Genomic DNA, 55,578 nt, shown 5'->3' on the forward strand with positions numbered 1-55,578 from the left:
GCGCTGTTTATCCTGCCCATCAAGAAAGCATGCTTGGCGATTCACTCCACGCTGCACCACATGTAGCGGTACGCCGGGCAAGACGAGCCGAAGGCGACGGGGCATGACAACTCCTGATACCCACTGAATGATCAGTGTGCCAGCGCGCGCCTCTGGCGCTCTGCGTCAGCGCAAACTACGCCTCGCCCGGCGCCGGATACGTCACCTCCAGCAACTCCAGCTCCTGCGCGCCCTGGGGCGTGTTGAGGGTCACGAGGTCGCCTTCGCGCGCCTTGGTGATGGTGCGGGCCATGGGCGAGATCCAGCTGATCTTGCCGTTCAGCGGGTCGAACTCGTCGATGCCGACGATGGTGATGGTGTGGGTGTTGCCGTCCTCGGTGCGGTACGTTACGGTCGCGCCGAAGAACACCTGGTCGTTGCCGTGGTGGACGCTGGGGTCGACGATGGCGGCCAGGTCCATGCGTTTGGTGAGGAAGCGGATGCGGCGGTCGATTTCGCGCAGGCGCCGCTTGCCGTAGATATAGTCGCCATTTTCCGAGCGGTCGCCGTTCGACGCCGCCCAGTGGACGATGCGTACCACTTCAGGACGGTCCACGTCGATCAGCTGCAGCAGTTCGTCCTTGATGCGCTGGTAGCCGGCGGGCGTGATGTAGTTCTTGGCGCCGGCGGGGATGGCCAGCGCCAGGGCGGCCGCTTCCTCGTCGTCGTCGTGGTCGGTTTCTTTTACAAAGGCTTTATTCATCTGCCTATTGTAGCCCCGCCGGGCGGCGGCCGGCACACCGCAAGCGGGGGCAAGCGGGCTTTTTTGACGTATCATCGGGGCAAGGGCGGCCATCCCGAGCCGTCGCACGGAGACGGATGAAAAAATTCTACCGATTCAGGCGCTGGCTGTTCGCGCCGCTGGTCTACCTGGCCGCCGTTTTCCTGCTGATCGAGGAATGGCTGTGGGCGACCGGCGCGCGCATCATGCAGGTGGTGGCGCAGTTTCCGCCGCTGCACGCGCTCGAAGCGTGGATCAGGCGTTTGCCGCCGTACTGGGCGCTGGCCATTTTCGTGCTGCCGGCCGTGCTGCTATTTCCCGTCAAGCTGCTGGCCTTGCTGGCGATCGCGCGCGGCCATGCGTTTTCCGGCATCGGCGTGATCGTCATCGCCAAGCTGGGCGGTGCCGCCGCCGTCGCGCGCCTGTATGCGCTGACCCGCCCTACCTTGCTGACCTTGCCGTGGTTTGCGCACTGGCACGGCCGGTTCATGGAAACCAAGGACCGCTGGATTGCCCGCCTGCGCGCCACGCGCCCATGGCGCAGGGTCAGCCGCTTGTCGGCCGCGCTGGGCCGCGCCCGCCGCGCCTGGTGGCAACGCTTGCGCAAGGGCACGCCCGGCCGTCATAATTCCCGTCCGGCACGGGTGCTGCGCCGTTTCGCCGCCTTCTGGCGCGCCCGCCGCTGATGCAGAGAGCCACCACCATGCCCGACTTTCCCACACTGGCGCCCGCCATGCGCGCGGCCACGCCGGAAATCTACCTGTACGACGCCGCCAGCCTGCAATTGCTGGACGCCAATGACGCCGCCTGCGCCAACCTGCATTACGCGCGCGGGGAATTGCAGGCCATGACGGTCTTCACTGTGGCGCCGCAGCTGGAAGCGCCGCAACTGGCCGCCCTCCTGACCGGCCTCGACGATACGATCGGCGCGCAAGCCCGGCTGCACGTGCAGCAGCGCCGCCGCGATGGCAGCCTGTATTCGCTGTCGCTGCAGCTGTCGCGCGCCAGCCGCCTGGGCCGCGCCCTGATCCTGGCCGTGGCCGAGGACTTGCGCACGCCGCAGGCGACGGCCGCCGCCCTGGCCCAGGTGCAGTCGCGCTTCAACGCCATCGTCTCGAATACGCCGGGCCTGGTGTACCAGTTCTGCCTGCATGCGGATGGCCGCGCCGCCTTCCCCTACCTGAGCGAAGGTTGCCAGGCCCTGCTGGGCTTGAATCCGGCCCAGCTGCATGCGCACCCGGAGCTGTTTTACCAGCTGATCCTGGCCGACGACCGCGCTTCGTACCTGGAATCGATGCAGGCGTCGAAAGCGGCCCTGTGGAGCTGGAACTGGGAAGGCCGCATCTGGGTCGACGCCTGGAAGGACGTGAAATGGATCAACCTGCGCTCCACCCCGCGCGCGCTGGCGGACGGCACGGTGCAGTGGGAAGGCATCATGACCAACATCACGGAAAGCCGGCTCGAGCAGATCGAGGTGCGCCAGTCGCGCGCCCGCCTGGCCGAGCTGACGGCGCATATCGACAAGGTCAAGGAACACGAGCGCACGCGCCTGGCGCGCGAACTGCACGATGACCTGGGCGGCAATCTGACGGCCATCAAGATGGCCCTGGCCATGCTGACGCGGCGCTTGCCACCCGATAACGCCCCGCTGCTGGAGAAAGCCGAGTACGTCGACGCGCTGGTCGACCGCAGCATCGACGCCGTGCACCGCATTTCGCTCGATTTGCGCCCGTCCATGCTGGACCTGGGCCTGGTCGCCGCGCTGGACTGGCAAGTCAAGGAATTCGCGCGCCAGGCCGGCATCGGATGCCAGTTCATGTCGAACCGCCAGCATATCGAACTGGAACTGGACCAGGCCACCAGCCTGTTCCGCATCGCCCAGGAGGCGCTGACGAATATCGCCAAGCACGCGCAAGCGAGCAAGGTGACCGTGCGCCTGGCCCGCCAGCGCCAGCATCTGCGCCTGACCATTGCCGACAATGGCGTCGGCATGCGCCTGTCCGACCGCGCCAAGCCGCAATCGTTCGGCATCCGCGGCATGGCCGAGCGCGCCAGCGCCCTCGGGGGCAGCCTGAGCCTGATGGACGGGCCGGACGGCGGCACCATCCTGAGCATAAAAATCCGGCTGGCCACGCCGCGAGAGGCGATAATAGCGGCTGCAGCCAGCGCGCCAGCGCATAGCGGGCCGCCGCAAGACCCCGCCTGGCGCGAGTGAATCAGATAGGAAACATTGCAGTCATGAAAGAAAAAGCCACCATCCGCGTATTCATTGCCGACGATCATGCGATCGTGCGCGAAGGCTTGAAGCAAATCCTCGCCGATACGAAGGACATCGTCGTGGCCGGCGAGGCGGAAAACGGCCACGATGCCATCAAGCTGTTCCGTGGTTCGAAATGCCAGGTCATGCTGCTCGACATCTCCCTGCCCGACCGCAGCGGCATCGACGTGCTCAAGCTGATCAAGAAGGAAAAGCCGGAGCTGGCCGTGCTGATGCTGTCCATGCACCGCGAAGACCAGTACGCCATCCGTGCCCTCAAGGCGGGCGCGGCCGGCTACCTGACGAAGCAGAGCGCGCCGCGCGAGCTGGTCACGGCCATCCGCCAGGTCGCGGGCGGGCTGAAGTACATCAGCGCCTCGCTGGCCCAGGAACTGGCCAATACGGTGGGCGAAGACCATGAAACGGCGCTGCACGACACCTTGTCGGACCGCGAATACCAGACCCTGGTGATGATTGCCTCGGGCAAGGCCGTCGGCGTCATCGCCGAAGAACTGAAATTGTCCGTGAAAACCGTCAGCGAGTACCGCGCCCGCCTGCTGGTCAAGATGAAACTCAAGAATAGCGCCGAACTGACGCATTACGCCATCCGCAACCAGCTCGTGGATTGACGGCAAAGCGGCATGCAGGCTGGCATCCGGCGAATAGGATGGACTTCTCCTTGCTTCTCGCACAATAAGTTCTTTGCCAACTCGCATATCATGAGGATAATTAGAATATATCTAAAAAGGCTGTGCCTACATGTCCAGTAAATTGCCATCCTCGCCAGCAAGCGCACCCGCTGGCGCCACGACTGCCGCCGGCACCACGGCGATGAATCCGGCCGATATCGCCCGCGAAGCGTTTCGCCGACTGGCGACGCGGCGCATCGCGCCCACGCCCAGCGCCTACCGTGAGATCTACAATGAAATCGCCGGCATCAGCGAGCCGGCCGACACGCCAGCCACGCCCGTGGCCGTGCTGGCCGCCAGCGCCCCCACGGAAAGTGGCGCGGAAAACGTCCTGACGCAATTTGCCGCCAAGATGAGCGAATCGGCGGGCGAACTGGGCGACTTTGGCCGGCGCTTCCAGCGCGCCCTGAAAGCGCGCGACTGGGACAGCTATGCGCGCACGCTGGCGCAACTGGCGGAAAAACAGGTCAAGAAAGGCGGCGGCATCGAATTGCCGCCCCTGCCGGACGGCGAACAGACGCGCACCCTGCGTGAATTGCTCAGCCGCACCCTGGGCTTTGCCGTCGCCACCTTGCTGACGGGCACGCCCGCGCTGGTGGAGGAAGCCGAATCGCTGGGCGCCGCCATCAAGCAGGCGCATACGGAAGAGGCGCTGAACGAAGCGGCCTTGCGCCTGAAGCAGCTGTGCTACCAGATCGAACTGAAAAGCGGCGACACGGCGGAACAGCAAGAGCTGTTGTTGCGCCTGTTCAAGTTGCTGCTCGATAACGTCAGCCAGCTGCTGGACGACGACAGCTGGCTGCGCGGCCAGGTCGATGCCGTGCAGAACCTGATCGCCGGTCCGCTGGACCAGCGCGCGCTGGAAGACGCCACGCGCAGCCTGAAGGAAGTCATCTACAAGCAAAGCCAGCTCAAGCACAGCCTGTCCGACGTCAAGCTGACGGTCAAGAACATGATGATGACCTTCATCGACCGCCTGGGCCAGGTGGCGGCCAGCACGGGCGACTTCCACGAAAAGATCGGCGGCTATTCGGAAAAGATTAGCCAGGCGGAAAATATCACTGAGCTCAACAACGTTCTCGACGAAGTCCTGCGCGAAACGCGCATGGTGCAGAACGAAGCGTTGCGCGCGCGCGACAAGATGGTGCTGGCGCGCCAGGAAGTGCAGGACGCGGAACAGCGCATCCACACACTGGAAGCCAAGCTGCAGCATATGAGCGAACTGGTGCGGGAAGACCAGCTGACGGGCAGCCTGAACCGCCGTGGCCTCGACGATGTCTTCGAGCGCGAAACGGCCCGCTCGGACCGCCGCGGCACGCCGCTGTGCATCGCCATGCTGGACCTGGACGACTTCAAGCGCCTGAACGACACCTATGGTCATTTGGCCGGCGATGCGGCGCTGAAACACCTGGTGAAGATCGTCAAGGAAACCCTGCGCTCGATGGATGTCATCGCCCGCTTCGGCGGCGAGGAATTCCTCATCCTGCTGCCGGAAACCACGGTCGACGCGGCCGCCTCGACCATGACCCGCCTGCAGCGCGAGCTGACGCGCCACTTCTTCCTGCACGACAACGAAAAAGTGCTGATCACCTTCTCCGCCGGCGTGGCCCTGCGCCACCCCAACGAAGACCAGGCCGAACTGGTCAAACGCGCCGACCGCGCCATGTACCAGGCCAAGCAGACGGGCAAGAACCGGGTGGTGGTGGCGGACTGACGCTCGCACCATCCCCTCCCCATGCCGTCCCGCCACCTGGCCGGACGGCATTTTTCATGCGCCAGGGCCATCCACCTGCGGGCATGTCCGAAATGATATCAAAAACACCATCACCTTCCGTGCGTGCTCGCGGCGCGGCCGGCAAAATAATTCAAAAATAAAACTATTTTTACCCTCAAGTTTCCAAAAATCATGTCGTCTAGCGCGCGGCGCGGCGCAAACTGAAGGGCTGAAAAATAAAATTTAAAGCGTTTTTCGCCATAAATTTTCCCGCAGAGCAACCGTTACCCTAAACAACAGCGGCTTGATTGTCCCGGAACAGTGGGGCAGGCCAAAGTGACTAGCACATAGCGCAATGTAGTACCTGTCTGGAGAATTAACATGGCTGCAGTAATTAACACCAACATCGCTTCCCTGAACTCGCAACGTAACCTGTCGACCTCGCAATCCGCTCTGAGCACCTCGCTGCAACGCCTGTCCTCCGGTCTGCGTATTAACAGCGCCAAGGATGACGCTGCTGGTCTGGCGATTTCCGACCGTATGACGTCGCAAATCCGCGGCATGACCCAAGCAACCCGCAACGCAAACGACGGCGTCTCGCTGGCCCAAACGGCCGAGGGCGCACTGTCGAGCTCGGGCGACATCCTGCAACGTATCCGCGAACTGGCCGTTCAATCGTCGAACGCCACCAACTCGTCGAGCGACCGTCAGGCGCTGCAAACCGAGGTTGGCCAACTGAGCTCGGAACTGAACCGTATCGCCCAAACCACCTCGTTCAACGGCCAGGCGCTGCTGGACGGCACCATGGGTACGGCCAACTTCCAGGTCGGCGCCGATGCAAACCAACTGATTTCCGCCAGCGGCGCGAACTTCCTGACGAACACCTACGGTAACAACCGTGTGTCGAACGATTCGACTGTTGTCACGGCCACCACCAATGCGGATGCTGCCAGCAAGGACATCAAGATTTCCGGTTCGCTTGGCTCGGCAACCTACCAAACCACCGCCGCCACGGAAACGGCCAAAGGCATCGCTGCCGGCGTGAACAAGATGACGTCGAGCACCGGTGTGACAGCAACGGCTTCCACCGAAGCCAACCTGGCACTCGGTTCGAGCGAAGCGTACTCGATCGACGTCAAGGGTGACAATGGCACCGCAGTGACCGTTTCGTTCTCGGTAGGCGCAGGCCAATCGGCATCGGATTACGCCGCCGGCATCAACGCCTTCAACGCGCAATCGGCAAAAACCGGCATCACGGCCGAATACGATTCGAAAAACGGCGGCATCAAGCTGAACCACGCCACCGGCGCGGACATCAGCCTGACCAACTCCGGCACGGTTGCCAACACGACGTTCGCCGTGGGCAGCTACAAGCACTCGGATAACACCGTGGTAGCCGGCGTCACGCCAACGGCAGCCGCTGCCACGGCCGTCATCAACGGCCACGTGACCTACGATTCGGACAGCAGCTTCGCCGTGACGGATGCTTCCGCATTCGCCACCGGCACGGGTGCCACCGGCGTATCGAAACTGAGCTCGGTTGCTGACATCGACGTCACCACGTTTGATGGCGCACAATCGGCACTGAAAGTGGCCGATGCCGCCCTGGCCCGCGTCAACGGCCAGCGCGCCCAGTACGGTGCTTTGCAATCGCGCTTCTCCTCGGCGATTTCGAACCTGCAATCGACCACGGAAAATCTGTCCTCGTCGCGCAGCCGCATCGTCGATACCGACTTTGCTGCAGAAACGGCCAGCCTGACCCGCGGCCAGATCCTGCAACAAGCGGGTACCGCCATGCTGGCGCAAGCAAACTCGCTGCCTAACGGCGTGCTGAGCCTGCTGCGCGGCTAATCGCCGATTAGCCTCGCAACACCGCTGGACCCCAGTTCCCTTGCCGGATTTTTTCGGTAAGGGAATTTTCACTAGGAGAGCACCATGACTATTGACACGATAGCGGCCGCCTCGGCAAGCCGGATCGACAAGAGTTACACCCCGGCGGACCTCACGCCGGCGCGTGCCGCAGCGAGCCGCAACAGCACCGGCGCCGTGACAGCGCAGCAAGATGGCCAGGAGCCCAGCCGCGCGCAGCTGGACCAGGCCGTTTCGGAGCTGAACCAGTCGTCGCAGATCAAGACGCAGGGCCTGGAATTTTCCGTCGATGACGACAGCCAGCGCACGGTCGTCAAAGTGATCGACCAGGAAACCAAGGAAGTCTTGCGCCAGATCCCGACCAAGGAAGCCCTGGCGCTGGCCAAGGCCTTCGACTCGGCCAAAGGCGCGCTGATCAGCCAAAGCGCCTGACGCATGCGTTTCACGCCGTACGCGCTGCCATGTATCGCCATGCATCCGCACGACACCGGGGTCCGCCAGCCAAGCTGCCGGGCCCCGCATTTCATTGCTCCAAGAACAATTTTCCACGCCCGCCATCCCGCTTTTCCGCCCGAATTGAAAACAGCGCGGTAAATCCCCCTCTCAAGTCCTGATTGATTCTGCCGATAACAGCTTATATTAGTGTTTTCCTAGGAGCATGCAGTGGCCATCACCCCAACCTTATCCTCTCCTGGCATCGGCAACAGCACGCTGGACGTCAATGCCATCATCGAGAAGCTGATGACGGCGGAGTCTGCACCGCTGGCTACCTATGACAAGAAGACCGCTTCCTACCAGGCGAAGCTGAGCGCGCTTGGCACCCTGAGCGGGACGATCAGCACCTTCCAGAATTCGCTTTCCTCGCTGAGCAAGACGGATAATTTCCGTGCCGTCTCGGCCACGCCCACCGACCCCCTGATCCTGACGGCAACGGCAGGCGCCAAGGCCGTCGCCGGCAGCTATAACATCAATGTCACCCAGCTGGCCCAGGCGCAGACGCTGACCACGGGCGGCATGTCGAGCAAGCTGTCGAATATCGGCCTGGGTGCCAAGACGACCATCTCCTTCCAGCTCGGCTCGGTTGGCGGCGGCACCTTCGGCCTGGCCGGCACTAAACTCAGCGGCAATACCTTGCTCACTGGCATTAACAACGGCTCCCTCAGCATCAACGGCACCGCCATCCCCACCGATGCCACCACCAAGAGCGCGCGCGCGCTGGCCGAAGCCATCAATGCCAAGAGCAGCACCACCGGCGTCACGGCCACGGCGCAGCCCGTTTCATCGGACCCGGCCATGTTCAGCGGCTTCGGCAACGTCAGCACGGGTGCCGGCAGCACCTACTCGCTGTCCGTCGGCGGCGTGGAAATCTTCGCCCAAGGTGAAAATACGGCGGCGGGCGCCGGCTTGACGGCCGCCAGCCTCGACACGACCCTGGAAGGACCGAATTCCGTGTCCAACGCCCTGGCGGCGGCAAATATCACGGTGACCGGCAAGGCGGCCGACGGCACGCTGAAATTCACGCGGGCCGACGGCTCCAACCTGAACATCGAAGAAGTCGTCACGGGCGACGCCCGCGGCGGCATCGGCCATGCCGCCGGCTCCGTCAACGACGGCTCCAACGTGACCGTCGCCAGTTCGATCACCTTGGCCTCCAGCAATGCCAGCCCCATCACCATCGGCGGCAGCAGTCCGGCCGCCGCCGGCTTGACGGCCGGCTCCGGCGGTGCCTACATGGATACCAATTTCACCCAGGACGGCAACCAGTCGACGGGGTCGGTGGTGATCGATTCGAGCAACAATACCCTGCAGGGCATCCGCGACGCCATCAACAACGCCGGCCTGGGCGTAACGGCAAGCATTGTTTCGGACGGCACGGACAAGCCCTACCATCTGGTGCTGGCCTCGACCAAGACGGGTATCAGCTCGGCCATGAAAATCACCCTGAGCGGCAGCGACGGGCAGCCAGCCGACAGCGCCTTGACATCGCTGCTGGCATACGACCCGTCCGGCGTGCAAAACCTGAAACAGAACAGCGCCGCGCAAAATACGCAGCTCAGCGTCAACGGCATTCCCATCACCAGCAGCTCGAACAGCATCGACAGCGCGATCGAGGGCGTGACCATCAACGTGGCCAAGGTGGGTTCGACCAACCTATCCGTGGCCAAGGATATTTCCACCGTCAAGACCAGCATCAATGCCTTCGTCAAGGCGTACAACGAGCTCAACACGGCGATGGCGAAGCTGACCTCGTACGATCCCGATACCAAGGCGGCCGGCCTGCTGCTGGGCGACTCCACCGCCCTGTCCATCCAGAGCCAGCTGCGCAAGCAGATGGGCATGCCGATCACCGGCCTGACGGGCAACCTGACCACCATGAGCCAGGTCGGCATCTCGTTTCAAAAGGATGGCAGCCTGACCCTGGATACGACCAAGCTGGACAAGGCTATCGGCGAAAACTTTTCCGATGTGGCGGGCCTGTTCGCGGCACTCGGCAAGACCACCGACAGCACCGTCTCCTTCACCAGCTCCACCTCGGCCACCAAGCCGGGCACGTACGCGCTGAACGTGACGACCATGGCCAGCCAGGGCACGCTGAAAGGCAACACCGCCCTGCCCGCCAGCACCGTGATCGGCAGCGATACGGTCTGGAACGTGACGTTAAATGACACCACTCCGGCGGTGGCGAAAAATACGGCCAAGGTCATCATTCCTGCCGGCAGCTACACCCCCACCCAGCTGGCCAGCCTGATCCAGTCATCGATCAACGGCATCAAGGCCTTTTCCGATCTCGGCTCCTCGGTGGCCGCCACGGTCGATGGCGATGGCAAGCTCAGCGTGGCATCGGCCCGCTATGGCTCCGTGTCCAACATTGCCATTTCCAATGGTACCGGCACGCCCATCGACGGGCTGTTCGGCGGCGCCACACCCACCGTCGGCACCGACGTGGCCGGCACCATCGGCGGCCAGCCGGTGGTCGGTTCCGGACAGAGCCTGACGGGCGCCGCCGGCTCGCCGGCGGAAGGCTTGAAAGTGGAAATCACGGGCGGCACCATCGGCTCGCGCGGCAATATCAGTTTTTCGCAAGGCTATGCCTACCAGTTGAACAACCTGGCCACGTCCTTCCTCGGCACGGGTGGCATGATCACCAGCCGCACCAAGGGCATCAACGACAGCATCACGCAAGTGGCGGAGCAGCGCCAGCGCTTTTCGGACAAGCTGACCGACATCGAAGCCCGCTACCGCGCCCAGTACACGCGCCTCGACGTGACGTTGAGCAGCCTGGCCACGACGCAATCGTATTTGACCCAGCAGCTGGCCGCCATCGCCGCCAACCGCTAAGCCCCATACTCAGGAGAAGCACATGTTTGGAACCCAACAACGCGGCGTCAACGCCTATGCCAAGGTCGGCCTGGAAACGGGCATCGTCTCGGCCTCGCCGCACAAGCTGATCGTCATGCTGTACGACGGCGCCCTGGTGGCCGTGCTCAGCGCGCAAATGCACATGAAATCGGGCAATGTGCCGGAAAAAGGCAAGGCCATCTCGCGCGCCATCCAGATCATCGACAATGGCTTGCGCGCCAGCCTGGACAAGAAGGTGGGCGGCGAGATCGCCGAAAACCTCGATGCCCTGTACGAATACATGGGCGCGCGCCTGCTGGCGGCCAACCTGAACAACGATGTGACCTTGCTGGAAGAAGTGCAGCGCCTGCTGACCGACCTGCGCGAAACCTGGAACGCCATTGGCTCCACGCCCGCCGCCACTCCCGGCGCCGACCTGAAACGTATGCCCAGCCTTGCGAGCGCCTGATCCATGATGACGAATCAAGAAGTCCTGACCACCTACGAAGCCATGCAAACCCTGACGGGCCAGATGGTGACCGCCGCCACCAACGCCGACTGGGACGAACTCGAAGCGCTGGAACAGCGCATCAGCGCGCATGTGGCCGCGCTCAAGGCGAATGAAGAAAAAGTCGTGCTGGAAAGCGCCGGCCGCCTGCGCAAGGTGGCGCTGATCAAGCAGATCCTCGAAGACGACCGCAAGATCCGCGACCTGACCATGCCATGGATGGCGCAATTGTCCAAGCTGATCAATAGCACCGGCACCGAACGGCGCCTGGCCAACGCCTACGGCGTGTAAGCGCGCGGGGCAGGGCAAGATCCCATGTTGCCGAAGATGGACGCCATCGGCATGACGCCCCTGACCCCGGTCAAGGGCACGCGTCCGGCCGACACGGTCGCCGACCCGCGCCAGGCGGAGTTCCAGCGCTCACTGCAGGGACTGGTCGGTAAATCCATGCAGGGGCAAGTGCTGGCCCGCATGGGCGACGGCAGCTTCCTGGTGCGCGTGGCCGGCACGCCGGCCCGCATGCAGCTGCCCGCCGGCGCCCAGCTGGGCGCGGAAATCCCGCTGACCTTGATCGGCATCAATCCCCGTCCCTCTTTTCAAATCGGCAATCCCCGCGACCAGGCCGCCAATCCCCTGCTGACCTACGCCGACGCCGAGGCCGAACCCGAGGCGGCCGACGCGCGCGGCGCCCAGGCGGGCACGCGCGCCAGCAGCACGGCCGCCACCCTGCTCAGCCGCGCGCCCCTGACGCCAGCCAACCTGCTGCCCGCGCTGGCCGGCGACACGCCAGCACCCGAGCTGAGCACCACCGCGCGCGCCATCAGCAGCGTGCTGGTGCAGGCCGAAAGCGTGCCCGGCGCGCCCGTGGCCCTGGTCGGCAAGACGCCGCTGATGGCGACGCCGGGCGCCGATCCCGCGCAAGTGGCGCAAAAACTGCGCGATGCCGTCGGCAGCAGCGGCCTGTTCTATGAATCGCACGTGGCCGAATGGGCCGAAGGCAAGCGTCCGCTGGCCTCGCTGCTGCTGGAACCGCAGATGCAGAAAGCCCAGCAAGGGGAGCCGCAAAAGACGGGCACCGACCTGGCCTCTGCCCAGCTGATCAATATGCAGCTGCATACGCACGAACAGGCGCGCGTGCAGTGGCAGGGCGAAGCGTGGCCCGGGCAAAAAATGCAATGGGATATCAGCAAGGATGCGCCGGAAGGGCAGCAGCAGGAGCACGCGGACGATGGCGAAGAGGCGACCGCCTGGCGCAGCAATGTGCGCTTCCAGTTTCCCCTGCTGGGCGACCTGGCCGCGCACGTGGTGCTGCAGGGCGGCCGCGTGGCGATCCAGATGCAGGCTGGCAGCGAAGCGAGCGCCGCCACCTTGCGCCAGCACGCGGCGCGCCTGGAAGCGGCCCTCGACGCGGCCGGCTGGCCACTGGCGTCCCTCAGCATCGCCGGCAAGTCCGACGATGCGGCCATCGCGCCAGCGGCGCCAGGAGACGGCGATGCTTGACGACACCCGGCGCAAGGTGCCGCAGACGGCCGTCGCGCTCGCTTACCAGAGCGGCACGCCGGCACCCAAGGTGGTGGCCAAGGGCAGCGGCCTGATCGCGGACCAGATCATCCGCACGGCGCGCGAGCACGGCGTCTTCGTGCATGAATCGAAGGAATTGGTGGCCTTGTTGATGGATGTCGACCTGGACCGGCAGATTCCGCCGGGCCTGTATCGGGCGATTGCGGAACTGCTGGCCTGGTTATATCATATTGAATCTGCGAATGGGGGACCGATCCCGCCGCCGCCCGATACCAGCTCACTTTCCACCGATACATAGACAGGCATCAATGCAAGCACATATTATGGATTCCGGCCTCGAAAACTGGCATGACTTTGAAGTGGAATCACGGCGGGAAATCATCGCCTTGCTGCGCAGCATAGGCGAAAAGAACCAGCTGATCCGCATGCTGATCCACGGCGAATCCGATGTGTGCGTCACCTCGATCCTGGAAGTCGATGCCGAGCGCAATACCGTCATCCTCGACCGTTCCGTGAATGCCGACCAGAACCGGCGCATGGTGGCCGCCACGGGCATCTCGTTTGAAACCTCGCTCGACAAGATCCGCATCCTGTTCGCCAGCGCGCTGGTGGAGGAATGCAACCATGGCGGCACGCCCGCCTTGAAGATTGCCGTGCCGGAAACCCTGATCCGCTTGCAGCGGCGCGAGTATTACCGCATGACCACGCCCGTCAGCAATCCCGTGCGCGTGACGATTCCCCTGCCGCCGGCGCTGGGCGGCGCCGACACCCCGTTCCCGCTGGCCGACATCAGCTGCGGCGGCATCGCCATCCTGGACAATAAATTGATACTGGGCGAAACCATCGGCAGGGACTACCCGGGCTGCCGCATCGACCTGCCCGACGTCGGCATCGTCACCACGACTTTGCAAATCCGCAACTCGCTGGACATGACATTGCTCAACAATAAGCTAAACCGCCGCCTCGGCTGCCAGTTCGTCGACCTGCCGCGCAGCATGCTGGCGCACGTGCAGCGCTATATCACGCGGCTGGAGCGCGAGCGCAATGCACGGATGGCGGGGTTGGGCTGATCATAGTTAACCCAAAACGCAAGGGCCGGGGTCGGACCCGGCGGGTCCGACCCCAGTCTTCGTTTTGGGTTCTCAACAATTAAACTTGCATATTCATGATCTCATGATATGCCGACACTAATTTATTCCTCACCTGCACCGTCGCCTGGAATTCGATGCTGGACTTTTGCATCGACACCATCACGTCCGACAGGCTGACCTTGTCGTCGCCCATGGTGAAGCGCTGGCCCATCGCCGACGATTCCTTTTGCGAGCTGCTCACGGAATCGAGCGCGCTCTTGAAGGCATCGGCAAAATTCACCTTGGCCGCCGGCATCTCGGTCTGGATCGCCGGCACTTTCGCCTCCGGCCGCGTGGCCGCCGACTTCAGCTGCGCGATCATCGCCTCGATCCTGCTGCTATCGATACCGCCTGTTTTCACCTTGCCTCCCCATTGTCATGTATTCCTGCTTGTTGCTTCCAGAGAACAAAACCCTGATTGCAAGGCAACGCCGGGTACAATAACTTCCGTCACACGTTGCCAGGGTTCCACAATACCAGCGCCGACGCCAGCCACTCGGCCGAGCAGGCGGCAAAAGCGCCTTCTATTTGGACGATTGAAGCGCGTGACAGTGGCGGATAATTCTGCATATCGCCCCCTCCTCCAGAGGAAGCGGCCTCCACTCATCACAGAATACACACGCCCCGGAAGGCAATCATGGCTGTAGCCGAAGAAATCGATGTGAACCGCATACCCCCGGAACCGGCCCCGGCCCGTTCGCCTGTGGAGTCCGTGCAAGCATTCGCCAAGACGCCGATGGGCAAGAATTTCCTGCGCGGCCTGGGCGTGGCGGCGCTGATCGCCATCGGCGTGGCGCTGTACATGTGGAACCAGCCGCCCGAGTACAAGGTGCTGTTTTCCAACTATACGGACCGCGACGGCGGCGCCATCACGGCCTCGCTGGACCAGCTGGGCATCAAGCACAAGTTTTCCGAAGGCGGCGGCGCCATTCTCGTGCCATCCGAGCAAGTCCATGACGCGCGCCTGAAACTGGCCGCGCAAGGCTTGCCGAAGGGCGGCAACGTGGGCTTCGAGCTGATGGAAAACCAGAAGCTGGGCGTGTCCCAGTTCCTGGAACAGGTCAATTTCCAGCGCGCCCTCGAAGGCGAACTGGCCAAATCCATCGAATCGGTGTCCGCCGTCGATACGGCCAGGGTCCACCTGGCCCTGCCCAAACCGTCCGTCTTCGTGCGCGAACAGCAAAAACCCACGGCATCCGTGCTGCTGAACCTGCATCCGGGCCGCGGCCTGGACCAGTTGCAGGTGAGCGCCATCGTGCACCTGGTGGCGTCCAGCGTGCCGGAATTGCTGCCGATCAATGTCACCGTGGTCGACCAGGCGGGCAATCTGCTGTCGAACCAGGAAAAGGACAAGGACCGCGCCAACGGCGTCAAGAGCCTGGACCCGAACCAATTAAAGTACGTGCAGCAGCTGCAGCAAAGCGTGATCAAGCAGGTCGAATCGATCCTGCTGCCCATCGTCGGTGAAGGCAATGTGCGCGCCGAAGCGACGGCCGACGTGGACTTTTCGCAAAGCGAACAGGCGGCCGAAACCTACAAGCCGAACTCGCCGCCGGAAGCGTCCACCATCCGCAGCCAGCAAACGAGCGAATCGACGGGCGCCGGCAATGCCAACCCGTCGGGCGTGCCGGGCGCGCTGTCGAACCAGCCGCCGGGCGTGGCCACGGCGCCGCTGACGGCCGACGCGCCGGGCGCGGCACCGGGCGCGCCGACGCCGCCGACGCAAAAGGAATCGACGACGAATTATGAAGTCGACAAGACCGTGCGCTATGAACAGAAGTCGATGGGCGGCCTGCGCCGCCTGTCCGTGGCCGTCGTCGTCAACTACCGCCGCAGCATCGACAAGGATGGCAAGGTCACGGTGAAGCCGATTTCGCCGGCCGAAATGGTCCAGATCAATAATCTGGTCAAGGAAGCGATGGGCTACAACAAGGAGCGCGGCGACAGCTTCAGCGTGGCCAACTCGCCGTTCGACGGCATCGAGCGCGCGCCCGAAGGCAAGCTGGAGTGGTGGCGCGACCCGGCCAACTTGCCGCTGGCCAAGGAACTGGCGAAATTCCTCATCACGGCCCTGATCCTGCTGTATATCTTCATCAAGATCGTGCGCCCGATGCTGCGCCCCGTGATGCGCAAGATCGACGATTTCGGCGCCCCGCCGCCCGTCATCGAACCGGAACTGGCCAAGGCTGGCGAAGAAAACGACGTCCTGCTCAGCGAAGCGGAACTGGAAGAACTGGAAGAAGACACGGCGCGCGGCTACCGCGAAAACCTGGCGATGGCCAAGAAACTGGCGCAGGAAGACCCGCGCGTGGTGGCCAACGTCATCAAAGCATGGATAGGCAATAATGACTGAGACAACGGGACTGCAAAAAGCATCGATCCTCATGCTGGCACTGGGCGAGAGCGAGGCGGCCGAGGTGATGAAATTTCTCGGCCCGCGCGAAGTGCTGAAACTGGGCGCGGCCATGGCCACCATGAAGGGCATCGCGCACGAGCAGGTGGTCGAGGTGCTCGACGACTTCCGCGCGCAGACGGAACTCAATTCCACCGTCGGCCTCGATTCGGACGAATACATCCGGCAAGTCCTCACCAAGGCGCTGGGCGACGACAAGGCCTCCGTGCTGCTGTCGCGCATCCTGGGCGGCAAGGACGCGTCCGGCATCGAATCGCTGAAGTGGATGGATTCGCAATCCGTGTCCGAGCTGATCCGCAACGAACACCCGCAGATCATCGCCACCATCCTGGTCCACCTGGAGCGCGACCAGGCGTGCGAAATCCTCGGCCACTTCACGGACCGCCTGCGCAACGACGTGGTCTTGCGCATCGCCACCCTGGACGGCGTGCAGCCGGCCGCCTTGCGCGAACTCAACGACGTGCTGACGAAACTGCTGTCGGGTAATGAAAACATCAAGAAATCGTCGCTGGGCGGCGTGCGCGCGGCGGCCGAGATCCTGAACTTCATGAGCGGCGAGCAGGAAGGCTCCGTCATGGACAATATCAAGAACTACGACAATGACATGGCGCAAAAGATCATGGACGAAATGTTCGTGTTCGACAACGTGATCGATATCGACGACCGCGGCATTCAATTGCTGCTGCGCGAAGTGCAGTCGGAAATGCTGATCATCGCCCTGAAAGGCGCCTCGCAGGAGCTGCGCGACAAGATCTTCAAGAACATGTCGCAGCGCGCCGGCGAAATGATGCGCGAAGACCTGGAATCGAAAGGCCCCGTGCGCCTGTCGGAAGTGGAATCGCAGCAGAAACAGATCCTGCAGATCGTGCGCCGCCTGGCGGACGAAGGGCAGATCGTCCTAGGCGGAAAAGGCGAGGATTCGTTTGTCTAATTTAATTCCCAAAGAGCAGCAAACCGCCTACCAGCGCTGGGAAATGACCTCGTTTGGCGACGAGCGCCCCAGCGTGGTGGCGGCGCGCAAACTGCTGGAACCGGAGCCTGAGCCGGAACTGGACCCATTTGCCGAGTTGCACCCGGAAGAGCCGGCCCCGCCGCTGGAATACCCGACGCAGGAAGAACTCGATGCCATCCGCGAGGAAGCGCGCGCCACCGCCTTTGACGAGGGCCGCGCGGCCGGCTATGCGGAAGGCCATGCGGCCGGGCATGCCGATGGCCATGCGCAAGCGTATGCGGAAGGCAAGGCGGCATCGAGCGTGGAACTGGCGCACCTGCAAACCATCGCCGTCGACTTCGGCACGGCCGTGCACCAGGCCGACGAGCTGATCGCCAACGACGTCATGGAACTGGCCTTGCAGCTGGCCAAGGGCATGTTGAAGACGGCCCTGCCCGTGCGCCCCGAACTGATGCTGCCGATGGTGCGCGAAGCCATCGAGTACTTGCCTGTGCTGCAACAGCCGGCCTTGCTGATGCTCAACCCGGAAGACGCGCAAGTGGTGCGCGACGGCATCGGTGACGAGCTCGACAAGGGCGGCTGGAGAGTCATCGAAGACCCCAGCGTGGAACGCGGCGGCTGCAAGATCGACACGGCCAGCAACCAGATCGACGCGCAGGCGTCCACCCGCTGGCAGCGCCTGACGCATGCGCTGGGCAAGGACCTGGACTGGCTGGCGCCGTGAGCGAGCCCGTCAAAGGCAAGAATGCCCACGCGGCGCGCTGGCGCGCCTACCTGAACGACTGTGCGGCCGTCGTCGGCTTCGTGGAACCGATGCAAATTTCCGGCCGGGTCACGCGCGTGGCCGGCCTGGTGATGGAAGCGGTGGGCTTGCGCCTGGCCGTGGGCGCCGCCTGCACCGTGCCGCTGCCGAATGGCGGCCGGGTCGAGGCGGAAGTGGTCGGCTTTGAAGGCGACCGCCTGTTTCTGATGCCGCAAAGCGATGTCGAGGGTATCGTGCCCGGCACGCGCGTGTTTTCCGTGGAACCGGCGATTCCCCGTCCCGGCAGCGTGGCGCACCCGCGCCGCCGCCCCAGCGACCGCGCGCGCCACCTGCCCGTGGGACCGCAACTGCTGGGCAGAGTGCTCGACGGCGCAGGAAGGCCGCTGGATCAACTGGGTCCCCTGCACACGACCGACAGCGCGCCCATCAACGTGCGCCCCGCCAATCCGCTGGGCCGCGCGCCCATCGTCGACACGCTCGACGTGGGCGTGCGCTCGATCAACGCCATGCTGACCGTGGGACGGGGCCAGCGCATGGGCCTGTTCGCCGGTTCCGGCGTGGGCAAGAGCGTGCTGCTGGGCATGATGGCCCGCTACACGGAGGCGGACGTGATCGTCGTCGGCCTGATCGGCGAACGCGGACGCGAAGTGAAGGAATTCATCGAGCAAATCCTCGGCGCCGAAGGCCTGGCCCGTTCCGTCGTCGTCGCCGCGCCGGCCGACACGCCGCCGCTGATGCGGCTGCAAGGGGCCGCCTATGCGACGGCGATCGCCGAGCATTTCCGCGACCAGGGGCAAAACGTGCTGCTGATCATGGATTCGCTGACCCGCTACGCCATGGCGCAGCGCGAAATCGCCCTGGCCATCGGCGAGCCGCCCGCCACCAAGGGCTATCCGCCGTCCGTCTTCGCCAAGCTGCCCGTGCTGGTGGAACGGGCCGGCAATGGCGAGGAAGGCGGCGGCTCCATCACGGCCTTCTACACCGTGCTGACGGAGGGCGACGACCAGCAGGACCCGATCGCCGACTCGGCGCGCGCCATCCTGGACGGGCATATCGTGCTGAACCGGCGCCTGGCAGAGGCGGGCCACTATCCCGCCATCGACATCGAGCAATCGATTTCGCGCGCCGCCCATTCCATCACCTCGCACGAGCACCAGCAAAAAGCCCGCAAGCTGAAACAGCTGTATTCGCGCTATGAACGCAGCCGCGACCTGATCAGCGTGGGCGCCTACAGCGCCGGCACCGATCCCGTGCTGGACCAGGCCATCGCCCTGCATGAAAAGATTGAAGCTTTCCTGCAACAGCAAATCACGGAGCGCGTCAGCATGGACGAGAGCTTGGGGCAACTTACCGCTCTATTCGACTGATTAGGGCTTGCGCGCCGGGAATATAATCCAGCATGGCCTCTCCTTCCCAACTTGCCACCCTGATCGACCTTGCGCAGCGCGAAACGGACGACTGCGCGAAACGCCTGGGCGCGGCCCTGAAAGCGCTCGACGATTGCCGGCAAAAGCTCGACATGCTGGCCGGCTACCGCGACGATTACGCCAAGCGCTTCGAGACCACCATGAGCAGCGGCATCACGCCCATGGCCTACCGCAACTTCCAGGCCTTCATGCTCAAGCTCGACAGTGCCATCCTGGGTCAGCAGCAGGTGGTCGAGCATGCGCAGGCACGCAGCGAGAATGAAAAACTGCGCTGGCAGGATGCGGAACGCAAGCGCATGTCCTACACCACCTTGAACAACCGGGCGCAGGAACAGGCGCTGAAGCTGGAAAACAAGCGCGACCAGAAGGCAATGGATGAGCACGCGGCGCGACAAGCCTATTACAAACGCTAAGCAACACTGACCGCCATTGAGAGCATCATGCAAACCCAGCCAACCCCGATTTCCCAGATAGTCTCGCCGAACGCCACGCCTGGCAGCGCCAACCGCGCCCAGCCGTCAAGCGGCGGCGATGGCGATTTCCAGCGCACCCTGAACCGCCAGATGGAGCAGCGCCAGGCCAGCCGCAACGTGGCGGCGCAAGCACAATCCCAGACGCCCTCGGCCCGCCCGGCCCCCGCGCCCGCCCCGGCCACGCCGGCACCCGCCGCCAAGACGCCAGGCAATGAGGCCAAGCCTGCCGAGCAAGCGGCAACGCCGGACAAGCCAGCCGCGTCCGCCGGCGACGCCCCGGCGCCCGCCACCACGGAAGGCAAGCCAGACGAGGCCACGGTCCCCGCCGCCGCCACGGCGAGCCCGCCGCCGCCCGCCGATCCGGCCGCCGAGATGCTGGCCCTGGTAAGCAGCATCCAGTTGGCCATGCAGCCAGCGGCCAAGGCCGGCAAGGAGACAGCGGAACTGGCGCCACGCGGCGGGGTCAAGGCCGATGGCAAGAGCCTGGCCGCGACACAATTGCTGGCTGCCGGCCAGGCCGGCGGCAAGGCGGTGGCCAGCGCCACTGCCGCCACGCCGGCGGACAGCGGCGACTTTGCCGCCAGCCTGGGCCAGGCCCAGGGCAAGGCGGCAGCCGCATCGGCGCCGGGCTTGCCAACGGCCAAGGCCGAGCCGGGCAAACTGGCCATCGATGCGCAACTGGCGGCGAGCGCCAAGGCCGGCGCCGCGGTGGCCGAACCGCTGCTGAAGGAAACGCCTGCCGAACTGAGCCGCCTGGCGGCCCAGTTGCAGCCGGGCGCGCTGCAGCAGGCGGCAGCGGCTGCCGCCGTGCCGGCCGACAAGCTGGCCGGCCGCGTCGGCACGCCAGCCTGGGACCAGCAGCTGGGGCAGAAAGTCGTGTGGATGGCGGCCGGCGGCGACCAGAGCGCCACCCTGACCCTGAATCCGCCCGACCTGGGCCCGTTGCAGGTCGTCCTGACGGTCACCAATGACCAGGCGGACGCCGCCTTCATGTCGGCCCAGCCGGAAGTACGCCAGGCGCTGGAAGCGGCCATGCCGCGCCTGCGTGAAATGATGAGCGAGGCGGGCATCGCCTTTGGCAGCGCCACCGTGTCGGCCGGCACGCCGGAACAGCAACACAGCGGCGAACGCGGCGCATCGGGTGAACGCCGTGGCCAAGGCGGCGGCGTGGCGGGCGGCGAAATCGCCATCGCGCCAGCCAGCGGCGCGCGCGGCCGGCCCTCGCTGGGCGCCGTGGATACCTTTGCCTAGGACCAATTCGTCGCCCGCAGGCCACAGCGCTGGCCCACGCTGGAACTTTTCGTGCAGAAACATCGAGTTGAGGGCGCTTCCGCCCTCTTTTCCGTGCATCCTTCTGCGCAGAATTTGCCGATAATGACATAATGGCGTCGTGATCCACTTCCATGCACTCGAGTACCATTGAAAGCAAATCCTAAAATGAAAGCAGATCCGAAAGCAGATGCAGGCCTGGCCCCCGCCGGCGCGTCAAAAAAGAAGCTTCTGATCATCGTGCTGGCGTCGGTGCTGGTCGCCGGCGGCGTGGGGGGCGGTGCGGCCTGGTATTTCCTGCATGGCAAAGCCGACAAGGAAGAGAGCGCGCCGAGCAAGAAGAAACACGCGGCCTCCAAGGCGGGGCCGCCCGTCTTCGTGCCCATCGATGCCTTCACGGTCAACTTGCAGCCGGAAAATGGCGAGCAATATCTGCAGATCGCCTTCACCTTGCAGGCAAGCAGCCCGGAAGAAATGGACTTGATCAAGCTGAACATGCCGAAGGTGCGCAGCCGTTTGCTGCTGCTGTTGTCGGGCAAGAAGGCCTCGGAACTCAATACCGTGGAAGGCAAGCAGCAACTGGCGGCGGAAATCATCGGCCAGGTGAACCAGCCGTTCGAGGACAAGGGGCCGGAGCAGGACGTGACGGACGTATTATTTACCGCATTCATCATTCAATAAGCAGCCATGGCCGATAATTTCCTCTCCCAGGAAGAAGTCGATGCCCTACTCAAGGGCGTCAACGGAGACCAGGACGACGCGCAGGCGCCGGAAGATGTCACGGGAGTTCGTACCTACAACCTGGCGACCCAGGAGCGCATCGTGCGCGGCCGGATGCCGACGTTGGAAATTATCAACGAGCGTTTCGCCCGCCTGCTGCGCGTGGGCCTGTTCAACTTCCTGCGCCGCAGCGCCGAAGTATCCGTCGGTTCCGTGCGCGTCTCGAAATACAGCGAATTCATCCGCAACCTGGTGGTGCCGACCAATTTGAACCTGGTGCACATGAAGCCGCTGCGCGGCACGGCCCTGATGGTCTTCGATCCGGGCCTCGTGTTCCTGCTGGTCGACAATTTATTTGGCGGCGACGGACGTTTCCACACGCGCGTCGAAGGGCGCGATTTTACGCAGACGGAGCAGCGCATCATCCTGCGCATCCTCGATATCGTCTTCGAGGCCTACACCAAGTCGTGGGAGCCGGTCTTCCCCGTCGAGTTCGAATATATCCGTTCAGAAATGAACACGCAGTTCGCCAACATCGCCACGCCGAACGAGGTGGTGGTGGCGTCGACGTTTACGGTGGAACTGGGCTCCGTTTCCGGACAAATCCACTTCTGCATGCCCTATTCGATGATCGAGCCGATCCGCGATTCGCTGACCTCCAGCCTGCAGGGCGAGGCGCTGGAAGTGGACAAGCGCTGGATCCGCCTGATGACGCAGCAGATCCAGATCGCCGAAGTGGAGCTGGTGGCCTCGCTGGGCACGGCGCGCGTCTCGTTCGACGAGATTTTGAACATGAAGGTGGGCGACATCATTCCGCTGAACATCCCCGAGCTGATCGCCGCCACCGTCGACGGCGTGCCCGTGATGGATTGCACCTACGGCGTGCTGAACGGACAATATGCGCTGAAGGTCGAGAAATTATTGGCGAACGCCGATAACATGAATAACCACTAAATAAGTAGCCGGGCCGCTGCGGCCCGCATCTGTACAACAGGAGAAACACATGTCTGACAACCAAGACGACCAAAGCGCGGAAGACGATTGGGGCGCGGCCATCGCCGAGCAGGCCAAGGCGGAAGCCGAAGCGCTGCAGAACCAGGCCGCCAATACGGCCAGCGCGGCCAGTGCCGCCGTGTTCAAGGACTTTTCCAAGCAGGCGTCGAAGTCGGAAACGCACAACGATATCGATTTCATCCTCGATATCCCCGTGCAGCTGACGGTCGAACTGGGCCGCACCAAGATCGCCATCAAGAACCTGCTGCAGCTGGCGCAGGGTTCCGTGGTCGAGCTCGACGGCCTGGCCGGCGAGCCGATGGACGTGCTGGTGAACGGCTGCCTGATCGCCCAGGGCGAAGTGGTGGTGGTCAATGACAAGTTCGGCATCCGCCTGACCGACATCATCACGCCTTCCGAACGTATCCGAAAATTGAATAAATGAAGCCTGGCCTGTTGATTTCCACCCTGCTGTCGCTGGCGGCGGCATGCTGCATTGCCCAAGCTGCCGCGCCCGCGGCGTCGGCCGCCGCCGCGGCCCCGGCCGAGACGGCAACGGCCAGCGCGGGGGCTGACGTGGCTGCCGGGAAACCGGCCGCCGCCATCGATGCGGCGGCGCCCGCTCCCGCCGCCGCGCTGCCCGCCATGCCGCCCGGCGCGCCCCTGACCATGGCGCCATCCTCGTCCGCCGGCAGCTTGCTGCAAACTATTTTCGCGCTCGTCTTCGTGCTGGCCCTGCTGATCGGCCTGGCCTGGGTCATGAAGCGCTATGGCCCGAAAGCCATGGGGGGCAACAGCAAGATGCGCGTCGTCAGCTCGCTCAACCTGGGCGGGCGCGAACGCATCGTCCTGATCGAGGTGGCGGACCAGTGGATCGTCGTCGGCGCCTCGCCCGGCCGCGTGAATGCGCTGGCGACCCTGCCGCGCCAGGAAGGCGAACCGCCGCAGCTGGCGGCGGCGCAAAACGGCCCTGCCGCCGCGAATTTTTCCGAGTGGCTGAAACAGACCATCGAAAAACGCAATGGAAAGTAAGCCGGCAATGGAGCAAGCGAAACAGGCGTTAGCATTGCGCAACATCAAGACTCCCGTCATGTGGCTGCTGGCCATCGCCACGCTGGCCTTGCCGCTGTGGGCGCTGGCCCAGCCGGGCATCCCCGCGTTTACCAGCACGCCGGCGCCGGGCGGCGGACAGAATTATTCGTTGCCGGTGCAGACGCTCATCCTGATGACGTCGCTCACCTTTTTGCCGGCGGCCTTGCTGATGATGACCTGCTTTACGCGCATCATCATCGTGCTGTCGCTGCTGCGCCAGGCCATCGGCACGCAGTCGGCGCCGCCGAACCAGGTGCTGGTGGGCCTGGCCCTGTTCCTGACCCTGTTCGTCATGGGTCCCGTGTTCGACAAGATCTACACGGATGCGTATCTGCCCTACCAGGAAAACAAGATCAGCATGCAGCAGGCGATGGACAAGGGCGTCGAGCCCCTGAAGACCTTCATGCTCAAGCAGACGCGCCAGGCCGACCTGGCCCTGTTCGCCAAGATGTCGCGCACGCCGGCCCTGCAAGGCCCGGAAGACGTGCCGCTGCGCATCCTCGTGCCCGCCTTCGTCACGAGCGAACTGAAAACGGCATTCCAGATCGGCTTTGCCATCTTCATCCCCTTCCTCATCATCGACATGGTGGTCGCCAGCGTGCTGATGTCGATGGGCATGATGATGATGTCGCCGGCGACGATCTCGCTGCCGTTCAAGCTGATGCTGTTCGTGCTGGTCGATGGCTGGCAGTTGCTGCTCGGCTCGCTGTCGCAGAGTTTCTACTAGGAGCGCACCACGATGACACCCGAAAGCGTCATGACCCTGGGCCGCCAGGCGATGGAGATCACCCTGATGGTGGCCGCGCCCATGCTGCTGGTCGCGCTGATCATCGGCCTGATCGTGAGTATTTTCCAGGCCGCCACGCAGATCAACGAAGCGACCCTGTCCTTCATCCCCAAGCTGGTGGGCATTTTCGTCGCCATCGTCGTGGCCGGCCCATGGATGCTGTCCGTCATGCTCGACTACATGCGCCAGGTCTTCACGGGCATCCCGAACCTGGTCGGCTAACCGTGCGGCAAGGGCGTGGGCCATGCTGACCCTGTCCAGCATCGAACTGAATACGTGGATCGCAGCACTGCTGTGGCCACTTAGCCGCATCCTCGGCCTGATCGCCGCCGCGCCCCTGTTCGGCAACGCCGCCGTGCCCGCCACCGTCAAGGTGACCCTGGGCGCGCTGCTGGCCATGATCATCGCCCCCACCGTGCCGGCCTTGCCGGCCGTCAATCCGATGTCCCTGCCCGGCCTGCTGATCCTGACGCAGGAAATGCTGGTGGGCCTGGCCATGGGCTTTTCCATCCGCATCGTCTTTTCCGCCATCGAAATGGCTGGCGAGATCAGCAGCCTGACCATGGGCCTGGGCTTTGCCTCGTTCTTCGATCCGCAGACGAAGGGCCGGTCGTCGGCCATCAGCCAGTTCCTCGTCATGCTGGCCACGTTGATGTTTCTCACTGTCAACGGCCACCTGGTCTTGCTGGCGGCGCTGGCGGAGAGCTTTGTCAGCCTGCCCATCTCGTCCAGCCCCATCAGCGGCGGCGGCTTCCAGCAGCTGGCCGCCTGGGGCGGCGAAATCTTCCGCTCCGGACTGCAGATCGCCCTGCCCATCCTCGCCGCCCTGCTGCTGACCAACGTGGCGCTGGGCATACTGACGCGGGCCGCGCCGCAGCTGAACATCTTTGGTATCGGCTTCCCCGTCACCCTGGGCGTGGGCTTGCTGGTGATCGGCATGGTCCTGCCCTACCTGGCCACGCCATTCCAGAACATGTTCCTGCGCGGCATAGAAACGGCGCGGCTGCTGCCGCGCGGCTTTGCCACGCGCGACCGGCCGCCGCCGCCCGCGCCGCCCAATCCGCTGCGTCCCGCGCCGCCGGCCGCGCCGGCACGCTAAGACCTGACTCAGTGCTGGTCCGTACTGAACTGCACGCGCCAGCGGCGCATGTCCAGGTGCAGTTTCAGCTGGTGATGTTTGACCAGGTAGCGCACGCCGACGAGTGCCGCCGCCAGGCCCGACACGGCGCCGATGCCCAGCGCCCAGCGCGGGCCGAAGGTGTCGGCGACCCAGCCCACGATGGGCGCGCCCAGCGGCGTGCCGCCAGCCGAGATCGCCAACAGGATGGCCATCACGCGGCCCCGCATGGCGGGCGCCGTGGACAGCTGCACGCTGCTGTTGACGCTGGTGGTAAAGGTTTGCGCGGCGATGCCGATCACCACCAGCATGATGCCGAACAGCCAGTAATTGGGCATCACGGCGGCCAGCGCGCAGCCAACGCCGAACAACGCGGCCGCTCCCAGCAACAGCGCCAGCGTGGGCCGGCCGCGCCCCGCCGCCAGCAGGGCGCCTGCCACGGAGCCACAGGCCATGATCGAGCTGAGCACGCCATACTGGCCCGCGCCCGCATGGAAGGCCGTCACCGACATGGTCGACAGGAAAATCGGGAAATTCAGGCCAAAGGTGCCGATCAGGAACAGCATCAACAGGATGGCCATCAGGTCGGGCCGCTGGCGCACATAGCGGAAGCCCTCGCCCAGGCTGGCGCGCGTGGCTTTCAGGCGCGGCGCGCGGCGCAGCAATTCCACGCGCAACAGCAACAGCGAACCGATCACGGCGGCAAACGAAACGGCGTTGATGATGAAGACCCAGCCGCTGCCGACGCTGCTGATCAGCAGCCCGGCCACGGCTGGCCCAAGCATGCGCGCCGCATTGAACGAGGTGGAATTGAGCGCCACGGCGTTGGTCAGGTCTTCTTCTTCGACAATTTCGGAAACGAAGGTCTGGCGCACGGGGGAATCGAAGGCCGTCACACAGCCCAGCAGGAAGGCAAACACATACACGTGCCACAGTTGTACCAGGCCGCTGATGCACAGCAGGCCCAGTCCCAGCGCCAGCAAGCCCATGGCGGCCTGCGTGAACAGCAGTAATTTTCTGCGGTCGAGCAGGTCGGCCGCCATGCCCGTCAGGGGCAGCAACAGCAGTTGCGGGCCAAACTGCAAGGCCATGACGATGCCGACGGCGCTGGCTTTGTGCTGCGTCAATTCGCTCAGCACCAGCCAGTCTTGCGCCGTGCGCTGCATCCAGGTGCCGACGTTCGACACCAGGGCGCCGCCGGCCCAGATACGATAATTGGGATTGCGTAACGAACGGAAGGTGTTTTTCATCTGTGGGGGAAAGGCCTCCTTGCCTTGGGTTTCAGGAACGCAATGACAAGGTCATTCCGTTAGACGTTTGAGTAATGCCACCGCACTATTGAGCTCGGTGACTTCGGCCGGCGTGAGCCGGGTTTCGAGGGTGCGCGCCAGCCAGTCCTCGCGCGCGGCGCGGCTGGCCGCGATCCAGGCGCGGCAGCTGTCCGTCAGGGTCAATATGGTTTGCCGGCCGTCCAGCGGATCGGGCGAGCCCGTCACCATCTGCGCTTCGCTCAACGCCAGCACGGTGGCGGCCATCGACTGCGGCCGCATGCCTTCGGCGCGCGCCAGGCTGCTGACGGTGGCCGGCCCCTCGCGCTCCAGACGGCTGAGCACGGAAGCCTGCGACATCGTGATATCCCCCAGATGCGATTCCTCGCGCAGGCGGCGGCGCAGTTTGCCGATGAGAATGCGCAATTCGCCGGCCAGTTGCAGCACCTGCTCGTGGTCTTGATGGTCTTCTTGTGGGGTGGTCATGGTGGCCGTGGGGAAATCAACAGGCTCTACTATAACAGATATGCAGGTAGACTGCACAGTTTGCCTGTAGATCTTGTCGGACTGACCATGTTACGGACGCAAAAAAGCCGGGGCGGGAGATGCACTCCCTGCCCCGGCCCGGTCTTGCAGCGGCTGGCTTAACTGATGTAATTGAACAGCGACAAGCCCGAGATGGAGGTGAACGATTTCTGCGCCGCCTGCAAGGTGATCTGCTGCTGGCTGAACAGGGAAATCGCCTTCACCATGTCCAGGTCCTGCAAGCCGGACAAGGTAGAGGCATACTGCAGGTCGAGATCGTCGCCGGCGCTGTCGAGCGTGTCGAGTTCCTTCAGCCGCGAACCGACTTCCGCGCGCACGGACAGCACGTTGTCATAGGCCGTGTCGAGCAGGTTGTGCGCCGCGTTCAGGCTGGCGGTCAGGCGCGCCTGGCCCGCGTCGCCCGTGGCCGGCTGGCCCAGCGCGCCGATCAGGTTGGTGATGGTGGTAAAGATCGATTCCTTGCCGCTCGGCTCCAGGGTGAACTTGTCCTGGTCGGCCGGCTTGCCGGAAATGGACACTTGCTGGCCGTCAAAGCTGATGGCGTCGCCCGCCTTGTAATCCACCGGCACGGCCGGGTTCGGGATGGTCTGGCCCAGGGTCACGTCCGTCACGGTATAGGTCGTCTTGGCGTCCGTGCCCGTGCCCGTCACCTGGAAATCGATCGAATACTTGTGGCCCGTCAATTTGGTGGGATCGGTGACGGTGCCGCCGGAAATGATGCCGGCGCCGCCGCGCGCGAAATTGCCGGTGTCGGGCGCCGTGGTGAACTTGCCATTGCCCGTCAGGTTATTCTCGAACACGGTCGCGCCCGAGTCGCTGGTGGCCAGGTAGCGCGCCGAGCCCACCTGCAGTTCGCGCTGGCCCTGGTCGCCCACATAGGTGGCGCCGCCCGGGGTCTGGCTGAATGGCTGGGTGGTCGACTTGTAGCCGGAGAACAGGTAGCCGCCCGCATTGTCGGAGGTGTTGGCGATGCCCATCAGGTCGGTCAGGCGACCTTTCAGTTCCGTGGCCAAACTCTGGCGGTCGATATCCTTCAGCGCCGGATTGCCCGCCTTCAGCACCAGGTCCTTGACATCGGCGATCAGCGAGGTGGTGCTGGCCAGCGCCAGCTCTTCCTGCGAGAGGAAATTCTTGGCATTCGAGCGGTTCGTCACGAACTGCGTATTGATCGATTGCGACTGCGTCACTTCCAGCGCGCGCGCCGAAGCGATGGGGTCGTCGGCCGGCGTCAGATTGCGGCGGTTGGCCGACAATTGCATCTGCGTGCGGTTCAGCGCGCCCTGCAAATTGTTCAACTGCGTGCTGCCCGCGTCATAGATCATTCTGGTGCTGATGCGCATGATGCTGCCCTTCCTGATAGCGGCGCCCGCGGCCGCCGCTGAAATAATTAACGTCCGAGACCGATGACCACGTCGAACAGGGTGCTGGCGATCTGCATGACCTTGCCGCACGCCTGGTAAGCCTGCTGATAACGCAGCAGGTTGGCCGCCTCTTCATCGAGATTGACGCCGGAGACGGCTTGCTGCTGCGTGCTGGTTTGCTGCAGCAAGGCCAGGCTGGCCAGGCCACTGACCTGCACTTCGCGCGTCTTGTTGCCCACGAAGCTGACGGTTTCCGCGTACGACCCCTGGAACGTGGCCTTGCCGCCGTCGAGGATATTTTTTGTCTGCAAGCTGGCCAGGGCCGCCGCATTGCGGTTGTCGCCCACGCCGCCCGCATTCGGCGCGATGGTGAAGGTGTCGCCCTGCGCCGGCGCGCCCGTCATGTTGACGTTGATGCCGCCGAAACTGAAGTTGTCGCCTTCCTTGTAGGGAATATTCGCCGTGCCGGCCGGATACGTGGTGGTATTGCCGTCGAGTCCCTTGACCGTCACGGCCTGGCCGGCGGGAAAGCCCGACAGCGAGCCGCTGACCTTGTCATAGGTCAGGGTCACGGTGCCCGTCAAGGCGTTGCCGGGCGCCAGATAGGCGCTGTCCACGCTGCCCGCGCCGAGCTTGCCGCTCCCCGTGTTGCTGACGGGCGCGCCCGTGGCGATCGGCGCGCCGGCGGCCAGCTTGTTGCGGTCGGTAATCAGCACGCCGAGGCCGGAAGCGCCGTTGGCCGTCGGCCTGACCGTGAAATTGTCGCCTTCGGCGGCCGTGCCCGAGATCGAGAAATCCACGCCGTCGATGGTTTGCGGCACCGTTTGCGGATATGGATTGATGGTTGTTTTCGCGCCGTCGCTCTGGCGCGTCACGACATAATTGGCGCCGTCATACTTGACGGCGTAATCGCTGGCCGTCAGCTTGGTCGGGTCGCTGACCTTGGCCGACAGCACCGTGGTGCTGGACGAATTGTTGCGGTAGTCGGCGCCGATGACGGGATCGGGCACCTTGAAGAAGTCGCCGCCCATGTCGCCATTCAAGTCCTGGCCCAGCTTGTGCTGCTCATTGAAGGTGGACGCCAGGGCGATGGCGACCTTGCCCAGCGAATTCTGGATACGGTCCAGGCTGCCACTGCGGAATTCCAGCAAGCCGCCCAACGCGCCGCCGCTCAAGGAACTTTCCGACAGCTTGGTGACGGTGGTACCCGTGACATAGCCCACGTCCAGGCGGTTCGGGTCGGTCGGCGACGGCGTGGCGGCCAGTTCAAAATTATTGTTGCCCACCACCAGCGGCTGGCCCGAGCCGATCGACACGGTGATGGTGTTGTTCGAGCCAGGCTGGACTGTTGCCTTGACGTATTTGTTCAGCTCCGTGATCAGCTGGTCGCGCTGGTCCAGCAAATCGTTGGGCTGGTTGCTTTCGTTCACCGTCAGGCTGGCGATCGAGTTGTTCAGCTCGGCGATCTGCTTGGCGTAGGAATTGATCACCTTCACGTTCGAGGTGATCTGCGAATTGACGCCGTCGCCGATTTCCGTCAGGCGCGCGCTGAGGCCCTGGAAGCGCGACGCCAGCGAGTTGGCGCTCGACAACAATGCCTGGCGCGACGAGACGGACGACGGGTTCGAGCTGAAATCCTGCACGCCCTTGAAGAAATCGGCCATCGCCGGCGACAGGCCGGCCGTGGAGTCGGCCAGCAGATTGTCGATCTGGCTGATCTGCGTGTAATAGGCATCAAGCGAGCTGGTGGTTGCCTGCGCGTTATTCACCTGCGCGGCCATGAAGCTGTCGTACTGGCGCTTGACTTGCGAGACCTCGGTACCGTTGCCGACAAAGCCATAGCCGGCATTGTTGAACTGCGCCGTCTGCTGCAGCACCACCTGGCGGTTGTAGCCGTCCACGTTGGCATTGGTGATGTTGTGCCCGGTCGTCGACAGGCCCACCTGCGCTGCAAGCAAACCGCTCTTACCGATGCTGAGTAGATTCGAAGTCATGGTGTCTTATTGGTTACTGTCATGAGTATTTACGGCAGCCGCGCACAAAACTTGAAGCGCCCGCGCTGCACCAGGGTCAGGCGGGGGATCAGCCGACCAGCGAATTCTTGATAATCTTTGTCAATTTGGCAGCGTAATTCGGGTCGGTCGCGTAGCCGGCCTTTTGCAAGCCGTGGGCAAAGGTGCTGGCGTCGCCCGCGCTGGCCAGCACTTTTTCATAGCGTTTGTTGTTGGTAATCAACTGCGCATAATCCTTGAAACTGTCCGCATAGCTGTCATAGGCGCGGAATTTTTCCACCTTGCGCTGCGCCTTGCCATTCACATACTCGGTGGTGACGGCTTCCGTGACCTTGCCCTTCCAGTCGCTCGACGCCTTGATGCCAAACAGGTTGTGGCTGCTGCTGCCGTCGCGGGCGATGATTTCGCGCTTGCCCCAGCCCGTTTCCAGCGCCGCCTGGCCCAGCATGAACTTGGCCGGGATACCGGTGGCGCGGCTGGCCTCTTCCGCGTGCACGCCCAGTTTTTCCTGGAAGGCGCGCACGTGCGGCGCCTGCGTGGCATTGGCCTTGTCGCTGAGGGTCTTGCCGGTGGCGCCGGCGCTGCCAGCCCCCTCGGTGAGGGCGCCCTGCTGCTGGCGGAACGCGGCCAGCGCCTGTGCCATGCTGGAAGACCGGGGCGACGGCGCTTCGGCGCCATCGGCGGCCAGCGCCTGGTTCGAGGACGACAACTGGCGGATCAGCACGTCCGCCAGGCCCGTGCCGCGCTTGGCCAGGTTCTGGCTCGTCTGCTGGTCCAGCATCGAGGTGTACATCTTGCTTTGCTGGCTATCCATGACGCCGTCCTGCGGCGTGGCGTCGCGCATGCTTTTCATCATCATGTTGATGAACATGGCTTCGAACTGCGTGGCCGCCTCTTTCAGGGCGGCCGGATCGCGCGCCTTGGCGGACTGGCGCAAGCCATCCATGCCCTTGACGTCATAGGCGGCGGTATTGCTGAGGTCGGTTTGGCTGATCATGGCATGCCCATCAAATGATTTCCAGTTCGGCGCGCAGCGAACCTGCCGCCTTCATCGCCTGCAGGATGGCCAGCAAGTCTTGCGGCGAGGCGCCGATGGCGTTGAGGGCCTTGACCACGTCGGACAGCGAGGCGCCGCCCTTGACCAGCATGACCTTGCCCGGCTCCTTCTTGATGTCGATCTGCGCCGTCTGCGTGACCACCGTGCGTCCGCCCGACAAGGGCGGCGGCTGGCTTACCTGCGGCTCGACATTGATGGTGACGGACAGGTTGCCGTGCGAAATGGCGCACGTTTCCAGGGTCACGGACTGGTTCATCACCACCGAGCCCGTGCGGGCATTCATGATGACCTTGGCCGCCAGGCGGGCCGGATTGACTTCGATGCTTTCCAGCTGGCCCAGAAAGCTCACGCGCTGGTCGCTGCCGCCCGGCGACTGCACCTGGATCACGCGGCCGTCCAGCGCGGCGGCCGTGCCAGGGCCGTAGCGGCTGTTGATGGCGTCGACCACGCGGCTGGCGGTGGCGAAATCGGTGGCGTTCAGTTCCAGGCGGATCGTGTTGTTGGCGCCCAGCACCGAAGGCACGGTGCGCTCGACGGTGGCGCCGCCCGAGATGCGGCCCACGCTCAAGTGGTTGATGACGACGGAGCTGCCGGCCGCCTGCGCGCCCACGCCGCCCACCAGCACGTTGCCCTGTGCCATGCCATACACCTGGCCATCGGCGCCCTTCAGCGGCGTCATCAGCAAAGTGCCGCCGCGCAGGCTTTTCGCATTGCCCATCGACGACACCGTCACGTCGAGCAGCTGGCCCGGCTGGGCAAACGCGGGCAAGGCCGTCGTCACCATCACGGCGGCGACGTTTTTCAATTGCAAGCTCGTGCCTTGCGGCAAATTGATGCCCTGCTGCTGCAGCATCGCCGCCACGCTCTGGATGGTGAAGGGCGTTTGCGTGGTCTGGTCGCCGCTGCCGTCGAGGCCGACGACGAGGCCATAACCCATCAGCTGATTCTGGCGCACGCCGGCGATGCTGGCCAGGTCCTTGATGCGCTCGGCCTGCGCCACGGGCGCCAGCAGGGACAATGCCAGGCCACAGACGACCAGAACGCGGGGAAAGGTCAGGGTCGCCATGATCAGAACGGCAGCAGGCTGAGGAAGAAGCGCGAGGCCATCGAGGCCATTTCGGCGCGGTCGATCTGGCTGTTGGTGCGGTATTCCACGCGCGCGTCGGCCACCTGGGTCGACGGCACGACGTTGCCGGTGCCGATGGTGTCCGGATTGACCATGCCCGAGAAGCGGATGAATTCCGTGCCCTTGTTCATGGCGATCTGCTTCTCGCCGGCGACGATCAAATTACCGTTCGGCAATACCTCGATGACCGTCACGCCGATCGTGCCGGAAAAGGTGTTGCTGGCGGACTGGTTGTCGCCATCGGCAAACTTGGTCGCGCCATTCGCCGAGACGGTGCCGCCCAGGCGGCCCTGGGCGAAACCAGGCGTGCTGAAGCCCACGCTGCCCGATTTGTTGCCGGAACTGGCGCCCGCCTTGACGGCGTTCGTGCGCTCGGTGATGGCGATCGTCATGGTGTCGCCCACGTGGCGCGCGCGGCGGTCTTCGAAGGCGGGCCGGTAGGTCGATGCCTGGTAGATGGAGCCGTTGCTGACGACCACCGGTTCCGGCATCGGCGCGCGCGTGGTGGTGGGATACTGCACGATCGAGGTGGGCGTGATGGCGCAGCCGGACAGCAGGACTGCGGACAACAGGGCGATGATGGGGTATTGCATGACAAACCTCCGCTGCCATCGTGCAAAAGATGGCATGACGACTAAAAAAGAAATTACAGCTGTGACAATTTCTGCAGCATTTGATCCGACGTGGTGATGGCCTTGCTGTTGATTTCATAGGCGCGCTGCGTCTGGATCATGTTGACCATTTCCTCGGCCACGTTGACGTTCGACGTCTCGATGTAGCCTTGCATCAGCACGCCGGCGCCATTCGTGCCCGGTGTATTCGTCTGCGCCACGCCGGAGGCGCCCGTCTCCATGTACAGGTTTTCGCCCTTCGATTCCAGGCCGGCCGGATTGACGAAGGTGGTCAGCTGCAGCGAACCGATCTGCGATGGCGCCACCGTGTCGGGCAAGGTGACGGAAACGGTGCCGTCGCGCGCCACGGTGATGCTCAGCGCATTCGTCGGCACGGTGATGGCGGGCTGGATGACGAAGCCTTCCGAGGTGACGAGCTGGCCGTTGGCATCCGTCTGGAACGAGCCGTCGCGCGTGTAGGCGGTGGCGCCGTCCGGCATCAGCACCTGGAAGAAACCGGTGCCGTTGACCATCACGTCGCGCGAATTGCCGGACGCTTGCGGATTGCCCTGCGTATGGATGCGTTCGGTGGCCACGGTGCGCACGCCGGTGCCGATCTGCAAGCCCGATGGCAGCTGGGTTTGCTGCGACGATTGCGCGCCCGGCTGGCGCACGTTTTGGTAGAGCAAGTCCTCGAACACGGCGCGCGATTTCTTGAAGCCCGTGGTGCTGACGTTGGCCAGGTTATTGGCGATCACGTCCATCTGCGTCTGTTGCGCTTCCAGGCCGGTCTTGGCTATCCAAAGGGAACGAATCATGTTTTTTCTCCAATAACGGCGCTAAGTAATCCTCGGGAAATGAGTGTGCATTTATGACGAACAGAACCGGATGCTATGCAAGGCGCTCACTGCGACGCAGTGCGAGCACTGCTAGCAGCGGGCAACGCCGCAGAGCGCAGGTTATGGAAGTCAGAAATCACAATAATTTTTTGGGGGGGTTACTTAATCAGCCCTGTAGACTATTTCTATGTGACCATTATGCGGGCGCCCCCATCAATTCAAAGCGAGGATCTGGGTAGCTTTCGCCGCGTTATTCTCGGCATTCTTCAATAAACTCATTTGCGTTTCGAACTGGCGCGCCAGCGCGATCATGCTGACCATCGAGTCGACGGGGCTGACATTGCTGCCTTCCAGCGCGCCCGTGGTCAATTTGACGGCCTGGTCGGCCTGCGCCGTGGTGCCGTCCTTCAGGCGGAACAGGCCATCGTCGCCGCGCACCAGCTGCTGCTCGGGCGGGTTGACGAGCTTGATGCGCCCCAGCACCGTCGACGGTCCCGGCGGCACATCGGTGGAAATCGTGCCCACCGTGCCGTCGCTGGCGATGGCCACCGTCACGCCGGGCGGAATCGCCATGGGGCCCGTATCGCCCTGCACCATCAGGCCGGCCTGCGTCTGCAGCATGCCATTTTCGTTGAGTTTCAGGCTGCCGTTGCGCGTATAGGCTTCGGAACCGTCGGCCGACTGCACGGCGATCCAGCCCGCGTTCTCCACGGCCACGTCGAGCGCGCGGCCCGTGTGCTGCATGGGCCCTTGCGTGAAATCGGAACCGACCGTCGAATCGACGACAAAGGCGCGCGTCGGCATCATGCCGTCGGCCACCACGGGCACGGCGCGGAACGAGTCGAGCTGCGCGCGGAAACCCGTGCTGGTGGCGTTCGCCAGGTTATTCGCCGTGGTCGCCTGCTTGTCCAGGATGTGCTTGGCGCCGGAGCCGGCGGTGTAGATGAGACGGTCCATGTTTTATTTCTCCTGTTGCTTTCAGCCCAAGGCGGAAAGCTGGGGTCAGACCCGGCGGGTCTGACCCCGGTACTATTAACGCAGGTTGACCAAGGTTTGCAGGACGGAATCCTGCGTCTTGATGGTCTGCGCATTCGCCTGGTAGGCGCGCTGGGCCGTGATCATGTTGACCAGCTCCGCCGTCAGGTCGACGTTCGACACTTCCACGGCCGAGGCGCGCAAGTTGCCCAGGGTGCCTGTCTTCGGTTCGCCCGTGATGGGCCGGCCCGAGGCCGAGCTTTCCACCCAGGCGTTGTTGCCCAGCGGCTCCAGGCCATTCGGGTTGGTGAAGTTACTCAACACCACTTGCCCCAGGCTGCGCGTGCGGCCATTGTTGTACTGGCCCTGGATGACGCCGTCGTCGCCCACGACGAAGCGGCTCAGCTGGCCCGCCTTGTAGCCGTCGGCTTCGGTTTTCTTTTCGCTGGTGGCGGTACCCAGCTGCGTCGAATTGGTGAAATCGACCTTGAGCGACAGGGTCGGATTGGCGCCCGTGGCGGGGAAGATCGGCAGGGTGACGGTGACGGGCAACGATTGCGGCGGCGTCAGGGCCAGCATGGCGGCCTTGTCCAGGCTGCCGACCGAATTGAAGATCAGCGAGCCGGTCTTGACGGCGGGCACGGTGGTGACGGCCAGGATGGCGGCGTCGATCTGGTCCGGCGTGCGGCTGGAATTGATGCCATCCGGCACGGCGGTGCCATACGTGGCGGCGATGGCGGCCAGTTGCGCCGGCGTGGCGCCAGCGGCCGTGGCGGCGGCCGTGACGGCGGCGCCGACCGCCTGGCCGTAGGCGACAGCGGCGGCCGTCACATTGGCCGGCACCAGCGGCACGGCCGTGGCGGCGGCCTGGTAGGCGGCGCGCGCGGCCAGCGAGGCGGGGTCCGTCTGCAAGGCGGCCGCGGCCTTCATGCTGGTCACTTCCGAGCCGTCCATGGCCGAGTAGACATCCCAGCTGTTGGTGCCCGTCTTGACGTAGTAATTCGACATGATGTGGGAATTGCCCAGCGAATCGAAGACTTCGACGGGGAACATCTTGCTGTACGAGGAATCATCGCCGGCCTTGAACGGCACCGTGGTCGGCATGGTCGTGTTGGAATTGAGGTTGACTTGCGTGTCGACCTTGGTCGTCGCCTGCGGCTTCATGTCCGACTGGTCGATCTGCAGGGGCACGACGGCGCCGGCGACGATCTTGCCGTTGGCATCGGCCGCGTAGCCGGTCAGCTGCGCCAGCTGGGCGTTGACGATGAAACCGCTCTTGTCGACCTGGAACTGGCCATTGCGCGAGTACTGGATCGCGCCGTTGACGCTGGTACGGAAGAAACCGCCGCCATTGATGGCGATGTCGAGGGGGTTCGACGAGGTTTCCAGGTTGCCCTGGTTAAATTGCTGGGCGATTTGCGAGACCGACACGCCGATGCCCACCTGGTTGCCGCCCACGCCATACAGCGAATTGGCATAGATGTCGGCGAACTGCGCCTGCGACTGCTTGAAACCCACGGTGGACGAGTTGGCGATATTGTTGCCGATGGCGTCCAGCGATTTGGCGGCGCCATTCAAGCCGCTCAGGCCTTGTTGGAAAGACATTGTGTTCTCCTGGTGGAAATTAGGGGGTGAGGGTCACGCTCAGGGTAAGCGGCTTACAGGATCTGTTTCACGTCGGCCATGGTGATGCTGCCCACGCCCGGCACATTCAATTTCACGCCATTCGCGCCCGTCGACACGCTGGCGACCGAACCGAACATCAGCGCCGTCGCATCCTTGAGCTTGGTGCCGCCGCGCGTCGCTTCCACCGCGAAGGTGTAGGCGCCGTCGGCCAGCACGACCGGCTTGCCGTCCTTGTCCAGGTCGGCGGTGGAACCGTTCCAGCCCAGCGGCAAGGTGCCCGCTTCCTGTGCGCCCAGGTCGATGGAATGGACTTCCTTGCCATCCTTGTAGATGATGACCTTGACCTTGTCGGCGGCCGTAGCCAGGTCCACGCCCAGCAGCGCGGCGCTCTTGCTGAGATTGATATCCTTGCCCGCCGTCAAGACACCGTGGCCGATGATGTTGGCTGCCTGCATCGATTCGGCTTGCTGGTAGCTGGTCTTCAGGGTTTCCAGGGTGGTGTTGAGCTTGTTCACGCCCGTCACGGTGGACAGCTGCGCCAGCTGGCTGGTCAGCTGCGCATTGTCGAGCGGGTTCATCGGATCCTGGTTTTTCAGCTGGGTGACCAGCAGGGTCAGGAATTTGTTCGTTTCCGCTTCGACACTGCCAGCCTCGGCTGTGGTCTTCTTCGGATTCATCGTCGCCATCAGGTCGGTGGTGACGGTGTTGCTGGTATCGATGGTTGCCATAATGATCAGTCAGCCTTATTGGCCGATGGAGAGGGTTTTCAGGAGCAGCGACTTGGCCGCGTTCATGGTTTCCACGTTGGTCTGGTACGAGCGCGAGGCCGACAGCATGTTGACCATTTCGTCGACCGTATTCACGTTGGGCATGGTGACGTAGCCTTTCTCGTCGGCCAGCGGATTTTTCGGGTCGTAGACCAGTTTCATCGGCGACGGGTCCTCGATCACCTTCTGCACCTTGACGGCCGTGGCGCCGTTGGCCATGGGCACGGCCTCGAACACCACCTGCTTGGCGCGGTAGGCTTCGCCCGTGGCGCTGGTGGCGCTGTCGGCATTGGCCAGGTTGCTGGCCACGGTGTTCAGGCGCTGCGCCTGGGCGCTCATGGCCGAACCGGAGACGTTGAAGATATTAAATAGCGACATGATTATTGTCCTCCCTGGATGGCCGTCAGCATGCCCTTGATCTGCGAATTGAGGAACGTCACGGCCGCCTCGTAGCGGATGGCGTTGTCGGCGAAGGCATTGCGCTCCAGGTCCATGTCGACCGTGTTGCCGTCGACGGCGCCCTGGGCCGGCGCGCGGTACAGAAGCGGCGTGCCGTCGGGCAAGGTTGCTGCCTTGCCACCTGCGGCGGGGGCGGCGCTGCCCTTGCCTGCCAGATGCTGCGGCGCCGTGCCGCTCAGCGCGGGCGCGCTGCCGCCCGCCTTCGCCAGCGCGCCTTTCAGGGCGGCGGCGAAATCGACGTCGCGCGCCTTGTAATTGGGCGTGTCCGCATTGGCGATATTCGAGGCGAGCAATTCCTGGCGCGTCGAGCGCAGGCTCAGCGCCGTCTCGTTGAAGCGCATGTAATCGTCGAGTTTCCCTATCATGTCAGGCTCCGGAAAGATCTGCCACTGGCGCCTGAGATGGCGGAAGGATGGCGGTATAGTGATGACAGGAAACATAGTACGGCGGCGCCCTGCCAGGCCATCGCCCGATCAGACCGTACTTTTACCCCTTAATCGGCGCTTCGAACGGGGCAGCGCGCACTATCATGGCACTATTCCAGAGGCCTATCACCATGAAAACACCGCTCGCTTTCCTTCTCGTTCTTGCCGTCCTGACTCCTGCCGCCCAGGCGCAAAACGCGGGCCGGCAAACGCCGGAAGCCTTGCGCGACAGCGTGGAACAGTTCCTGCAGGTGCAAAGCAACGGCTTGCCGGGCAAGGTGACGATCACCGTCGGCGCCGTCGACCCGCGCCTGAACCTGGCTGCCTGCCCCGCGCCGCAAGCGTTCATGGCGCCCGGCGCCCGCGCCTGGGGCAAGACCACCGTGGGCGTGCGCTGCACGGCGCCAGCCAACTGGACTATCTATCTGCAAGCGAATGTGGCCGTCGTCGGCGACTACGTGGCCAGCGCCGTGCCGCTGGCGCAAGGGCAAGCCATCGACGCCAGCCAGCTGGTGACGATGCAGGGCGATCTGGCGGCATTGCCGGCGGGTATCGCCACCGACATGGCCCAGGTCGTGGGCGCCAGCACGAATATTTCCTTGCCACCCGGCACGCCCATGCGCCTCGACACCCTGCGCCGCAAGCCCGTGGTGATGCAGGGCCAGCTGGTGCGTGTCGTTTCCAGCGGCAACGGTTTCCAAGTAGCATCAGAAGGCCGCGCCATCGGCAGCGCCGGCGATGGGCAGACGGTGCAGGTACGCACGCAGAGCGGCCAGCAGATCAGCGGCGTGGCGCGCGCGGGAGGGATGGTCGAAGTAGCTTTCTGAACACGGATGGGCAGCGATATTGTGGTCTGGCGCACTAAAGTTTCGGCAGAAGGTGCCGATAATGACACATATCCCGGAGTTTTTTGACTTCGACCAGACGAGGATCACGCTGTGAAAATTACCGACAACACCATTAAAAGCAATCCCGGCCTGCCGGTCGCGCCCGCGAATACCTCGGGCGCCCGCAATGCCGAGAAAGCCCAGGCAACACCGACGACGTCGGACAATGTACGCCTGTCCCCGCAGGGACAGGCATTAGCGGCCAGTGCAACTGCCGGCAGCGGCGCCGTGTTCGACACGAAAAAAGTCGAACGCATCAAGCTGGCGATCGCCGACGGCCAGTTCCAGGTCAACTCTGAAAAAGTGGCGGACGGTCTCCTGGACACAGTCAAGGACTTGCTGCACTCACGAAATAGATAGGTTCCCCAATGCAATCAGTGACTCCGTTTTCCAGCCTGCGCGACGAGCAACAGCTCATGACCACATTGCTGGCATTGATGAAAGAAGAACAGCTGCATCTGGTTGCGGCTGACATCGATGCAATCGCGGAGCTCACCGTGCGCAAGACGGCACTGGTAGGACAACTGAGCCAGCTGGCGGCGCAACGCCACCAGGCGCTGGCGGCGGCGGGCTTCATGGCCGCCGAGGCGGGCATGGAAGACTGGCTGGTCGGCGCCGGCGTGGCCGAAGCGGCCCCCCTGTGGAAATCCCTGCTCGAAACGACGCGCGAAGCAAAAGAGCAAAACCGCTTGAACAGCCTGCTCGTCAACAAGCACATGCTGCATACGCAAGGCGCCCTGAACGCCATGCGCCCCACGGCCCAGAGCGGCAACTTCTACGGCCCCAGCGGCCAGGCGACGACGAATACGCCCAACCGGCGCGTGGTGATCGGCTAAACGCCTCCCGTTTCATCCCACAACGAAAAACAACAACAGCGGCCAGCACGGCACCAGGCGACGTGGCCTCAGGCCGCTGGCTGCACGCCCTGCGCCAGCGCGGGTGCCAGCAGGCGCGTGCGCAGCCGCAGGGCCGGCCGCTCCACCAGCCGGTACAGCGCTGCCGCCGCCAGCACGGCCGCGCCGTTGTAGACGCAAAACGCCAGCACGGGCGAAACAGCCAGCGTATCGCCGAGATACGCGTCGAGCACGTGATATACCTGCTTGTGCGTCAGGTACAGGCTGAACGCCAGGGTCGCCAGGGAAGCCGCGCCGGGCACGCGCCAGCGGCCCGGCCAGGTGTGCCCGCTGATACAGCCGGCCACCAGACATGCCAGGCTGCATGACAACAAGGGGAAGCCGAAGACGATGCCGGCAAAGCCGGGCACGCCGCGCAGCAGCCACATGGCGCCCGCCAGCCCCGCCGTTCCCAGCACCAGCAGCAGCACGCCACGCGCCATGAGCGCCGCCCACCATGCGGGACGACAACCGCGCGTGACGGCCAGCATCACCCCCATCAGCAAACCATCGAGCCGGGTCGGGCTGGGCATGTAGATGAGCGCGATGAAACGCCCCGCATACGCCCCCTGCCCCGCCAGCGGCGCCAGCTCCTGCTGCCACAGCCAGGCACGCAGCAGCATGCCGCCCAACAGCACGCCCAGCGCCACCGCCGCCGTCCTGCCGGCTGACGGCCGGCGCGCCAGCCACCACACGACAGGCGGCAGCAGCACGTAAAAATGCTCTTCCACGCACAGTGACCAGGCGTGCGAAAAGGCACGCGCATCGGCGGCGCCAGGAAACAGATTGACGGTAAAGGTCAGAAATTGCCACAGCGGCCGCATGACTTCCGCCTCGCCCGATGCCGGCAGCAGCACATACAGCGCCAGCACGGCCAGATACGCGGGCAGGATGCGCAAGCTGTGGCGCAGCATGAACTGCGTCCACCACGGACGCCAGGCGGGCCGCGCGCCGGCGGCCCATGGACGCAGCAATTGCCAGCCGATCAGGTAGCCGCTGAGGACGAAAAACAGGTCCACGCCCATCCAGCCATAAGCGACGACAGGGCCAGGCAGGCGCAGGCCGTAACTTTCCAGGTGATACAGCATGATCCAGGCAATGGCCAGCGCGCGCAGCAGGTCGAGACCGGGCAAGCGGCCGGCGGTAGTGGCGAAAAAAGACATGCTGCACGTTATGCTGATGACAAGCTGTCATGATGCCACACGGTCCGCCCAAGCATCGCTTGCAAGCCGACAAAACAACACGGCGTGCCACAAGGCCCGTCCGTTTGAGCGCGCGCAAACCTGAAGGGGATGGTGTCTATATGCTCATCCTCAGCGCACGCCGCACCACAACAGGTGGGACATTCCCCGCCAACAAGAAAAGCCTTTCCCGCCGGCATAGCTGATCCATTCTGACGCGTCCAGCCTGCGCATTGGCGCTGCGCCACGACGCACGCCATGTCAATCGTACAACCATACGGAGCATGATATGAACGCCATCTCACTATCCAAGGCTGGTGCGGCACTGCTGCTCGGCAGCGCCCTGCTGGCACCGAGCGCGCAAGCCGACACGCAAGCCGTGTTTTACAACCATCTGGTCTCGACCGCCCTCGTGGCCGCGCCGCTGCTGGCGCAAGACACGCTGTTCATCGACACGTTCACGACGGAGCGCGGTTCGCTGCTGCAAACCACCACGTTTACGGTCGGCAGCGGCGTGCAATCGTTCACGGGCAACGCCGCGTGGCTGGTCACCGGCGCCAACGACTTCGGCCCCCGCCTGACCGGGGTCAACATTGACTTGTTCGATGCCAGCAATAACTTGGTGCAATCGGATACCTTCGCCGGCGTGCTGGGCGGCTTCGCCCACTCCACCTTCAGCGGACTGCTGGGCGCAGGCACCTACACCATGGTGGCCACCGGCGTCGGCGTGCGCGATTCCGTGCTGGACATTTCCATCACCACGGCCGTACCTGAACCGGGAACCTACGCCATGCTGCTGGCGGGACTGGGGCTGGTCGGGTATCGCATACGGCGCCGCAAGACCTTGGCCTGATGCATCCTGGCATGCGGCGCAGGCATTGAGACGTTTGCCGCGTGCGTGGCGGGACAAGGAGGAAAAGGGCGCCGCTCAGCCGTGCGCGGGACGGCCCGCATGCTGGCGGAATTTCGCCGCGATGGCTTGCGCCTTGGCCGTGGCGGCGGCCTGCTGGGCCGGCGACAGTTCATCCTGCAGCCAGTGCCAGTACTCATCCTGGTACGGGTTGCTGACGCCGGGCGCGAGGATGTCGTCGTAGACCATGCGCAGGGCCAGCAGGTAGCCGTATGCTTGCGGCGCATCCTTGCGCACCACCTCGCCATCGCGCAGATACGCCATCATCAGGGTCGACACGCTGGTCAGCTCGGCGTCGTCCGCCTGCGCCGTCAGCTGGGCGATGGCTTGCTGCTTCCACGCCTGCACCAGCGGGTCGTCGGGACGGTTGCGCAGCGCGCTGCGGTCGCCGAACGGCCCTTCGGACAGGAACAGGGTGGCCGCGCCCGGCACCCCCGCCTTGGCGGCAGTGGCCAGATAGCCCAGGCGCTCGTCGCGCTGGCGCTGCGTCAGGCCCGCGCACAGCTGCCGCTGGGCGGCTTTTTCTGGCGCCGTCATCTCGCGCCCCAGCTCGAATTCCAGCGCCGGCAAGCGCCCTTCCTGCAGGAAGGCGATGCAGTCGTCGAGCAGCTGGTAGGCCGCGTAGGCGTCTTCCGGCGTGCCGCTGGCCGCCAGGCGATCGAGCTGCCGCGCCAGGGTCACGGGCTCTGGCGCGGCGGCGGGCGCGGGTGGAGGAACGGCGCCGAGATTGAAATACGCCGCCAGGCTGCGGCCCGGCGGCGCACTGGCGGCGCCGGCACCAGCGGCGGCCTCGGACATGCCGCTGTCAGGCGCGGGCCAGTACGCCAGCGCCAGCGCTGCCGCAAGCGCCGCGATGGCGATGCCGGTGAGTTTGACGTTCATGGTGAATTGCCGCGGGTGGACTGGAAACGCACCTTACCACAGGCGCGCGCTCGCATGCCGCGCGCGGCGCGCATGCCAACAGAGTGTGCACCTCAGCCGCTGGCCTGTCAGCCGCCAGCCTTTTTCGGCTGGTGCCCCAGCTTGGCCAGCGCCGCCAGGATGGTCTCGACATGGTCGCCCTGCACCTCGATCACGCCATCCTTGACGGTGCCGCCGGAGCCGCACTGCGTGCGCAGCTGCTTGCCCAGCAGGGCCAGCGCGATGGCGTCCAGTGGCAAGCCCTTGACCACGGTGACGCTCTTGCCGCCACGCCCCTTGGTCTGGCGCGACACGCGCACCACGCCGTCACCCGCCGGCGCCGCCTTGGCCTGCGCCTTGCACGCGCACTGTGCCAGCGGCTGGCGGCACGCGGGGCACATGCGTCCTGTTTCGGTGGAATATACGAGGCCGCCCTGGGAACTGCTTTTCATGATGGAGAAATAAAAAATGGGAAGGCCGCGATTGTACCAAGCGGCCGCCGTCAGCCGGCGGTCGTCAGCCGGCGGTCGTCAGTTGGCCGTCGTCAGTTGGCGGGCGCTGGCGCCGGGGCGGGCGCCGCGGGCGCCGTCGGCACTTCCGTCACCGTTTCCGGGATGCCCGACAGGATCGTCACGGCGACGCGGCGGTTGCGCGCGCGCCCTTCCGGCGTGGCGTTCGGCGCCACGGGGATGTTGTCGGCGTGGCCCACGGCCGTCAGGCGCGAGGCTTGCACGCCGCTGGCGATGAACAGGCGCACGACGGCGCTGGCGCGCGCGGCCGACAATTCCCAGTTCGAGGCGAAATTCGAATTGCTGATCGGCTGCACGTCCGTATGCCCTTCCACCTGCACGTCGTGCGCGTCGTCCTTGAGCAGCACGGCGACGGCGCGCAGGGCCTGGTCCGATTCCGCCGTCAGGCGCGCCGCGCCCGGGTCGAACAGCACGCTGGCATTGATTTCCACGCTCACGCCGCGGCTCGTCTGCGTGACCCGCACCTTGCCTTCCTTCACCAGCGGCGCCAGGGTCGAGGTCAGGTCTTGCGCCAGGCGCGTCATGTGTTCGCGTTCGCGGCGGATGGCTTCCGTGCGGCGCTTCAGGGCGGGGTTCGGCAGCGGGATGGCCTGCGGCGCTTCCATGATGATGGGCGGCGCGCCCTTTTCCAGGCTGAAGGCCTGGCCGATGGCATTCTGGAAGACGCGGTACTTGCCCTCGTTGACTTGCGAAATGGCGTACATGACGACAAAGAAGGCGAACAGCAGGGTGATGAAGTCGGCGTACGAGATCAGCCAGCGGTCCTGGTTGTCCGGTTCCTCGTCATACTTCCTGCGCGCGCGCCGCATCATGGTCAGTGCTCGTGCAGCAGGCTCGATACGCGCTCTTCGATGATGCGCGTATGGTCGCCCGTGGCGATGTCATACATCACGGCGGCCGTGATTTCATACTGCAGCACGCGGCGCGTGACGATGGCCTTGAGCTTGTTCGCCACCGGCAGGAACAGCAGGTTGGCCAGGCCCACGCCATAAATCGTCGAGACGAAAGCGACGGCGATGCCGCCGCCCAGTTTGCTCGGGTCGGTGAGGTTTTCCATCACGTGGATCAGGCCCAGCACGGCGCCCAGGATGCCGATGGTGGGCGAGTAGCCGGCCGCCGATTCCCACACCTTGACGGCCTGGCGCTCGGCCAGTTCGTAGGCGGTGATCTCCACGTCGAGCAGCTGGCGCAGCTTGTCGGGCGCGATGCCGTCGACGATCATGCGCAAGCCCTTGGCGTTGAAGCGGTCGGCCGTGTTTTCCATCAGGCGTTCGAGCGCCAGCGGGCCGTCGCGGCGCGCCGTCAGGCTCCATAGCCCGATGTCGCGGGCCAGCGCGGCGCGCGTGTCGGCCGGCGGCAAAAACACCCAGCGCAGCATTTCCAGCCCGCGCACGAAAGTGCGCAGCCGCGTCTGCAGCAGCACGGCGCCGAAGGTGCCGATGACCACGATGGCGAAGGCGGCCGGCTGCAGCAGGGAGGCCATCTTGCCGCCTTCCAGTGCCTGGCCGACCAGGAGGCCCGCCAGTGCCAGCGCCAGCCCGATTACGCTGGACCAGTCCACGCCTGCTCCCTCAAGGTTGCGCGCAGGCGCGCGACGGCCTGGGTATGCAGCTGCGAGACGCGCGATTCCGACACGCCCATCACCGCGCCGATCTCCTTCAGGTTCAGCTCTTCTTCGTAGTACAGGCCCATGAGTATTTTCTCGCGTGGCGGCAGCGCGTCGATGGCATCGATCACGGATTGCCGGAAATCGGTATCGAGCAGGGAACGCAAGGGGTCGCTGTCCTCGTCCACGCAGTGGCGGTCGAGGAAGCTGTCATTGCCGTCCGGGTCATGAAAATCTTCGTAGTACACCAGCTGGTGGCCGCCGCCGTCGCCCAGCATTTCCTGGTAGTCGGCCAGCGACATCTTGAGCAGCTTGGCCACTTCCGACTCCGTCGGCGGATGGCCCAGGCGCTGCTGCAGGATGCTCATCGCCTCTTCGATCTTGCGCATGTTCTGGCGCATGCTGCGCGGCAGCCAGTCGCTGGTGCGCAGCTCGTCGAGCATGGCGCCGCGGATGCGCAGCACGGCATAGGTCTCGAACTGCGCGCCATGCGTTTCCTCATAGCGGCTGATGGCGTCCAGCAGGCCGATCATGCCGGCCTGGATCAGGTCATCGACCTCGACCGAAGGCGGCAATTTCGCCTTCATATGGTGCGCCAGACGCTTCACCAGCGGAATATGCTCCGTCAGCAAATAGTCCTTGTTCGATTTCCCTTTGACCGTGTACATAGGCTGCTTATTGTTTTCTCGTCTTATCTGATGCTACGGTTGGATTCAGGCGCTGAAATGGTGGGCGCTCCCCGTCTGGCACAAGGTGGAACCGAGCACCGGCGCCGCCGAACGCGCCAGCCGCTCGGCCAGCCCGCGAAACGCCACCGACGCCCCCGCCAGCGGAAACGCATCGACCACGCTGCGGCCCAGGCGCGCCGCGCGGTGCAGATACTCATCGGCTGGCACCGAACCCATCGACGTCAGTTTCACGGCCAGGTAGCGGCTTGCCGCCTGCGCCATATTATCGTATACCACTTTTGCCTCGGATTCGGAAGCGCCAGTGACAAGTATGCCGAACGGGCGCCGGCCCAATTCCTGGTTCAGGCGCTTGATCAGGCAGTAGGCCGCCTTGATCGAGTTGGCGCTGTTCGACACTTGCACGACGATATCCGATGCCGCCATCAGCGGCACGGGGAAGCACTCGCCCTGCTCTGCCACCACGCCGTCGACCAGCACGATGCCGCTCTGGCGCGCCAGTACCTCGAAGGTCTTGCCCAGGCGGCGCGTATCGTCGGCGCCCGCATAATCATGGCTATCCATCAGATGGTTGCGCGCGCCCATGTAGGCCACGCCGAAACCTTGCGGCACCTGGTGGATCACCTGGTTCAGGCCGCACTGCTGGCGCGCCACGTCGAGCAGGCTGGCGCCATGCGCCAGGCCCAGCCGCGCCGCCACGCCTTCGCTGCCGCCGCTGGCATCGACCAGCAGCACTTCATTGCCGCCGTAGGCCAGCGACGCCCCCAGGTTCACCAGCATGGCACCCTTGTCATCCTGCGGCGTGGCCGACAAAAACGTCATCACGCGCGGCTGCGGACCGGCCAGCATGCGGCGCAGGCCTTCGGCCTGGTCGAAATCGAAATTAGCCAAGATGCACCCCGCGCGGGTTGCGGGCGGCCGCCTGCGCCATCAGCAGCGGCAATTCGGCGTCGGAAAACTGCGTCGCCGCCGCATCGCGCTTGAGCTTGAAGGCGCGGTCGATCAGGTAGCCGCGGTCGGCCAGGTACAGGTCTTCCGGCACGCGCTGGCCGTTCGACACATAAAACAGGTTGAGTTTCTGGCGGATCACCACGTCGAGCACATTGCCGATCGAGGCCGCTTCATCGAGCTTGGTCATGATGCAGCCAGCCAGGCCGCTGCCTTGATACGCGCGCACCACTTCGTTCAGGGTTTCCTGCGTCGCCGTGGAATTGAGGCACAGCAGGCGTTTCACGTCGGCGCCGGCGCCCGACAGCATGGCCACCTGTTCCGTCACCATCTGGTCGCGCTGGCTCACGCCCACCGTATCGATCAGCACCGTATGCTTGTTCTTGAGTTCCTTCAGGGCGATGCGCAAGTCGGCCTCGTCCTTCACGGAATGCACCATCACGCCGAGGATCTTGCCGTAGATGCGCAACTGTTCATGCGCGCCGATACGGTAGGCGTCGGTGGTGATCAGGGCCAGCTTTTCCGGGCCGTGGCGCATCACGCAGCGCGCCGCCAGCTTGGCCGTGCTGGTGGTCTTGCCGACGCCCGTCGGGCCGACGAGGGCAAATACGCCGCCCTGCTCCAGCATGGCGTCTTCATTGGCCACCGTGTTCAGGTTGCGGCTGAGGACAGTCTTGATCCAGCGCATGCTTTGCGCGCCATCGAGGCCGGCCGGCAGCTTGTCGATCAGGTAGCGCGCCAGGCTGGCCGAGAAGCCGGCGGCCAGCATTTCGCGCAGCACCACGGCTTTTTGCGGCTCGCGCTGCTGCGTCGAGCCCCACGAGATTTCCGCCAGCTGGGTTTCCATCATGCCGCGCATGGCGCGGATTTCATTCATCATGCCGCTCATCTCGGCGGCGGCGTTCTCTTTGACGTGCGCCAGCGCGCTGGCCATCATCTGCTGCATGCGGGCCATGTCCATGGGCTCGGCGGCAGGCTGGCGCGGCGCGGCGGGACGCGGCGCGGCCGGGCGCTGGGCCGGGGCGGCAGGACGCTGCGGCGTGGCGAACTGGGTCTGCAACTGGGGACGGGGCTGGGCCATTTCGGAGGCGGCCGGCGGCGACGCCAGCGAAGCGGCATCGTCATTGGCCAGCGCGAGGATCTCCACCACGCCATCGGCCTGGCGGTTCGACAGGATCACGGCGTCGGGGCCGAGCGCTTCGCGCACCTTGCGCAGCGCATCGCGCGACGAGGCGCCCGTGAATTTCTTCACATTCATGGCCGGCCTCCCGGGGCGGGGTTGGCGCAATATTGGCTGAACTGTGTGACCATCATCGACTCCTGTTGCTTGAGTGCTGTCTTCCACATGGACACAGATCACCCGGACAGTTTCCATTATTAGCGATGCACTGGGGAAACGATCGAAGGAACAGGACGGGAAAGTGCCCGTTATTCAGTTTGCCGCGAGGAAATTGATGTTTATTTGACCAAAAGCAAGGGCTGGGGTTAGACCCCCCACCCACTAACGCTAACGACATCTGGGGTCAGACCCCCTCGCAGGTTGGCGATGACCTCCATGTTGGCGGTGTTGAGGGTCTGACCCCGGCATTAACTATGTCAACTACTGCGCGCCCACCAGGCTGGTGACGCGGATCGTCTTGGTTTCCGGCACTTCCGAATGCGACAGCACTTTCAACTGCGGCAAGGCGCGGCGCAGGAAACGCGACAGCAGGGCGCGCAGCGGCGCCGGTACCAGCAGCACGGGCGTCAGGCCCAGCGCTTCCTGCTGCTGCGCGGCCAGGCCCGCCTGGTGCGCGATGGTATCGGCCAGGCCAGGCTCGATGCCGGCGCCGTCGCCGCCATTGCCCATGGCCTGCATCAGCAGGCGCTCCAGGCGGCTGTCCAGGGTCATCACGGACAGCTCGGCCGCGCCGGGGAACAATTGCTGCACGATGGCGCGGCCCAGCGCCACGCGCACCAGCGCCGTCAGGTCGTTCGGGTCCTGCGTGTGCACCGTGTGCTCGGCCAGGGTTTCGATGATGGTGCGCATGTCGCGGATGTGCACGCCTTCGGCCAGCAGGTTCTGCAGCACTTTCTGCAGGGTCGACAGCGACAGCATCTTCGGCACCAGGTCTTCCACCAGGCGCGGCGCATCCTTGCCCAGGTGGTCGAGCAGCGACTGCACTTCCGCGCGCCCCAGCAGTTCGGAGGCATGCGAGGTGATCAGGTGATTCAGGTGCGTGGCCACCACGGTGCCCGCGTCGACCACCGTATAACCCATCGATTGCGCCTGGTCGCGCAAGGTCGCCTCGATCCAGGTGGCGGGCAAGCCGAACGCGGGGTCGGTGGTGGCCAGGCCGGGCAAGGTGCCGCTGGCCATGCCGGGGTTGATCGCCAGGAACTGGCCATTGAACGCTTCGCCCACGCCCACTTCCACGCCCTTCAGGGTGATGCGGTAGGCCGATGGCTTCAATTCCAGATTGTCGCGGATGTGCACGGGCGGCGCCAGGAAACCCACTTCCTGGGCGAATTTCTTGCGGATGCCCTTGATACGCTTGAGCAATTCGCCGCCCTGCGTCTTGTCGACCAGGGGGATCAGGCGGTAGCCCACTTCCAGGCCCAGGGTATCGACGGGCATGATGTCTTGCCAGGTGGCCTCTTCCTGCTCGGGCGCCACGGTGGCTTGCGGCACCTCGGCCGGCTTCTCGGCGGCCTCTTTCGCCTGCGCGCGCTTCTTGCTGATCAGATAGGCGGCCCCCGCCAGCAGCGACGCCAGCAGGATGAAGACCATGTTCGGCATGCCGGGAATCAGGCCCATGCCGCCGATGATGCCGGCCGTAATGTACAGCACCTGCGGTTTCGCAAACAGCTGCCCCACCAGCTGGGTGCCGATGTCCTGTTCGCTGGCCACGCGCGAGACGACGATACCGGCCGCCGTGGAAATGATCAGCGAAGGAATCTGCGCCACCAGGCCGTCACCGATGGCCAGCAGCGTGTAGTTCTTCAGCGCATCGGCAAAGCCCATGTCGTGCTGCAGCAGGCCCACCAGCAAGCCGCCGACGATATTGATGACGGTGACCATGATGCCGGCGATGGCATCGCCGCGCACATATTTGCTGGCACCGTCCATGGCGCCATAGAATTCCGCTTCCTGCGCCACTTCCGTGCGGCGGCGGCGCGCTTCGTCTTCGCCGATCAGGCCCGCGTTCAGGTCGGCATCGATGGCCATCTGCTTACCCGGCATGGCGTCCAGCGCGAAGCGGGCGCCCACCTCGGCGATACGGCCCGCACCCTTGGTCACGACGGTAAAGTTGATGATCGTCAAAATAATGAAGACCACGATACCCACGGTGTAGTTGCCGCCAATCAGGAAGTGGCCGAACGCCTCGATCACTTTACCGGCCGCGTCGGCGCCCGTATGGCCTTCCGTCAGCACCACGCGCGTGGAGGCCACGTTCAAGGACAGGCGCAGCATGGTCGATACGAGCAGGATGGTCGGGAAGGCCATGAAATCGAGCGGCTTGACCGTGTACAGCGCCGTCAGCAGCACAATGATGGACAGCGCGATATTGAAACTGAAAAAGATGTCGAGAATAAAGGCGGGCAGCGGCAGCACCATCATCGCCAGCAGCATGATGATGATGACCGGCGCGGCGATACCCTTGCTGGCGTTGTCGCTCATTCCGCTGAGCCAGGCTGGCATTCTCAGGCCGTTCATGGTGTGCTTCCTTTATTCTTGTCTGCGGCGTCTGCTGCCGGTGGTGTCTGCGATGCGGGGTTGAGCGGGTCGAGCTCGGGCGGCACTGCCAGCTTGTTCGGCCGGTCCGGGCGCTGGCCGTGGCCATTGCCGTAGTTGCGCAGCTGGAACACGTAGGCCAGCACTTCGGCCACGGCGCCGTACAGCGCCTCGGGAATCTCGTCGCCGATATCCGTATGCTTGTACAGGGCGCGGGCCAGGGCCGGCGCTTCCAGGATGGCGACCTTGTGCTCGCCCGCCAGTTCGCGGATCTTCGCCGCCACCTCATCGACGCCCTTGGCCACCACCTGCGGCGCGCCGCGCGAATTCTCGCCGTATTTCAGCGCCACCGCATAGTGCGTCGGGTTGGTCACCACCACGTCGGCCGTGGGGACGTCGGCCATCATGCGGCGGCGCGACATTTCATGCTGCATCTGGCGGATCTTCGCCTTGATCTGCGGATTGCCGTCCGATTCCTTCGACTCTTGCTTGACTTCCTGCAGGGTCATTTTCATTTTGTTGGCGTAGTGCCACATCTGGTACGGGCCGTCGATGGCGGCGATGAGACCCAGCGCGCCGACGATCAGCAAAAAGGCCGTGATCAATAAGCTGATCAGATGAGCCGAGCCGGCGCGCAAGGACTCCACCGACAAACCCAGCACGGCATCCTTCTGATGCTGCATCACCAGCCAGGCCACCACGCCGACGACGAGGGTCTTGGCGATGGCCTTGAGCAATTCCACCAGGGAATTCTTCGAAAACATGTTGCCCAGGCCGCGAATCGGGTTGAGCTTGCCGAAATTGGGGGTAAACGCCTTGGAGCTGAACAGCCAGCCCCCCACCAGCACGGGCGAGGCCAGCGCGACGAGCATGATGGCCAGCGCATACGGCAGGCAGGTGAGCAGGACCGAGCCCACGTCATAGCCGATGCGCAGCATCATCGCATCGGGATTGAGTATCTGCTCGCGGTCCAATGTCAGCCCGGAAACCATGACGGCCGTCAGCCGGCGCACGATGGCGTCGCCGGCAAACCACAGGCAGCAGCCGGACGCCATCAGCACCGTGAACGTCGCCACTTCACGCGATCGCGGAACGTCGCCTTCCTCACGCGCCTGCTCGAGGCGCTTCGGTGACGCGGCTTCGGTCTTTTCTGCGTCGCTGTCTTCCGACATCAATCAACTCCGGTGAAGTCCCGCGGCCTGGCTAGGCGCAATACGGACTGGGCATGGAGCATTATCGGTTCAATCAGCACAACGCCATCAAGGGAAAAGGGGGGCGAATCCCCTGCTTTTCCTTTGCTCTCCAGAAACCTTAGCGGGACTTGCGCGCCTCGGCCTGCTTCACCGTCTGCTCGATGGCGCCAAACAGCGACTTGCCGTCATCGCCCAGCATCTCCAGGCGCACCACATCGCCGAACAGCAAATACGGCGTACTGGCGACGCCATCGGCAATCATCTCCTGGTTACGTCGCTCAACGATGCTGGAAAACCCCTTCTTGACTTCCTTGTTGGCGATACCGCCCGCGCTGACCACGCTGCCGGCGCGCGCGTTGCGCGTCTGGCACAGGTGCGCGAGCAATTGCGGATAATTAAAGGCCATGTCGGCGCCCGCATGGGGCTGGCCCGTCAACTTGCCGTTCAGGCTGCAGCGCACGGCGTAATGCACCTTGCCGCCGCGCCAGGCGTCGCCCAGCTCGTCGGGTGTGATCGCCACGGGCGAACAGGCCATGGCCGGTTTCGATTGCAGGAAACCAAAGCCGCTGGCCTGCTCGTCCGGCGCCAGGTTGCGCAGGGTCACGTCGTTTACCAGCATCAACAGCTTGATGTTCAGGTGCGCCTGGTCCGGCGTCGAGCCCATGGCCACGTCGTCCGTGATGGCGGCGATACCCGCCTCGTAATCGATGCCCCACTGTTCGTGCGCCAGGGTGATGTCGTCGTGGGCGCCGAGAAAATCGTCGCTGGCCCCCTGGTACAGGCGCGCGGACTCGCGCAAATTGGCGGGCGCCTCGATCCCCGCCGCCTTGCAGGCCCGTTCGACCTGCTGCAGGTAGGAGAGGCCCGCCACGCGCAGGCTGCTGCGCGGCAGGGGCGCCATGCAGTTGGCGGGATCGAAATCGAAAGCACGGTGGCCACGGCCGCTATTGATGGTCTGGTACAGCAAGTCCAGCTGGGGAGCGATGAAACTCCAGTCATCGAGCGCCCTTTGCAGGGTCGAGGCGATGCCGTCGGCCAGATGCGCCGTTTTCAGGTCGCGCGAGACGACAGCCAGCTGGCCGTCACGCGTGCCATCCTTCAGGGTAGCTAATTTCATGTAAGAAAAACTTCGTCAAATGCGGGCAATTGAAGGCAAAAGACGTCAAAAAGCCGGGAAAATCCCGGCTTTGACGCTCAGGAGCGTTTTACGCGAGGAGAGCGATCTGCTCGGGCGTCAAATAGCACCACTCGCCTTCCGCGATGCCCAGCGACTCCAGGGTCAGGCTGCCGATGGCGGAACGGTGCAGCGCGCTGCAATGATTGCCGGCGGCGGCCAGCATGCGCTTGACCTGGTGGTATTTGCCTTGTTCCAGGACGATTTCCAGCTGGTGCTCGCCGCGCTTGATGCACACCAGGGCCGCCAGCGGCGCCGGTTCGTCGTGCAATTGCACGCCAGCCAACAATTGCGCCACCAGTTCATCGGTCACGGGCGCTTGCGTCGTGGCCTGGTAAATCTTCGGAACGTGGCGCTTCGGCGACGATTGAGCATGGATAAAGGGTCCATCGTCGGACATCAGCAGCATGCCGGTGGTATCGTGGTCGAGCCGGCCGACGGGCTGGACTTCGCGCCAGGTGAACTGTTCCGGCAGCAGGGTCAGCACGCCGGGATGATGGCTGGGCTTGCGCGAGCATTCGAAGTTGGCGGGCTTGTTCAGTGCCAGGTACAGGTGCTGGCGATATACCCACTCTTCTTCGAAGACATGCAATACCAGGCCTTCGGTCTCGACGGTGGTGCGGTAATTGGTCTGGGTGACGCCATCGATGACGACATCGCCATCGTCGATAAGGGAACGGCAATATTTACGGGTGCCAAAACCCTGCGATTGCAGGATGCGGTCTAGGGATAATTTACTCATGGGCGTGACTTTACCAGAAGCGGCAGGCAGCGGGAAGCGGCGGCAGGTGGCGCCCGCGCGCCGGTGCCAGCCGCGCGAAACCATGGTGCAGGCAGAAATACGAAAAAGGACAAGGTGAGATTTGGCGAGAAATGGCTGATTCCTTTGAGATATATCAAGCGCTCGGAATATCGCATTGATAGACTGAAACTTCGTTAGGAATCCGCCTAACGACCTTTAGGAATAATAACCAGGCAACGACTCACAAGGACATTGTATGAAGCACATCGACACCATTGCCTTACAAGGCAGCATCGACGACATGCGCAGCCGCATCGCCAGTGAACAGGGCGCCATGCATAAAGTACAACTGGGCGTGGCGCGCTGGCGCGGCGCCATGGCGCCACCGGCGCCGCATAAACGGACGGTGGACGATGCCCCCAGCCCCGCCAGCCAGGTGCGCTGGCATGCGGAGGCGCAATGCCATTTCATGTGCTGGCTGGAACTGGGCGGCTTTGCCCACGCGCAGGCGGAGTTCGACAGCCAGGCGGCGTCCGCGACAGCCGTCGGCCCACACGACCACGAGCCCCTGGCAAAGGGAGAACTGGCGCAGGCTAAACCATCCGCCACCCCGATCTCGCCTGCGCAATGTCACGACTGCACTGCTTGAAGATACGTGGTTTCCGGCCATCCATGCCCCACCCCCGCATGCATGTGCCACAGCGGCACTGGCCAGCCTACGCGGCCAGGCAACTCAGCGACGCGTCCATCACCATCGATCGCGGCGCACAAAAGGAAACGGCGGCATTGCGCCGCCGTTCCCAAGCCCCAACGGGACTTTAGTGAGGAATGTAAATTCACTCAAAACCACATCTGCGATGCGGCGAGTAGTTCCAAGACCTGCCAATCAAGTTAGTACTGACAACATAGTTGATATATCGCCCCTCCTTGAAAAGAACTACCGCTTCACTATAGCCCAAGGGGGTCGATTTTCAAGTCAATTTAGCACCTTATTGAAAATCATTCTCGATTGGATTATCAAGCAATCAAGAGTGATATCCTCAGCGCAACGCCGGTCCGGTGTGTTGCACGGCCGCCTTCATGGCCCCCGCGCCCATGGCCGCGCCAAATTTCTTCAGCACCCGTTCCGGCAAGCCTTCGTGCTGCGTATAGTCGACGATGTCTTCCGCCTTGACGACGTCGCGCGCCACGCTGTCGACCGTGCCGAAATCGTCGGCCAGGCCCATTTCCACGGCTTTCGCGCCCGTCCAGTACAGGCCGGAGAAAGTGTCGGGCGTTTCCTTCAGGCGCTTGCCGCGTCCCGCGCGCACCACCTCGATGAATTGCTGGTGGATTTCATTGAGCATGC

59 protein-coding genes (2 of these 59 running past the window's edge) are annotated in these 55,578 nt (G+C 64.1%); 30 read left to right on the forward strand and 29 right to left on the reverse strand.

The features are described 5' to 3' along the window. Both BM193_RS04295 and greB read right to left on the reverse strand, forming a co-directional pair. A protein-coding gene (locus BM193_RS04295; protein ID WP_092795643.1) for a transposase crosses the window boundary here: on the reverse strand, positions 1–105 show its 5' end (the start). Its footprint begins 540 nt before the window's first position; only the first 105 of its 645 coding nucleotides appear in the window; its start codon is at positions 103–105; the stop codon falls past the left edge of the window. Between the two features lie 70 nt (positions 106–175). Then, positions 176–742, reverse strand: coding sequence for a transcription elongation factor GreB (greB, locus tag BM193_RS04300; RefSeq protein ID WP_092795645.1), 567 nt, complete (start codon positions 740–742; stop codon positions 176–178). A gap of 116 nt (positions 743–858) precedes the next feature. On the opposite strand from greB, the gene BM193_RS04305 reads away from it, so the two are divergent. The 12 genes from BM193_RS04305 (at position 859) to BM193_RS04360 (ending at position 13,727) form a co-directional block, all read left to right on the forward strand. Continuing rightward, the gene (locus BM193_RS04305; protein WP_092795647.1) at positions 859–1,446 is read left to right on the forward strand and encodes a hypothetical protein; all 588 of its coding nucleotides are present in this window, start codon (positions 859–861) and stop codon (positions 1,444–1,446) included. 17 nt (positions 1,447–1,463) lie between these two features. Further along, complete coding sequence (locus tag BM193_RS04310; protein WP_254785830.1) at positions 1,464–2,975, forward strand: sensor histidine kinase; 1,512 nt, start codon at positions 1,464–1,466, stop codon at positions 2,973–2,975. Between the two features lie 23 nt (positions 2,976–2,998). After that, complete coding sequence (locus BM193_RS04315) at positions 2,999–3,646, forward strand: response regulator (protein WP_092795649.1); 648 nt, start codon at positions 2,999–3,001, stop codon at positions 3,644–3,646. Positions 3,647–3,848: 202 nt separating this feature from the next. Continuing rightward, entirely contained in the window at positions 3,849–5,420 is a 1,572-nt protein-coding gene (locus BM193_RS04320) for a diguanylate cyclase (protein WP_092795651.1), read from the forward strand. 381 nt (positions 5,421–5,801) lie between these two features. Further along, positions 5,802–7,271, forward strand: coding sequence for a flagellin N-terminal helical domain-containing protein (locus tag BM193_RS04325; protein WP_092795652.1), 1,470 nt, complete (start codon positions 5,802–5,804; stop codon positions 7,269–7,271). A gap of 84 nt (positions 7,272–7,355) precedes the next feature. After that, positions 7,356–7,721, forward strand: coding sequence for a flagellar protein FlaG (locus tag BM193_RS04330; RefSeq protein WP_092795654.1), 366 nt, complete (start codon positions 7,356–7,358; stop codon positions 7,719–7,721). A 231-nt stretch (positions 7,722–7,952) separates the two neighbouring features. Beyond that, complete coding sequence (gene fliD / locus BM193_RS04335; RefSeq protein ID WP_302847630.1) at positions 7,953–10,628, forward strand: flagellar filament capping protein FliD; 2,676 nt, start codon at positions 7,953–7,955, stop codon at positions 10,626–10,628. Between the two features lie 22 nt (positions 10,629–10,650). Beyond that, positions 10,651–11,097 carry a flagellar export chaperone FliS gene (gene fliS / locus BM193_RS04340; RefSeq protein WP_092795656.1) on the forward strand — a complete coding sequence of 149 codons (447 nt, stop codon included), beginning with the start codon at positions 10,651–10,653 and terminating at the stop codon, positions 11,095–11,097. Between the two features lie 3 nt (positions 11,098–11,100). Further along, positions 11,101–11,427 carry a flagellar protein FliT gene (locus BM193_RS04345; protein ID WP_092795658.1) on the forward strand — a complete coding sequence of 109 codons (327 nt, stop codon included), beginning with the start codon at positions 11,101–11,103 and terminating at the stop codon, positions 11,425–11,427. Positions 11,428–11,451: 24 nt separating this feature from the next. Continuing rightward, the gene (locus BM193_RS04350) at positions 11,452–12,636 is read left to right on the forward strand and encodes a flagellar hook-length control protein FliK (RefSeq protein ID WP_092795659.1); all 1,185 of its coding nucleotides are present in this window, start codon (positions 11,452–11,454) and stop codon (positions 12,634–12,636) included. Beyond that, the gene (locus tag BM193_RS04355; protein ID WP_092795661.1) at positions 12,629–12,955 is read left to right on the forward strand and encodes an EscU/YscU/HrcU family type III secretion system export apparatus switch protein; all 327 of its coding nucleotides are present in this window, start codon (positions 12,629–12,631) and stop codon (positions 12,953–12,955) included. Before BM193_RS04350 ends, BM193_RS04355 begins: the two co-directional genes overlap by 8 nt. A 25-nt stretch (positions 12,956–12,980) precedes the next feature. Then, complete coding sequence (locus BM193_RS04360; protein WP_092795663.1) at positions 12,981–13,727, forward strand: flagellar brake protein; 747 nt, start codon at positions 12,981–12,983, stop codon at positions 13,725–13,727. A 79-nt stretch (positions 13,728–13,806) separates the two neighbouring features. On the opposite strand, the gene fliE is transcribed toward BM193_RS04360, so the two are convergent. Further along, positions 13,807–14,109 (reverse strand): flagellar hook-basal body complex protein FliE, encoded by a 303-nt coding sequence (gene fliE / locus BM193_RS04365; RefSeq protein WP_254785884.1) that lies wholly within the window; start codon positions 14,107–14,109, stop codon positions 13,807–13,809. A 315-nt stretch (positions 14,110–14,424) separates the two neighbouring features. Between fliE and fliF the strand changes: the two genes are divergently transcribed. The 13 genes from fliF (at position 14,425) to fliR (ending at position 25,775) form a co-directional block, all read left to right on the forward strand. Further along, entirely contained in the window at positions 14,425–16,140 is a 1,716-nt protein-coding gene (gene fliF / locus BM193_RS04370) for a flagellar basal-body MS-ring/collar protein FliF (RefSeq protein ID WP_092795666.1), read from the forward strand. After that, positions 16,133–17,131, forward strand: a complete 999-nt coding sequence (gene fliG, locus BM193_RS04375) for a flagellar motor switch protein FliG (RefSeq protein ID WP_034787109.1) — start codon at positions 16,133–16,135, stop codon at positions 17,129–17,131. Before fliF ends, fliG begins: the two co-directional genes overlap by 8 nt. A gap of 43 nt (positions 17,132–17,174) precedes the next feature. Next, positions 17,175–17,876, forward strand: coding sequence for a flagellar assembly protein FliH (locus BM193_RS04380; RefSeq protein WP_092795668.1), 702 nt, complete (start codon positions 17,175–17,177; stop codon positions 17,874–17,876). A gap of 89 nt (positions 17,877–17,965) precedes the next feature. Then, positions 17,966–19,282 carry a flagellar protein export ATPase FliI gene (gene fliI, locus BM193_RS04385; protein ID WP_254785886.1) on the forward strand — a complete coding sequence of 439 codons (1,317 nt, stop codon included), beginning with the start codon at positions 17,966–17,968 and terminating at the stop codon, positions 19,280–19,282. Positions 19,283–19,314: 32 nt separating this feature from the next. Further along, on the forward strand, positions 19,315–19,755 hold the full coding sequence (gene fliJ / locus BM193_RS04390; RefSeq protein WP_092795672.1) for a flagellar export protein FliJ: 441 nt from the start codon (positions 19,315–19,317) through the stop codon (positions 19,753–19,755). 27 nt (positions 19,756–19,782) lie between these two features. Next, positions 19,783–21,066, forward strand: coding sequence for a flagellar hook-length control protein FliK (locus BM193_RS29025; protein WP_254785831.1), 1,284 nt, complete (start codon positions 19,783–19,785; stop codon positions 21,064–21,066). A 186-nt stretch (positions 21,067–21,252) separates the two neighbouring features. Continuing rightward, positions 21,253–21,765 carry a flagellar basal body-associated protein FliL gene (gene fliL, locus BM193_RS04400; protein WP_092795674.1) on the forward strand — a complete coding sequence of 171 codons (513 nt, stop codon included), beginning with the start codon at positions 21,253–21,255 and terminating at the stop codon, positions 21,763–21,765. A 6-nt stretch (positions 21,766–21,771) separates the two neighbouring features. After that, complete coding sequence (gene fliM / locus BM193_RS04405) at positions 21,772–22,758, forward strand: flagellar motor switch protein FliM (protein ID WP_034754035.1); 987 nt, start codon at positions 21,772–21,774, stop codon at positions 22,756–22,758. 49 nt (positions 22,759–22,807) lie between these two features. After that, positions 22,808–23,242, forward strand: coding sequence for a flagellar motor switch protein FliN (gene fliN / locus BM193_RS04410; protein ID WP_034754038.1), 435 nt, complete (start codon positions 22,808–22,810; stop codon positions 23,240–23,242). Further along, entirely contained in the window at positions 23,239–23,829 is a 591-nt protein-coding gene (gene fliO / locus BM193_RS04415; RefSeq protein WP_092795676.1) for a flagellar biosynthetic protein FliO, read from the forward strand. Before fliN ends, fliO begins: the two co-directional genes overlap by 4 nt. Positions 23,830–23,887: 58 nt before the next feature. Continuing rightward, positions 23,888–24,616, forward strand: a complete 729-nt coding sequence (gene fliP / locus BM193_RS04420; protein WP_092797052.1) for a flagellar type III secretion system pore protein FliP — start codon at positions 23,888–23,890, stop codon at positions 24,614–24,616. Positions 24,617–24,628: 12 nt separating this feature from the next. Then, on the forward strand, positions 24,629–24,898 hold the full coding sequence (gene fliQ / locus BM193_RS04425; RefSeq protein ID WP_092795678.1) for a flagellar biosynthesis protein FliQ: 270 nt from the start codon (positions 24,629–24,631) through the stop codon (positions 24,896–24,898). Between the two features lie 22 nt (positions 24,899–24,920). Continuing rightward, complete coding sequence (fliR, locus tag BM193_RS04430; protein ID WP_092795680.1) at positions 24,921–25,775, forward strand: flagellar biosynthetic protein FliR; 855 nt, start codon at positions 24,921–24,923, stop codon at positions 25,773–25,775. 8 nt (positions 25,776–25,783) lie between these two features. Here the strand turns inward: fliR and BM193_RS04435 are convergent, their stop codons facing one another. From BM193_RS04435 to flgB, 13 genes are all read right to left on the reverse strand, one after another. Then, entirely contained in the window at positions 25,784–27,043 is a 1,260-nt protein-coding gene (locus BM193_RS04435; RefSeq protein ID WP_092795682.1) for an MFS transporter, read from the reverse strand. Positions 27,044–27,094: 51 nt separating this feature from the next. Then, positions 27,095–27,547, reverse strand: coding sequence for a MarR family winged helix-turn-helix transcriptional regulator (locus BM193_RS04440; RefSeq protein WP_092795684.1), 453 nt, complete (start codon positions 27,545–27,547; stop codon positions 27,095–27,097). Positions 27,548–27,705: 158 nt separating this feature from the next. After that, on the reverse strand, positions 27,706–28,947 hold the full coding sequence (flgL, locus tag BM193_RS04445) for a flagellar hook-associated protein FlgL (RefSeq protein ID WP_175533143.1): 1,242 nt from the start codon (positions 28,945–28,947) through the stop codon (positions 27,706–27,708). 47 nt (positions 28,948–28,994) lie between these two features. Beyond that, on the reverse strand, positions 28,995–30,962 hold the full coding sequence (flgK, locus tag BM193_RS04450; protein WP_092795688.1) for a flagellar hook-associated protein FlgK: 1,968 nt from the start codon (positions 30,960–30,962) through the stop codon (positions 28,995–28,997). 88 nt (positions 30,963–31,050) lie between these two features. Beyond that, complete coding sequence (gene flgJ, locus BM193_RS04455; protein ID WP_092795690.1) at positions 31,051–31,977, reverse strand: flagellar assembly peptidoglycan hydrolase FlgJ; 927 nt, start codon at positions 31,975–31,977, stop codon at positions 31,051–31,053. A gap of 10 nt (positions 31,978–31,987) precedes the next feature. Next, on the reverse strand, positions 31,988–33,103 hold the full coding sequence (locus BM193_RS04460) for a flagellar basal body P-ring protein FlgI (RefSeq protein ID WP_092795693.1): 1,116 nt from the start codon (positions 33,101–33,103) through the stop codon (positions 31,988–31,990). A 2-nt stretch (positions 33,104–33,105) separates the two neighbouring features. Continuing rightward, positions 33,106–33,756: a flagellar basal body L-ring protein FlgH gene (locus tag BM193_RS04465; protein ID WP_092795695.1), complete on the reverse strand. Its 651-nt coding sequence runs from the start codon at positions 33,754–33,756 to the stop codon at positions 33,106–33,108. Positions 33,757–33,809: 53 nt separating this feature from the next. Further along, positions 33,810–34,592 carry a flagellar basal-body rod protein FlgG gene (gene flgG, locus BM193_RS04470; RefSeq protein ID WP_092795697.1) on the reverse strand — a complete coding sequence of 261 codons (783 nt, stop codon included), beginning with the start codon at positions 34,590–34,592 and terminating at the stop codon, positions 33,810–33,812. Between the two features lie 234 nt (positions 34,593–34,826). After that, on the reverse strand, positions 34,827–35,570 hold the full coding sequence (locus tag BM193_RS04475) for a flagellar basal body rod protein FlgF (protein ID WP_092795699.1): 744 nt from the start codon (positions 35,568–35,570) through the stop codon (positions 34,827–34,829). Between the two features lie 75 nt (positions 35,571–35,645). Continuing rightward, complete coding sequence (locus BM193_RS04480) at positions 35,646–37,193, reverse strand: flagellar hook protein FlgE (RefSeq protein ID WP_092832225.1); 1,548 nt, start codon at positions 37,191–37,193, stop codon at positions 35,646–35,648. Positions 37,194–37,246: 53 nt separating this feature from the next. Then, positions 37,247–37,942, reverse strand: coding sequence for a flagellar hook assembly protein FlgD (locus BM193_RS04485; RefSeq protein ID WP_092795704.1), 696 nt, complete (start codon positions 37,940–37,942; stop codon positions 37,247–37,249). 15 nt (positions 37,943–37,957) lie between these two features. Continuing rightward, positions 37,958–38,359 carry a flagellar basal body rod protein FlgC gene (flgC, locus tag BM193_RS04490; RefSeq protein ID WP_092795705.1) on the reverse strand — a complete coding sequence of 134 codons (402 nt, stop codon included), beginning with the start codon at positions 38,357–38,359 and terminating at the stop codon, positions 37,958–37,960. Between the two features lie 2 nt (positions 38,360–38,361). After that, positions 38,362–38,805: a flagellar basal body rod protein FlgB gene (gene flgB / locus BM193_RS04495; RefSeq protein WP_092795707.1), complete on the reverse strand. Its 444-nt coding sequence runs from the start codon at positions 38,803–38,805 to the stop codon at positions 38,362–38,364. Between the two features lie 191 nt (positions 38,806–38,996). Here flgB and flgA point away from each other — a divergent pair, with 191 nt between their 5' ends. The 3 genes from flgA (at position 38,997) to BM193_RS04510 (ending at position 40,588) form a co-directional block, all read left to right on the forward strand. Next, positions 38,997–39,692, forward strand: a complete 696-nt coding sequence (flgA, locus tag BM193_RS04500; protein ID WP_092795709.1) for a flagellar basal body P-ring formation chaperone FlgA — start codon at positions 38,997–38,999, stop codon at positions 39,690–39,692. 111 nt (positions 39,693–39,803) lie between these two features. Further along, complete coding sequence (gene flgM / locus BM193_RS04505) at positions 39,804–40,112, forward strand: flagellar biosynthesis anti-sigma factor FlgM (protein WP_034754089.1); 309 nt, start codon at positions 39,804–39,806, stop codon at positions 40,110–40,112. 8 nt (positions 40,113–40,120) lie between these two features. After that, positions 40,121–40,588, forward strand: a complete 468-nt coding sequence (locus BM193_RS04510) for a flagella synthesis protein FlgN (protein ID WP_092795711.1) — start codon at positions 40,121–40,123, stop codon at positions 40,586–40,588. Between the two features lie 68 nt (positions 40,589–40,656). Here BM193_RS04510 and BM193_RS04515 read toward each other — a convergent pair whose 3' ends face one another. Further along, positions 40,657–41,808, reverse strand: coding sequence for an acyltransferase family protein (locus BM193_RS04515; RefSeq protein WP_092795712.1), 1,152 nt, complete (start codon positions 41,806–41,808; stop codon positions 40,657–40,659). A gap of 307 nt (positions 41,809–42,115) precedes the next feature. On the opposite strand from BM193_RS04515, the gene BM193_RS04520 reads away from it, so the two are divergent. Beyond that, positions 42,116–42,679, forward strand: a complete 564-nt coding sequence (locus tag BM193_RS04520) for an FxDxF family PEP-CTERM protein (protein WP_092795714.1) — start codon at positions 42,116–42,118, stop codon at positions 42,677–42,679. 75 nt (positions 42,680–42,754) lie between these two features. On the opposite strand, the gene BM193_RS04525 is transcribed toward BM193_RS04520, so the two are convergent. From BM193_RS04525 to BM193_RS04575, 11 genes are all read right to left on the reverse strand, one after another. Continuing rightward, positions 42,755–43,618 carry a hypothetical protein gene (locus BM193_RS04525; protein WP_092795716.1) on the reverse strand — a complete coding sequence of 288 codons (864 nt, stop codon included), beginning with the start codon at positions 43,616–43,618 and terminating at the stop codon, positions 42,755–42,757. Between the two features lie 107 nt (positions 43,619–43,725). Further along, positions 43,726–44,088 carry a translation initiation factor Sui1 gene (locus BM193_RS04530; RefSeq protein ID WP_092795718.1) on the reverse strand — a complete coding sequence of 121 codons (363 nt, stop codon included), beginning with the start codon at positions 44,086–44,088 and terminating at the stop codon, positions 43,726–43,728. A gap of 92 nt (positions 44,089–44,180) precedes the next feature. Next, positions 44,181–44,975, reverse strand: coding sequence for a flagellar motor protein MotD (gene motD, locus BM193_RS04535; protein WP_092797054.1), 795 nt, complete (start codon positions 44,973–44,975; stop codon positions 44,181–44,183). 5 nt (positions 44,976–44,980) lie between these two features. Beyond that, on the reverse strand, positions 44,981–45,727 hold the full coding sequence (locus BM193_RS04540; RefSeq protein ID WP_092795720.1) for a flagellar motor protein: 747 nt from the start codon (positions 45,725–45,727) through the stop codon (positions 44,981–44,983). After that, positions 45,709–46,440: an RNA polymerase sigma factor FliA gene (locus BM193_RS04545; protein ID WP_071322371.1), complete on the reverse strand. Its 732-nt coding sequence runs from the start codon at positions 46,438–46,440 to the stop codon at positions 45,709–45,711. Before BM193_RS04545 ends, BM193_RS04540 begins: the two co-directional genes overlap by 19 nt. Positions 46,441–46,485: 45 nt before the next feature. After that, on the reverse strand, positions 46,486–47,349 hold the full coding sequence (locus BM193_RS04550) for a MinD/ParA family ATP-binding protein (protein WP_092795722.1): 864 nt from the start codon (positions 47,347–47,349) through the stop codon (positions 46,486–46,488). Further along, a complete protein-coding gene (gene flhF / locus BM193_RS04555) occupies positions 47,342–48,664 on the reverse strand; it encodes a flagellar biosynthesis GTPase FlhF (protein ID WP_092795724.1) in 1,323 nt (440 codons plus the stop codon). Before flhF ends, BM193_RS04550 begins: the two co-directional genes overlap by 8 nt. Before the next feature lie 342 nt (positions 48,665–49,006). Next, positions 49,007–51,103 (reverse strand): flagellar biosynthesis protein FlhA, encoded by a 2,097-nt coding sequence (flhA, locus tag BM193_RS04560; protein WP_092795726.1) that lies wholly within the window; start codon positions 51,101–51,103, stop codon positions 49,007–49,009. After that, on the reverse strand, positions 51,100–52,293 hold the full coding sequence (gene flhB, locus BM193_RS04565) for a flagellar biosynthesis protein FlhB (protein ID WP_092795728.1): 1,194 nt from the start codon (positions 52,291–52,293) through the stop codon (positions 51,100–51,102). Before flhB ends, flhA begins: the two co-directional genes overlap by 4 nt. Before the next feature lie 139 nt (positions 52,294–52,432). Continuing rightward, positions 52,433–53,431, reverse strand: a complete 999-nt coding sequence (locus tag BM193_RS04570) for a fumarylacetoacetate hydrolase family protein (protein ID WP_092795730.1) — start codon at positions 53,429–53,431, stop codon at positions 52,433–52,435. Between the two features lie 88 nt (positions 53,432–53,519). Continuing rightward, complete coding sequence (locus tag BM193_RS04575; protein WP_092797056.1) at positions 53,520–54,230, reverse strand: pseudouridine synthase; 711 nt, start codon at positions 54,228–54,230, stop codon at positions 53,520–53,522. Between the two features lie 256 nt (positions 54,231–54,486). Between BM193_RS04575 and BM193_RS04580 the strand changes: the two genes are divergently transcribed. Further along, on the forward strand, positions 54,487–54,879 hold the full coding sequence (locus BM193_RS04580) for a hypothetical protein (protein WP_092795732.1): 393 nt from the start codon (positions 54,487–54,489) through the stop codon (positions 54,877–54,879). 391 nt (positions 54,880–55,270) lie between these two features. Here the strand turns inward: BM193_RS04580 and BM193_RS04585 are convergent, their stop codons facing one another. Further along, positions 55,271–55,578, reverse strand: partial view of a S49 family peptidase gene (locus BM193_RS04585; protein ID WP_092795734.1) — the final stretch only. 691 nt of this gene lie beyond the right edge of the window; only the last 308 of its 999 coding nucleotides appear in the window; its start codon lies off the right edge, out of view; the stop codon is at positions 55,271–55,273.

Source organism: Janthinobacterium sp. 344 (genome assembly GCF_900112025.1).
GTDB lineage: Bacteria > Pseudomonadota > Gammaproteobacteria > Burkholderiales > Burkholderiaceae_D > Janthinobacterium.

What these genes read in the sequence shown, in the direction of transcription:
- BM193_RS04315 (WP_092795649.1), top strand. Translation starts at nt 2,999, where the DNA reads ATGAAAGAAAAAGCCACCATCCGCGTATTCATTGCCGACGATCATGCG.
- BM193_RS04345 (WP_092795658.1), top strand. Translation starts at nt 11,101, where the DNA reads ATGATGACGAATCAAGAAGTCCTGACCACCTACGAAGCCATGCAAACC.
- BM193_RS04360 (WP_092795663.1), top strand. Translation starts at nt 12,981, where the DNA reads ATGGATTCCGGCCTCGAAAACTGGCATGACTTTGAAGTGGAATCACGG.
- BM193_RS04545 (WP_071322371.1), bottom strand. Translation starts at nt 46,440, where the DNA reads ATGTACACGGTCAAAGGGAAATCGAACAAGGACTATTTGCTGACGGAG.
- BM193_RS04435 (WP_092795682.1), bottom strand. Translation starts at nt 27,043, where the DNA reads ATGAAAAACACCTTCCGTTCGTTACGCAATCCCAATTATCGTATCTGG.
- fliN (WP_034754038.1), top strand. Translation starts at nt 22,808, where the DNA reads ATGTCTGACAACCAAGACGACCAAAGCGCGGAAGACGATTGGGGCGCG.
- flgC (WP_092795705.1), bottom strand. Translation starts at nt 38,359, where the DNA reads ATGTCGCTATTTAATATCTTCAACGTCTCCGGTTCGGCCATGAGCGCC.
- BM193_RS04320 (WP_092795651.1), top strand. Translation starts at nt 3,849, where the DNA reads ATGAATCCGGCCGATATCGCCCGCGAAGCGTTTCGCCGACTGGCGACG.
- fliF (WP_092795666.1), top strand. Translation starts at nt 14,425, where the DNA reads ATGGCTGTAGCCGAAGAAATCGATGTGAACCGCATACCCCCGGAACCG.
- BM193_RS04325 (WP_092795652.1), top strand. Translation starts at nt 5,802, where the DNA reads ATGGCTGCAGTAATTAACACCAACATCGCTTCCCTGAACTCGCAACGT.
- BM193_RS04350 (WP_092795659.1), top strand. Translation starts at nt 11,452, where the DNA reads ATGTTGCCGAAGATGGACGCCATCGGCATGACGCCCCTGACCCCGGTC.
- fliM (WP_034754035.1), top strand. Translation starts at nt 21,772, where the DNA reads ATGGCCGATAATTTCCTCTCCCAGGAAGAAGTCGATGCCCTACTCAAG.
- BM193_RS04460 (WP_092795693.1), bottom strand. Translation starts at nt 33,103, where the DNA reads ATGGCGACCCTGACCTTTCCCCGCGTTCTGGTCGTCTGTGGCCTGGCA.
- fliR (WP_092795680.1), top strand. Translation starts at nt 24,921, where the DNA reads ATGCTGACCCTGTCCAGCATCGAACTGAATACGTGGATCGCAGCACTG.
- fliJ (WP_092795672.1), top strand. Translation starts at nt 19,315, where the DNA reads ATGGCCTCTCCTTCCCAACTTGCCACCCTGATCGACCTTGCGCAGCGC.
- BM193_RS04510 (WP_092795711.1), top strand. Translation starts at nt 40,121, where the DNA reads ATGCAATCAGTGACTCCGTTTTCCAGCCTGCGCGACGAGCAACAGCTC.
- BM193_RS04575 (WP_092797056.1), bottom strand. Translation starts at nt 54,230, where the DNA reads ATGAGTAAATTATCCCTAGACCGCATCCTGCAATCGCAGGGTTTTGGC.
- motD (WP_092797054.1), bottom strand. Translation starts at nt 44,975, where the DNA reads ATGCGGCGCGCGCGCAGGAAGTATGACGAGGAACCGGACAACCAGGAC.
- fliO (WP_092795676.1), top strand. Translation starts at nt 23,239, where the DNA reads ATGAAGCCTGGCCTGTTGATTTCCACCCTGCTGTCGCTGGCGGCGGCA.
- BM193_RS04485 (WP_092795704.1), bottom strand. Translation starts at nt 37,942, where the DNA reads ATGGCAACCATCGATACCAGCAACACCGTCACCACCGACCTGATGGCG.
- flgL (WP_175533143.1), bottom strand. Translation starts at nt 28,947, where the DNA reads ATGCGCATCAGCACCAGAATGATCTATGACGCGGGCAGCACGCAGTTG.
- BM193_RS04380 (WP_092795668.1), top strand. Translation starts at nt 17,175, where the DNA reads ATGACCTCGTTTGGCGACGAGCGCCCCAGCGTGGTGGCGGCGCGCAAA.
- flhB (WP_092795728.1), bottom strand. Translation starts at nt 52,293, where the DNA reads ATGTCGGAAGACAGCGACGCAGAAAAGACCGAAGCCGCGTCACCGAAG.
- fliI (WP_254785886.1), top strand. Translation starts at nt 17,966, where the DNA reads ATGCAAATTTCCGGCCGGGTCACGCGCGTGGCCGGCCTGGTGATGGAA.
- greB (WP_092795645.1), bottom strand. Translation starts at nt 742, where the DNA reads ATGAATAAAGCCTTTGTAAAAGAAACCGACCACGACGACGACGAGGAA.
- BM193_RS04480 (WP_092832225.1), bottom strand. Translation starts at nt 37,193, where the DNA reads ATGTCTTTCCAACAAGGCCTGAGCGGCTTGAATGGCGCCGCCAAATCG.
- BM193_RS04355 (WP_092795661.1), top strand. Translation starts at nt 12,629, where the DNA reads ATGCTTGACGACACCCGGCGCAAGGTGCCGCAGACGGCCGTCGCGCTC.
- fliE (WP_254785884.1), bottom strand. Translation starts at nt 14,109, where the DNA reads ATGATCGCGCAGCTGAAGTCGGCGGCCACGCGGCCGGAGGCGAAAGTG.
- BM193_RS04530 (WP_092795718.1), bottom strand. Translation starts at nt 44,088, where the DNA reads ATGAAAAGCAGTTCCCAGGGCGGCCTCGTATATTCCACCGAAACAGGA.
- BM193_RS04440 (WP_092795684.1), bottom strand. Translation starts at nt 27,547, where the DNA reads ATGACCACCCCACAAGAAGACCATCAAGACCACGAGCAGGTGCTGCAA.
- BM193_RS29025 (WP_254785831.1), top strand. Translation starts at nt 19,783, where the DNA reads ATGCAAACCCAGCCAACCCCGATTTCCCAGATAGTCTCGCCGAACGCC.
- BM193_RS04570 (WP_092795730.1), bottom strand. Translation starts at nt 53,431, where the DNA reads ATGAAATTAGCTACCCTGAAGGATGGCACGCGTGACGGCCAGCTGGCT.
- BM193_RS04525 (WP_092795716.1), bottom strand. Translation starts at nt 43,618, where the DNA reads ATGAACGTCAAACTCACCGGCATCGCCATCGCGGCGCTTGCGGCAGCG.
- fliL (WP_092795674.1), top strand. Translation starts at nt 21,253, where the DNA reads ATGAAAGCAGATCCGAAAGCAGATGCAGGCCTGGCCCCCGCCGGCGCG.
- flgJ (WP_092795690.1), bottom strand. Translation starts at nt 31,977, where the DNA reads ATGATCAGCCAAACCGACCTCAGCAATACCGCCGCCTATGACGTCAAG.
- BM193_RS04305 (WP_092795647.1), top strand. Translation starts at nt 859, where the DNA reads ATGAAAAAATTCTACCGATTCAGGCGCTGGCTGTTCGCGCCGCTGGTC.
- flgA (WP_092795709.1), top strand. Translation starts at nt 38,997, where the DNA reads ATGAAAACACCGCTCGCTTTCCTTCTCGTTCTTGCCGTCCTGACTCCT.
- BM193_RS04580 (WP_092795732.1), top strand. Translation starts at nt 54,487, where the DNA reads ATGAAGCACATCGACACCATTGCCTTACAAGGCAGCATCGACGACATG.
- flhF (WP_092795724.1), bottom strand. Translation starts at nt 48,664, where the DNA reads ATGAATGTGAAGAAATTCACGGGCGCCTCGTCGCGCGATGCGCTGCGC.
- BM193_RS04465 (WP_092795695.1), bottom strand. Translation starts at nt 33,756, where the DNA reads ATGCAATACCCCATCATCGCCCTGTTGTCCGCAGTCCTGCTGTCCGGC.
- flgB (WP_092795707.1), bottom strand. Translation starts at nt 38,805, where the DNA reads ATGATAGGGAAACTCGACGATTACATGCGCTTCAACGAGACGGCGCTG.
- fliQ (WP_092795678.1), top strand. Translation starts at nt 24,629, where the DNA reads ATGACACCCGAAAGCGTCATGACCCTGGGCCGCCAGGCGATGGAGATC.
- fliP (WP_092797052.1), top strand. Translation starts at nt 23,888, where the DNA reads ATGTGGCTGCTGGCCATCGCCACGCTGGCCTTGCCGCTGTGGGCGCTG.
- flgG (WP_092795697.1), bottom strand. Translation starts at nt 34,592, where the DNA reads ATGATTCGTTCCCTTTGGATAGCCAAGACCGGCCTGGAAGCGCAACAG.
- BM193_RS04310 (WP_254785830.1), top strand. Translation starts at nt 1,464, where the DNA reads ATGCCCGACTTTCCCACACTGGCGCCCGCCATGCGCGCGGCCACGCCG.
- BM193_RS04520 (WP_092795714.1), top strand. Translation starts at nt 42,116, where the DNA reads ATGAACGCCATCTCACTATCCAAGGCTGGTGCGGCACTGCTGCTCGGC.
- BM193_RS04515 (WP_092795712.1), bottom strand. Translation starts at nt 41,808, where the DNA reads ATGTCTTTTTTCGCCACTACCGCCGGCCGCTTGCCCGGTCTCGACCTG.
- BM193_RS04330 (WP_092795654.1), top strand. Translation starts at nt 7,356, where the DNA reads ATGACTATTGACACGATAGCGGCCGCCTCGGCAAGCCGGATCGACAAG.
- flgK (WP_092795688.1), bottom strand. Translation starts at nt 30,962, where the DNA reads ATGACTTCGAATCTACTCAGCATCGGTAAGAGCGGTTTGCTTGCAGCG.
- fliG (WP_034787109.1), top strand. Translation starts at nt 16,133, where the DNA reads ATGACTGAGACAACGGGACTGCAAAAAGCATCGATCCTCATGCTGGCA.
- BM193_RS04475 (WP_092795699.1), bottom strand. Translation starts at nt 35,570, where the DNA reads ATGGACCGTCTCATCTACACCGCCGGCTCCGGCGCCAAGCACATCCTG.
- flhA (WP_092795726.1), bottom strand. Translation starts at nt 51,103, where the DNA reads ATGAACGGCCTGAGAATGCCAGCCTGGCTCAGCGGAATGAGCGACAAC.
- fliS (WP_092795656.1), top strand. Translation starts at nt 10,651, where the DNA reads ATGTTTGGAACCCAACAACGCGGCGTCAACGCCTATGCCAAGGTCGGC.